General features: G+C 69.9%; 53 protein-coding genes. 16 read left to right on the top strand and 37 right to left on the bottom strand.

From position 1 onward, the window contains the following. Positions 1 to 43: 43 nt before the first annotated feature. The 3 genes from H7965_RS19225 to H7965_RS19215 all read right to left on the bottom strand — a co-directional run bounded on the left by H7965_RS19225 (position 44) and on the right by H7965_RS19215 (position 3,375). Positions 44 to 985 carry a helix-turn-helix domain-containing protein gene (locus H7965_RS19225; RefSeq protein ID WP_186772205.1) on the bottom strand — a complete coding sequence of 314 codons (942 nt, stop codon included), beginning with the start codon at positions 983 to 985 and terminating at the stop codon, positions 44 to 46. A gap of 102 nt (positions 986 to 1,087) precedes the next feature. Continuing rightward, a complete protein-coding gene (locus H7965_RS19220; protein WP_186772204.1) occupies positions 1,088 to 2,143 on the bottom strand; it encodes an NAD(P)H-dependent flavin oxidoreductase in 1,056 nt (351 codons plus the stop codon). A gap of 5 nt (positions 2,144 to 2,148) precedes the next feature. Beyond that, positions 2,149 to 3,375: an aspartate kinase gene (locus H7965_RS19215; protein ID WP_186772203.1), complete on the bottom strand. Its 1,227-nt coding sequence runs from the start codon at positions 3,373 to 3,375 to the stop codon at positions 2,149 to 2,151. Positions 3,376 to 3,505: 130 nt separating this feature from the next. On the opposite strand from H7965_RS19215, the gene ubiG reads away from it, so the two are divergent. Continuing rightward, positions 3,506 to 4,252 (top strand): bifunctional 2-polyprenyl-6-hydroxyphenol methylase/3-demethylubiquinol 3-O-methyltransferase UbiG, encoded by a 747-nt coding sequence (ubiG, locus tag H7965_RS19210; protein ID WP_186772202.1) that lies wholly within the window; start codon positions 3,506 to 3,508, stop codon positions 4,250 to 4,252. Positions 4,253 to 4,458: 206 nt separating this feature from the next. On the opposite strand, the gene H7965_RS19205 is transcribed toward ubiG, so the two are convergent. The 3 genes from H7965_RS19205 to H7965_RS19195 all read right to left on the bottom strand — a co-directional run bounded on the left by H7965_RS19205 (position 4,459) and on the right by H7965_RS19195 (position 9,705). Continuing rightward, the gene (locus H7965_RS19205; RefSeq protein ID WP_186772201.1) at positions 4,459 to 6,576 is read right to left on the bottom strand and encodes a catalase; all 2,118 of its coding nucleotides are present in this window, start codon (positions 6,574 to 6,576) and stop codon (positions 4,459 to 4,461) included. Positions 6,577 to 6,893: 317 nt separating this feature from the next. Further along, positions 6,894 to 8,123, bottom strand: a complete 1,230-nt coding sequence (locus H7965_RS19200; protein ID WP_186772200.1) for a DUF1501 domain-containing protein — start codon at positions 8,121 to 8,123, stop codon at positions 6,894 to 6,896. A gap of 10 nt (positions 8,124 to 8,133) precedes the next feature. Beyond that, positions 8,134 to 9,705 carry a DUF1800 domain-containing protein gene (locus H7965_RS19195; RefSeq protein WP_186772199.1) on the bottom strand — a complete coding sequence of 524 codons (1,572 nt, stop codon included), beginning with the start codon at positions 9,703 to 9,705 and terminating at the stop codon, positions 8,134 to 8,136. 178 nt (positions 9,706 to 9,883) lie between these two features. Between H7965_RS19195 and prfB the strand changes: the two genes are divergently transcribed. Then, positions 9,884 to 11,015 (top strand): peptide chain release factor 2 gene (gene prfB, locus H7965_RS19190; RefSeq protein ID WP_186772198.1). Its coding sequence is split into 2 segments (ribosomal slippage): positions 9,884 to 9,952 and positions 9,954 to 11,015, totalling 1,131 coding nucleotides; the frame shifts between segments, so codons are not numbered across the junction. Positions 11,016 to 11,028: 13 nt separating this feature from the next. Here the strand turns inward: prfB and H7965_RS19185 are convergent. Further along, positions 11,029 to 11,295, bottom strand: coding sequence for a hypothetical protein (locus H7965_RS19185; protein WP_186772197.1), 267 nt, complete (start codon positions 11,293 to 11,295; stop codon positions 11,029 to 11,031). A 144-nt stretch (positions 11,296 to 11,439) separates the two neighbouring features. Here H7965_RS19185 and H7965_RS19180 point away from each other — a divergent pair, with 144 nt between their 5' ends. The 3 genes from H7965_RS19180 (at position 11,440) to H7965_RS19170 (ending at position 13,890) form a co-directional block, all read left to right on the top strand. Further along, positions 11,440 to 12,684 (top strand): glycosyltransferase family 4 protein, encoded by a 1,245-nt coding sequence (locus H7965_RS19180; RefSeq protein WP_186772196.1) that lies wholly within the window; start codon positions 11,440 to 11,442, stop codon positions 12,682 to 12,684. Positions 12,685 to 12,978: 294 nt separating this feature from the next. Further along, positions 12,979 to 13,611, top strand: coding sequence for a response regulator transcription factor (locus H7965_RS19175; protein WP_186772195.1), 633 nt, complete (start codon positions 12,979 to 12,981; stop codon positions 13,609 to 13,611). A 135-nt stretch (positions 13,612 to 13,746) separates the two neighbouring features. Further along, complete coding sequence (locus tag H7965_RS19170) at positions 13,747 to 13,890, top strand: hypothetical protein (protein WP_186772194.1); 144 nt, start codon at positions 13,747 to 13,749, stop codon at positions 13,888 to 13,890. A 64-nt stretch (positions 13,891 to 13,954) separates the two neighbouring features. Here the strand turns inward: H7965_RS19170 and H7965_RS19165 are convergent, their stop codons facing one another. Continuing rightward, positions 13,955 to 14,737: an alpha/beta fold hydrolase gene (locus H7965_RS19165; RefSeq protein ID WP_186772193.1), complete on the bottom strand. Its 783-nt coding sequence runs from the start codon at positions 14,735 to 14,737 to the stop codon at positions 13,955 to 13,957. Positions 14,738 to 14,994: 257 nt separating this feature from the next. Here H7965_RS19165 and H7965_RS19160 point away from each other — a divergent pair, with 257 nt between their 5' ends. Further along, positions 14,995 to 15,984: an LLM class flavin-dependent oxidoreductase gene (locus H7965_RS19160; RefSeq protein ID WP_186772192.1), complete on the top strand. Its 990-nt coding sequence runs from the start codon at positions 14,995 to 14,997 to the stop codon at positions 15,982 to 15,984. A gap of 111 nt (positions 15,985 to 16,095) precedes the next feature. Continuing rightward, a complete protein-coding gene (locus tag H7965_RS19155; protein WP_186772191.1) occupies positions 16,096 to 16,647 on the top strand; it encodes a carboxymuconolactone decarboxylase family protein in 552 nt (183 codons plus the stop codon). A gap of 124 nt (positions 16,648 to 16,771) precedes the next feature. Here H7965_RS19155 and H7965_RS19150 read toward each other — a convergent pair whose 3' ends face one another. The 6 genes from H7965_RS19150 to mutM all read right to left on the bottom strand — a co-directional run bounded on the left by H7965_RS19150 (position 16,772) and on the right by mutM (position 22,905). Continuing rightward, entirely contained in the window at positions 16,772 to 17,635 is an 864-nt protein-coding gene (locus tag H7965_RS19150; protein ID WP_222440706.1) for a LysR family transcriptional regulator, read from the bottom strand. A gap of 100 nt (positions 17,636 to 17,735) precedes the next feature. Then, positions 17,736 to 18,863, bottom strand: a complete 1,128-nt coding sequence (dnaN, locus tag H7965_RS19145) for a DNA polymerase III subunit beta (protein WP_186772189.1) — start codon at positions 18,861 to 18,863, stop codon at positions 17,736 to 17,738. 169 nt (positions 18,864 to 19,032) lie between these two features. Continuing rightward, the gene (dnaA, locus tag H7965_RS19140; RefSeq protein ID WP_186772220.1) at positions 19,033 to 20,421 is read right to left on the bottom strand and encodes a chromosomal replication initiator protein DnaA; all 1,389 of its coding nucleotides are present in this window, start codon (positions 20,419 to 20,421) and stop codon (positions 19,033 to 19,035) included. 382 nt (positions 20,422 to 20,803) lie between these two features. Continuing rightward, positions 20,804 to 21,082 (bottom strand): 30S ribosomal protein S20, encoded by a 279-nt coding sequence (rpsT, locus tag H7965_RS19135; protein WP_186772188.1) that lies wholly within the window; start codon positions 21,080 to 21,082, stop codon positions 20,804 to 20,806. A 141-nt stretch (positions 21,083 to 21,223) separates the two neighbouring features. Then, positions 21,224 to 22,003, bottom strand: coding sequence for an enoyl-CoA hydratase (locus H7965_RS19130; RefSeq protein WP_186772187.1), 780 nt, complete (start codon positions 22,001 to 22,003; stop codon positions 21,224 to 21,226). A gap of 32 nt (positions 22,004 to 22,035) precedes the next feature. After that, positions 22,036 to 22,905 (bottom strand): bifunctional DNA-formamidopyrimidine glycosylase/DNA-(apurinic or apyrimidinic site) lyase, encoded by an 870-nt coding sequence (mutM, locus tag H7965_RS19125; protein WP_186772186.1) that lies wholly within the window; start codon positions 22,903 to 22,905, stop codon positions 22,036 to 22,038. Between the two features lie 39 nt (positions 22,906 to 22,944). Between mutM and H7965_RS19120 the strand changes: the two genes are divergently transcribed. After that, positions 22,945 to 23,712 (top strand): class I SAM-dependent methyltransferase, encoded by a 768-nt coding sequence (locus H7965_RS19120; RefSeq protein WP_186772185.1) that lies wholly within the window; start codon positions 22,945 to 22,947, stop codon positions 23,710 to 23,712. A gap of 286 nt (positions 23,713 to 23,998) precedes the next feature. Beyond that, positions 23,999 to 25,198 carry an SH3 domain-containing protein gene (locus H7965_RS19115; protein ID WP_186772184.1) on the top strand — a complete coding sequence of 400 codons (1,200 nt, stop codon included), beginning with the start codon at positions 23,999 to 24,001 and terminating at the stop codon, positions 25,196 to 25,198. 552 nt (positions 25,199 to 25,750) lie between these two features. On the opposite strand, the gene hisA is transcribed toward H7965_RS19115, so the two are convergent. The 5 genes from hisA to hisB form a co-directional block, all read right to left on the bottom strand. Then, positions 25,751 to 26,491, bottom strand: coding sequence for a 1-(5-phosphoribosyl)-5-[(5-phosphoribosylamino)methylideneamino]imidazole-4-carboxamide isomerase (gene hisA / locus H7965_RS19110; RefSeq protein ID WP_456308178.1), 741 nt, complete (start codon positions 26,489 to 26,491; stop codon positions 25,751 to 25,753). Positions 26,492 to 26,558: 67 nt separating this feature from the next. Then, complete coding sequence (locus tag H7965_RS19105) at positions 26,559 to 27,152, bottom strand: GNAT family N-acetyltransferase (RefSeq protein ID WP_186772183.1); 594 nt, start codon at positions 27,150 to 27,152, stop codon at positions 26,559 to 26,561. Further along, the gene (gene hisH, locus H7965_RS19100) at positions 27,149 to 27,802 is read right to left on the bottom strand and encodes an imidazole glycerol phosphate synthase subunit HisH (RefSeq protein ID WP_186772218.1); all 654 of its coding nucleotides are present in this window, start codon (positions 27,800 to 27,802) and stop codon (positions 27,149 to 27,151) included. The genes H7965_RS19105 and hisH overlap by 4 nt, the downstream gene beginning before the upstream one ends. 59 nt (positions 27,803 to 27,861) lie before the next feature. After that, positions 27,862 to 28,269, bottom strand: a complete 408-nt coding sequence (locus tag H7965_RS19095; RefSeq protein WP_186772182.1) for a DUF2628 domain-containing protein — start codon at positions 28,267 to 28,269, stop codon at positions 27,862 to 27,864. After that, positions 28,269 to 28,880, bottom strand: a complete 612-nt coding sequence (gene hisB / locus H7965_RS19090) for an imidazoleglycerol-phosphate dehydratase HisB (protein WP_186772181.1) — start codon at positions 28,878 to 28,880, stop codon at positions 28,269 to 28,271. Before hisB ends, H7965_RS19095 begins: the two co-directional genes overlap by 1 nt. A 146-nt stretch (positions 28,881 to 29,026) precedes the next feature. On the opposite strand from hisB, the gene hslV reads away from it, so the two are divergent. The 6 genes from hslV (at position 29,027) to gshB (ending at position 34,814) form a co-directional block, all read left to right on the top strand. After that, entirely contained in the window at positions 29,027 to 29,590 is a 564-nt protein-coding gene (gene hslV / locus H7965_RS19085; RefSeq protein WP_186772180.1) for an ATP-dependent protease subunit HslV, read from the top strand. A 4-nt stretch (positions 29,591 to 29,594) separates the two neighbouring features. Further along, on the top strand, positions 29,595 to 30,920 hold the full coding sequence (gene hslU, locus H7965_RS19080; protein ID WP_186772179.1) for an ATP-dependent protease ATPase subunit HslU: 1,326 nt from the start codon (positions 29,595 to 29,597) through the stop codon (positions 30,918 to 30,920). A 124-nt stretch (positions 30,921 to 31,044) separates the two neighbouring features. Then, positions 31,045 to 31,188, top strand: a complete 144-nt coding sequence (locus H7965_RS19075; protein WP_186772178.1) for a hypothetical protein — start codon at positions 31,045 to 31,047, stop codon at positions 31,186 to 31,188. Positions 31,189 to 32,019: 831 nt separating this feature from the next. Beyond that, a complete protein-coding gene (locus H7965_RS19070; RefSeq protein WP_229682704.1) occupies positions 32,020 to 32,823 on the top strand; it encodes an EcsC family protein in 804 nt (267 codons plus the stop codon). Between the two features lie 69 nt (positions 32,824 to 32,892). Then, positions 32,893 to 33,681, top strand: a complete 789-nt coding sequence (locus H7965_RS19065; RefSeq protein WP_186772176.1) for an FTR1 family iron permease — start codon at positions 32,893 to 32,895, stop codon at positions 33,679 to 33,681. A gap of 182 nt (positions 33,682 to 33,863) precedes the next feature. After that, entirely contained in the window at positions 33,864 to 34,814 is a 951-nt protein-coding gene (gene gshB, locus H7965_RS19060; protein WP_186772175.1) for a glutathione synthase, read from the top strand. A 235-nt stretch (positions 34,815 to 35,049) separates the two neighbouring features. Here gshB and H7965_RS19055 read toward each other — a convergent pair whose 3' ends face one another. The 18 genes from H7965_RS19055 to H7965_RS18970 all read right to left on the bottom strand — a co-directional run bounded on the left by H7965_RS19055 (position 35,050) and on the right by H7965_RS18970 (position 54,214). Beyond that, the gene (locus tag H7965_RS19055; RefSeq protein ID WP_186772174.1) at positions 35,050 to 35,334 is read right to left on the bottom strand and encodes a hypothetical protein; all 285 of its coding nucleotides are present in this window, start codon (positions 35,332 to 35,334) and stop codon (positions 35,050 to 35,052) included. A 162-nt stretch (positions 35,335 to 35,496) separates the two neighbouring features. Further along, positions 35,497 to 36,753, bottom strand: coding sequence for a 2-oxoglutarate dehydrogenase complex dihydrolipoyllysine-residue succinyltransferase (odhB, locus tag H7965_RS19050; protein ID WP_186772217.1), 1,257 nt, complete (start codon positions 36,751 to 36,753; stop codon positions 35,497 to 35,499). Between the two features lie 88 nt (positions 36,754 to 36,841). Continuing rightward, the gene (locus H7965_RS19045) at positions 36,842 to 39,727 is read right to left on the bottom strand and encodes a 2-oxoglutarate dehydrogenase E1 component (RefSeq protein WP_186772173.1); all 2,886 of its coding nucleotides are present in this window, start codon (positions 39,725 to 39,727) and stop codon (positions 36,842 to 36,844) included. A gap of 289 nt (positions 39,728 to 40,016) precedes the next feature. Then, positions 40,017 to 40,901: a succinate--CoA ligase subunit alpha gene (gene sucD / locus H7965_RS19040; RefSeq protein WP_186772172.1), complete on the bottom strand. Its 885-nt coding sequence runs from the start codon at positions 40,899 to 40,901 to the stop codon at positions 40,017 to 40,019. 3 nt (positions 40,902 to 40,904) lie between these two features. Then, positions 40,905 to 42,101, bottom strand: a complete 1,197-nt coding sequence (gene sucC, locus H7965_RS19035; RefSeq protein ID WP_186772171.1) for an ADP-forming succinate--CoA ligase subunit beta — start codon at positions 42,099 to 42,101, stop codon at positions 40,905 to 40,907. A gap of 49 nt (positions 42,102 to 42,150) precedes the next feature. Next, a complete protein-coding gene (mdh, locus tag H7965_RS19030; RefSeq protein WP_186772170.1) occupies positions 42,151 to 43,104 on the bottom strand; it encodes a malate dehydrogenase in 954 nt (317 codons plus the stop codon). A gap of 126 nt (positions 43,105 to 43,230) precedes the next feature. After that, the gene (locus tag H7965_RS19025) at positions 43,231 to 44,514 is read right to left on the bottom strand and encodes a TRAP transporter large permease (RefSeq protein ID WP_186772169.1); all 1,284 of its coding nucleotides are present in this window, start codon (positions 44,512 to 44,514) and stop codon (positions 43,231 to 43,233) included. Beyond that, positions 44,511 to 44,981, bottom strand: a complete 471-nt coding sequence (locus tag H7965_RS19020) for a TRAP transporter small permease (RefSeq protein ID WP_186772168.1) — start codon at positions 44,979 to 44,981, stop codon at positions 44,511 to 44,513. The genes H7965_RS19025 and H7965_RS19020 overlap by 4 nt, the downstream gene beginning before the upstream one ends. Positions 44,982 to 44,990: 9 nt before the next feature. Continuing rightward, positions 44,991 to 45,995: a TRAP transporter substrate-binding protein DctP gene (gene dctP, locus H7965_RS19015; RefSeq protein ID WP_186772167.1), complete on the bottom strand. Its 1,005-nt coding sequence runs from the start codon at positions 45,993 to 45,995 to the stop codon at positions 44,991 to 44,993. 106 nt (positions 45,996 to 46,101) lie between these two features. Beyond that, positions 46,102 to 47,016: an isocitrate lyase/PEP mutase family protein gene (locus H7965_RS19010; RefSeq protein WP_186772166.1), complete on the bottom strand. Its 915-nt coding sequence runs from the start codon at positions 47,014 to 47,016 to the stop codon at positions 46,102 to 46,104. Between the two features lie 99 nt (positions 47,017 to 47,115). Beyond that, positions 47,116 to 47,838, bottom strand: coding sequence for a sulfur oxidation c-type cytochrome SoxA (gene soxA / locus H7965_RS19005; RefSeq protein WP_186772165.1), 723 nt, complete (start codon positions 47,836 to 47,838; stop codon positions 47,116 to 47,118). Positions 47,839 to 47,973: 135 nt separating this feature from the next. Beyond that, entirely contained in the window at positions 47,974 to 48,294 is a 321-nt protein-coding gene (gene soxZ, locus H7965_RS19000; protein ID WP_186772164.1) for a thiosulfate oxidation carrier complex protein SoxZ, read from the bottom strand. A gap of 3 nt (positions 48,295 to 48,297) precedes the next feature. Beyond that, a complete protein-coding gene (locus H7965_RS18995; RefSeq protein WP_186772163.1) occupies positions 48,298 to 48,771 on the bottom strand; it encodes a SoxY-related AACIE arm protein in 474 nt (157 codons plus the stop codon). After that, positions 48,737 to 49,168, bottom strand: a complete 432-nt coding sequence (gene soxX, locus H7965_RS18990) for a sulfur oxidation c-type cytochrome SoxX (protein WP_222440705.1) — start codon at positions 49,166 to 49,168, stop codon at positions 48,737 to 48,739. The genes H7965_RS18995 and soxX overlap by 35 nt, the downstream gene beginning before the upstream one ends. 8 nt (positions 49,169 to 49,176) lie before the next feature. Then, positions 49,177 to 51,360, bottom strand: coding sequence for a xanthine dehydrogenase family protein molybdopterin-binding subunit (locus H7965_RS18985; protein WP_222440704.1), 2,184 nt, complete (start codon positions 51,358 to 51,360; stop codon positions 49,177 to 49,179). A 12-nt stretch (positions 51,361 to 51,372) separates the two neighbouring features. Beyond that, positions 51,373 to 51,837, bottom strand: a complete 465-nt coding sequence (locus tag H7965_RS18980) for a (2Fe-2S)-binding protein (RefSeq protein WP_186772162.1) — start codon at positions 51,835 to 51,837, stop codon at positions 51,373 to 51,375. 266 nt (positions 51,838 to 52,103) lie between these two features. Then, entirely contained in the window at positions 52,104 to 53,486 is a 1,383-nt protein-coding gene (locus H7965_RS18975; RefSeq protein WP_229682703.1) for an ATP-binding protein, read from the bottom strand. Next, complete coding sequence (locus H7965_RS18970) at positions 53,483 to 54,214, bottom strand: response regulator (protein ID WP_186772161.1); 732 nt, start codon at positions 54,212 to 54,214, stop codon at positions 53,483 to 53,485. Before H7965_RS18970 ends, H7965_RS18975 begins: the two co-directional genes overlap by 4 nt. A gap of 162 nt (positions 54,215 to 54,376) precedes the next feature. On the opposite strand from H7965_RS18970, the gene H7965_RS18965 reads away from it, so the two are divergent. After that, positions 54,377 to 55,102 (top strand): DNA-3-methyladenine glycosylase family protein, encoded by a 726-nt coding sequence (locus tag H7965_RS18965; RefSeq protein WP_186772160.1) that lies wholly within the window; start codon positions 54,377 to 54,379, stop codon positions 55,100 to 55,102. Positions 55,103 to 55,233 lie beyond the last annotated feature (131 nt).

Here is a 55,233-nt window from a genome sequence, read left to right as displayed (position 1 = left end):
CAGCGCCGGGCCGATTGCCAAAGCGCCGCGACAGGCGGCCGGGCTATTGGACCGGCCGCGGCCCGCTGGCGGACGCTGGCGGCCGGCCGGATTTGAGCTTCACCGGGTCAAGCGGCAGATCGCGGCGCACCGACTGAGCCGCGCCCAGTCCCGGGGTGAGCTCGCCATCCACCAGGATTTCCAGCCCACCGGCATTGCCGGTGCTGAGCGTCAGCCCCTCGCGCGGCGGCACCGCCCAGCTCTCGCCCGGACGCAGCACGCGGTTAAGCAGCACCGCACCGGTCTGGCGGTCACGCACCTGCAGCCAGGTATCGGCCTTGGCGCGCAGCAGCACCCTGCCCTCCTCCGGCCTGGCCGGCGGCGCGGGCGACGGCAATGCGGCCGGGGCTGGCGGCACCGGTGTGGTGGCCGCTGGTGGGCCGCTGTCGGCCGGCGGGTCCGGGGGGGCCGGGGCCGGCACGGGCAAGACCACTGGCGGCGGCGGCGCAGGCGGCGGGCTGGCCTCGCGCGCCGCCCGCTCGATCTGCGGCGGTGGCGGCGGCACTGCATCCACGGTGCGGTCGCCGTTGCCCGACCAATTATACCAGACGGCATAGGCACCGACCGCCAGCACCGCGCCGACCAGCATCACCGCCCCGGCCGGCACCCCGCGATCCGGGACCGGTTCCGGGAAGACCAGATCGGTCTTGCGCGGCACCACCGGGCCGATGCTGTCGCGGAAACGCCGCACCGTGTCGTCCTCATCGAGGCCGAGGGCGCGGGCGTAGCTGCGGACGAAGCCGATGGCATAGGCCGGTGCCGGCAGGTCCTGCACCCGCCCTTCCTCCAGCGCCGAGAGATAGACCCGCCGGATCCGCAGCGACGCCGCCAGATCCTCAAGGCCGAGGCCGAGCGCCATTCGTGCCTCGCGCAATTCCTCACCAAGCCGCGCGGCGTCGCCGGCAGGCGGATCAGTGCGGGGGAAGCGCTTCATGTCGTCGGGCACGCCATCGTGATGTAACCCGCGGTGGGCAGTACGGCAAATCGAATCGCGCATCCAGCGAGAGACGCTACGGCACGCACCTCCTGTGGGACGGCCGGCGCGGCCTCAGCTCGCCGGTCGGGCCGCAAGCGCCGCCGCAGCCTGGCCGACCAGCTCGGCGATGATCTCGGCCGCCGGCTGCTCCCGCTGCACCATGCCGACCGACTGGCCGGCCATCAGGCTGCCCTGCTCGACATCGCCGTCGATCACCGCACGGCGCAGGGCGCCGGCCCAGAAATGCTCGATCTCGAGCTGCGCCGCATCCTTGTCCACCGTGCCGGCCTGGAAGCGGGCCAGCACCTTGGCCTGGTGCTCCATGAAGTGCCTGGTACCCTCGTTCTGCAGCGCCCGAACCGGAATGACCGGAAAGCGCGCATCGATCTGCACCGTCGGCAGCGCGTCGCGGGCGGCGCCGCGGATGAAGGCCTGCTTGAAGCGCGGATGGGCGATGCATTCCGTCGCGCAGACGAAGCGGGTGCCGAGCTGGGCGCCGGCGGCACCCATTTCCAGATAGGAGAGGATCGCCTCCCCCCGGCCGATGCCGCCGGCGACGAAGACCGGCACCTCCCGCGCCATCACCGGCAGGATCTCCTGCGCCAGTACGTTCAGGCTGACCGGGCCGATATGCCCACCGGCCTCGGAGCCCTCGATCACCAGCGCATCGGCGCCGCTGCGGACCAGCTTCTTCGCCAGCGCCAACGCCGGGGCGAAGCAGACCACCTTGGCGCCGCCCTCCTTCGCCCGCTTGATGGCCGAGCCGGGCGGGATTCCGCCGGCGAAGACGATATGGGTCACCCCGGCGGCGAGGCAGGTTTCCACCAGCTGCTCCAGCCGCGGATGCATGGTGATGAGATTCACGCCGAAGGGCTTCGCCGTCAGCGCCTGGGTGCCGGCGATCTCCTCGGCCAGCCGGTCGGGCTCCATGGCGCCGCAGGCGATGACGCCGAAGGCGCCGGCATTGGACAGCGCCGCCACCAGATGGCGTTCGCTGACCCAGCTCATCGCCCCGCCCATCAGGGCGTAGCGGCTGCCGAAGAAGGCGGCGCCGCGCGCCATCAACCGCTCGAGCGCGGCATGGGCATTGGCGGTGCCGGCGGGCGTGACCGGGTTGATGGCATCCATCCGCGTCAGGCCGCCGGCCCGTCGAGGTCATAGGCGGTGTGCAGGGCGCGCACCGCCAGCTCGGTGTATTCGGCGCCGACCAGCACGCTGACCTTGATCTCGCTGGTCGAGATGACCTGGATGTTGATCCCCTTCTCGGCCAGCGCCCGGAACATGGTGTTGGCGACACCGGCATGGCTGCGCATTCCGACGCCGACAACGCTGATCTTGGCCACCTCGGGGTCGGCCAGCAACGTCTCGAAGCCCAGCTCCGGCCGGGCGGCATCGAGCGTCGCCTGGGCCCGGGCGAGGTCGGCCTTGCCCACGGTGAAGGTCATGTCGGTGGTGCCGTCGGCCCCGATGTTCTGCACGATCATGTCGACGTTGACATTGGCCTTCGACAGGGCGCCGAAGACCCCGGCGGCGATGCCCGGCCGGTCCGGCACCCGCCGCAGCGTCACCTTCGCATCGTCCCGCGAATAGGCGATGCCGCTTACGATGGGCTGTTCCACGATCTCGTCCTCATCCACCACCAGGGAGCCTGGCTTGTCCTCGAAACTGGAAAGCACCTGCACCCGGACCCGCTGCTTCATCGCCAGCTCGACCGAACGGGTCTGCAACACCTTGGCACCCACCGAGGCGAGTTCCAGCATTTCCTCGTAGCTGATCCGCTCCAGCTTGCGGGCGCGCGGCACGATCCGGGGGTCGGTGGTGTAGATGCCGTCGACATCGGTGTAGATGTCGCAACGGTCGGCCTTCACCGCCGCGGCGATGGCGACGGCCGAGAGGTCCGACCCGCCGCGGCCGAGGGTCGTCACCCGGTTGCGCTCCGGCTCGATGCCCTGGAAGCCGGCAACGACCGGGACCTGGCCGGATTGCATCCGCTCGACCAGCCGGCTGCCGTCGATCCGTTCCACCCGTGCCTTGCCATGCGCGCCATCGGTCACGATCGGCACCTGCCAGCCCTGCCAGGACCGGGCATCGACGCCGATGGCCTGCAGCGCAATGGCCAACAGGCCGATGGTCACCTGCTCGCCGGTCGCCACCACCGTATCGTATTCTCGCGCATCATGCAGCGGCGACAGCTCCTGGCACCATTTCACCAGCTGGTTGGTGACGCCGGACATGGCCGAGACGACGACGGCGACCTCGTTCCCCGCCTCGACTTCCCGTTTGACGCGCCGGGCGACGTTGCGGATGCGGTCGAGATCGGCGACGGAGGTGCCGCCGAATTTCATCACGATGCGGGCCATGGGCGCTTCTGGAAAAGAGTGCGGTATCAGGACCGGATCACGCGGTTGCGTCCGCGCGGCGGCGCGCACAGATACCGGGGCGGCCCCCGCGCTGCAACATTGGCGGCACTGGGCAAAGGAACCGGCACCCATGACAGCAGGCGGCGGCACGGCCGTGGCGGCGGAAATCGCCAAATTCGACCGGCTGGCGGAACGCTGGTGGGACCCCAAGGGGCCGATGGCCCCGCTGCATGCCATGAACCCGGCCCGGATGGGCTGGATCATCGCCCGGCTGGCCCGGCGGCACCGCCGTGACCCGGCGGGCGCGGCCCCGCTGGCCGGGCTCAGCGTGCTGGATGTCGGCTGCGGCGCCGGGCTGGCGAGCGAGGCGCTGGCACGCGCCGGCGCCATCGTCACCGGGCTCGACGCCGCCGGCAGTGCGCTGGGGGCCGCCCGCGCCCATGCCGCCGCGGGCGGTCTGGCGATCACCTACCGGGAAGGCATGCCGGAGGCGCTGGCGGCCGAGGGGGCCAGCTTCGATGCAGTGCTGGCGCTGGAGGTGATCGAGCATGTGGCCGATCGCCCGGGTTTCTGCCGCTCCCTCGCGGCGCTGGCGAAGCCCGGCGCGGCGCTGTTCCTCTCGACCCTCAACCGCACCCCGCGCAGCTTCCTGACCGCCAAGCTCGGCGCCGAATACCTGTTGCGGCTGCTGCCGGTCGGCACCCATGACTGGCGGATGTTCGTCCGCCCGGCCGAGCTGGGGGCGGAGCTGCGCGCCGCCGGGCTGCGGGTTGCCGATATCGCCGGGCTGAGCATGGCGCCGCTGACCGGGCGGTGGCGGGTCAGCCGGGATGTCGGGGTGAATTACCTGATGATGGCGGAGAAGCCCGGCGAGTAGAGCGACGGTCTACTCCGGCGCGGCGCGGAAACCCGGCGGCGGCATCTTTGCTGCCATATGCGCACTCTACCGTCCTGCGCGGGCTTGACCCGCGCATCCGATTTTCCTGCGGAGACAGGAAATTGGATGGCCGGGTCAAGCCCGGCCATGACAATTGTGGAAGGGCGGCTTCTCTCGCGCCCGGTGGCCGCTTCCTCCGCCGCCGGCTACACCACCTGCACCTTCGCCTCGCGTTCCCAGAAGCGCAGCTTGCGGCAGGCCGCGAGGAAGGAATTCGCATCCGTGGCGGTCCGCAGCCCGAGGATGCCGCTGTCCATCGCAACGCCGGCCTTCTCCAGCAGCGGCCTCGCCGTCTCGACATAGGCGATGAATTTGGCATGGGCGTAGGCGTCGCTGACGAAATCCTTCGCCGTCGCCTCCTGGGCCAGCAGCGCCGCGCCCTCGGCCGAGACCAGCAGCGCCACCGCGTCATACAGCACCGAAGGCCCGCCATTGACCTTCTGCTGCGCCGGGATGGTGCTGCCGTCGCTCGCCTTCACCCCGCCGATCTTGGGCGCCACCAGCTCCACCATCGCGCCTTCCGCCCCGGCGGCCTGACGCAGCGCCGCCAGCAGCCCGGCATCGACGCCATCGCTGACCAGCACACCGAGCTTGCGGCCCTTGAAGCTGTTCGGCCCGTTCTCGAGGATGCTGAGCGCCGGCGATTTCGGCAGCTTGGTCACGATCGGCCGCGCCGGCGGCGCCGCCTGCGGCAGCGGCTCCAGCCCCAGCCCCTCGGCGACCAGCTTGCCCAGTGCCTCATCCACATTCAGCAGGTGGGAGACGACGCGGGCGCGGATCGCCGGCGTCTCCACCTTGCTGAGTTCGAAGACGAAGGCGTTCTTGATGTGAGGCTGCTCGACCGCGGTCTGGCTGAGGTAGAATTGCCGCGCCTGGCTGTAGTGGTCGGCAAACAGCTCGGCGCGGATGCGGCGCTTCGCCCCGCTATCCTCGGCCGGATAGGTGGTGAATCCGCGCTCGGGTGATTCGCGCGGTCCCCCGGCCGCGCCGCTCCAGGAGTTCGGCTCGTAATTCACGCGCCCCTTCGGGTTGTGGAAGGCCATGTGGCCGTCCTGCTGGAAATGCGCGAAGGGGCATTTTGGCGCGTTGATCGGCAGATGGGTGAAGTTCGGGCCGCCGAGCCGCTTCAGCTGGGTGTCGAGGTAGGAGAAATTCCGCCCCTGCAGCAGCGGGTCATTGGTGAAGTCGATGCCTGGCACGATGTTCTGGGTGCAGAAGGCGACCTGCTCGGTCTCGGCGAAGAAATTATCCACCGTGCGGTCCAGCACCAGCCGTCCGACGCGGTGAACCGGCACCAGCTCCTCCGGGATGATCTTGGTGGCGTCGAGGATGTCGAACTCAAACTGATCGGCGAATTTCTCGTCGAAGAGCTGCAGCCCAAGTTCCCATTCCGGGAAGTCGCCGGACTGGATCGCCGCCCAGAGGTCGCGGCGGTGGAAGTCCGGGTCGGCGCCGTTGATCTTCACCGCCTCGTTCCACACCACCGACTGCATCCCGAGCTTCGGCTTCCAGTGGAATTTCACGAAGGTCGACTTGCCCGCGGCATTGACCAGCCGGAAGGTGTGGACGCCGAAGCCTTCCATGAAGCGGAAGGAGCGCGGGATCGCCCGGTCCGACATGACCCAGAGCAGCATATGGGTCGACTCCGGGGTCAGCGAGACGAAGTCCCAGAAATTATCATGCGCCGACTGCGCCTGCGGAAAGCCGCGGTCGGGCTCCGGCTTCACCGAATGGATGACGTCGGGGAATTTGATGGCGTCCTGGATGAAGAAGACCGGGATGTTGTTGCCGACCAGGTCCCAGTTGCCCTCCTTGGTGTAGAGCTTCACGGCGAAGCCGCGCACGTCCCGCGCCAGGTCGAAGGAGCCCTTGCTGCCCGCGACGGTGGAGAAGCGGACGAAGGCCGGCGTCCGCTCCCCCTTGCGCTGGAAGATGTCGGCGCGGGTGATGTCGGAGAGGCTTTCCGTCAACTCGAAGAAGCCATGCACGCCAAAGCCGCGGGCATGCACCACGCGCTCCGGGATGCGCTCATGGTCGAAGTGGAAGATCTTCTCGCGGAAGTGGAAATCCTCCAGCAAGGTCGGGCCGCGCGCGCCAAGCTTCAGCGAATTCTGGTCATCGGAAACCGGGATGCCCTGCTGGGTGGTCAGCACCGGCACTTCGCCGCCGGCGGTCTGGTGGGTTTCGCCGCCGGCGCCGCGCTTGATCCGGGCATCGACGATCTGGGCCTCGGTCAGGGCGGTGGCAGTGGGTTTGGCAGCCATCGGCGTTTCCTCCGTTCACGGTCACGGCTGGCTGGCGTGGAGCCAGTTGCAGTCGTGACGCCCAACGCGGAGGGAGTGCACGCGTTGGCCGGATGGAAGCCTGTTGTCGCATGAAGCTTTGACAGGACAGCGCCGAACGGGGACTTGCACGGCACGCAACGCGGACGCCGGCCAGCGGCGCCCCCAAAAGCCCGATGTGGCCGGGCTTAACCCGGCCATGCCCCCCATCCGACCCATTGATGTCGAAGGGAAAGGGATGCGCGGATCAAGCCCGCGCATGACGGTGGACGGGTCGCCTTCCTGTCCCAGGCCTCCCGCTAGCCGCGGGCGAAGGGCACCGCGCCGTTCGGCGCCAGTTCCGCCGCCACCTGGCGGAAGGCGTCGCGGTAATCGGTGGCGACGCGCAGGTCCACTCCCTCCTCCAGCGCATCCGGCGCCAGCCCCGGCCAGGTGCCGAAATGCCGGGCGAGGCCGAAGCGGCGGCCGGCGCCGCCGCCGAAGGCGAAGATCACCCCGGCGCGGCCATGGTCGGTGCCTTCGCTGCGGTTGGAGCGGAGGCGGCGGCCGAACTCGCTGGCCACCAGCACCGTCCAGCGCCGCGGCAGGGTGGCGAGGTCGGCATCCAGCGCGGCCAGCCCGAGCGACAGGCTGCGCACCCGCTCGGCGAAGCGGCCCGGCTGACCCTCATGGGTGTCCCAGCCGCCGACATCAACGGTGGCGGCGACCAGGTCGGGGCAGAGCTTCGCCACCTGCGCCACCGTTGCCATCGACCGCCCGAGCCCTCGGATCGAGTCGTAATCCACCCCGGCGGCGGGCTGGTAGGGTGGCACCTTGCCGGCGGCGTCGCGCGGCAGCAGCCGGTCGAGGCTGCCGAGACCAGCCAGGGCATCCCGTCCCGCCTCGGCCGCCAGGCCGCGCTCCCGCCCGTGCAGCACCTCCAGCATCGCCGCGCCGAAGCCCCCGCCGACCGGGGCGGCGCCATCGCTGAGGCTGGCGAGGGCAAGGGCGTGACGTGCCCCGGCCAGCTCCCGCGACAGCCCGCTCTGGGCGGAAATCGCGGCAAGCGGCGCATCCTTCCGGGCAGTGCGCGCGGCCCATTGGGCCAGCCAGCCATCCGGCACCGGCACGTCGCCACGCTGGCCGCCGCCCCAGCCCATCATCGCCTGGGCCTCGAAATGACTGCGGGTCGGCAGCGGCATGCCGGCGGCCGGCCAGATCGCCATGCGGCCGTCGTGCCAGATCCCGGCCAGCGCCTCGGCCTCCTTGTGCAGCCGGAAATCGGTCTTGCCGGAGGCATCCAGCCGGTGGCCGGCGCCGTCGCCCGAGGTGCCGGCAATAAGTGAGGACGGGCGCGCCTCGTGCAGCGCACGGTCATCGGCCGGGGAGAGGAAATTCAGCCCATCCATGCCGCCACGCAGGTTGACCAGCACCAGCAGCCCGGTCTGGGGAGCCGAGGGGGCGGCGAAGGCGAGGCGGCGCAGCCCCGGCAGCAGCGCCGTGGCGAGGCCGGCGCGCAGCATGCCGCGGCGGTTGAGCACGAAGGTCATCGGCATCTCCTCACGCGGTCTGGAAGGCGGGGGCAGTGAGCACCCAGCCGGCCAACTCGCCGACTTCCGCCGCATTCGGCTTCGCGCTGCGGCCGGCGGCCTGCCAGACCCCGGCGATGGTTTCCGCCACCCGGGGCGCCGCCGGGCCGAGCGCCGTCTGCGCCAGCCGTGCCGTCACCCGCGCCACCGGCTGGCCGGCGCATTCGGCCAGCAGCGGGGAGGCGCCTGTGGCCCAGCTGTTGCGGCCGATCCCCTGGGCGATCGCCCAGCGGGCCCGCAGCGCGCTGGCGCCGAGATAAGGTTCCGGATCGACCGGCTGGCCGTCTGGCGAGGGCCAGGCGAACAGGGTCTGCCCGGCCCTCGATAGCTGGCTGGCGAGTTGCATGGTCGGGGTGAAGGGCAGCTGCAGCGCGCGGGCCGCGGCGGCGACGAAGTCCAGCGGCCGGCGAGCCCGACCGTAGCCAGGCGCTGCGATCTCCGGACCCAGCAGCAGGGCGCGCACCGTCCGGGCGATCTGGTCGGGTGCCTCCGCATGGCGCTGGAAGGCGGCCTCGGCGCGGGCGACGGCCGCCGCCGGCACCGGGTCGCCGATCAGGAAGCGGGCGAGCTTGGTGCAGACATGGCGGGCCGTCGCAGGATGTACCGCAAGCGCGTCCAGCACCGCCTTGCCATGCGCCATGGCCGGGGCGAAGGGGTCGAGGTCCTGGCCGAGGAAGTGCTTCTGGTAGGGATCGTGCCATGCGGCGACATAGGTGAACTCGCCGCTCCGGGGCAGCCGGCGGGCCCGGTCCAGCGGCTGGTTGTTGGCAACGGTCCAGCCGGTGAGGGCGCGGGCGGCCTCCCAGACATCGGCATCGACATAGCCGGCCGGGCGGCCATCCGGCAGCTTCGGCACGTCACGCCCGCTGCGGGCACCGCCGTGATAGGCAGCCTGGCCGAGCGTGTGCAGCTCCAGCAGCTCGCGGGCGTAATTCTCATTCGGCGCGCCGGCCCGGCTGGTCCAATTGTTCAGGTAGACCAGCATCGCCGGGCTGGTCGCCACTGCCTCGAGCAGGGTGCGGAAATTGCCCAGCGCCGCGCCGCGGATGCGGCGGTCGTGCTCGACGATGGAGACCGAGACAAACTGCAAGCTGGGTGTGGCGACATTGAAATGGTCGTGCCAGAATTCCACCAACCGTTCCCGCAGCTGGGCCTCCGCCGCCGCCTTGCGCAGCAGGGTCGAGAGGATCAGCTCGACCCGCGGGCGGTCGCGCTCGGCGCCCGGGATCGGCGGCTCGCCGCGGCGGCCAACCAGCAGCCAATTGGTGGTCTGGCTCGCCGCCAGGGTCAGCAGCGGGCGGGCTTCATCCACCGCCGGCTCGTCCGGGCCCTTGGCGTAGCGGATCGGCACCCGCAGCGCCTCAAGCTGCGCGACCAGGGTGGGATCATCGGGCGGCAGGGCAAGCTGGCGGTCCAGCCAGGGGCCGAGGCCCTGGCGCGCCAGCGCCGCCGCCTCGCCCGGTTTCGCCCCATAGGCGGCACGGGCCAACACGCGGTGCGCACTGCCGGCATCCAGGGCGGGGGCTTTGGCCGTGGTGCTCACGGCAGGCTCTCGCAGATCGGATCCATGGCGACGCACCCTATCGCACGGCGGGAGGCAGGCCAAGTGAACTCGCGTGACGCGCCTTGTTACCGAGCAACCCGAAGGTAACCGGGCGCCACACCGTGCCGACCACCCGCGCGCCCTGGACAGTCGCGGGCGGCCGGCGCATAGGGCCGGCATGCGCGCCGACGCCGAATCCCTGAATGAGCAGATCACCGCCTCGGTGGCCCTGCTGAGGAGGCATCTTTGACTGGGATGCCGCAACCCGCCGCCTCGATGAGCTGAACGCCCGGGCGGAAGACCCCAGCCTCTGGAACGACGCTGCCAAGGCGCAGCAGGTGATGCGCGAGCGCAACCGGCTGGCCGACCAGATCGACGGCGTCCGCAAGCTGGAGCAGGCGGTGCAGGATGCGCTGGAGCTGGTCGAGCTGGCCGAGGCGGAGGGCGATGCCGCCACCGCCGATGCCGCCGTCGCCGACCTCCAGGCCCTCGCCGCCGAGGCCAAGCGCCGCGAGATCGAGAGCCTGCTGTCCGGCGAGGCCGATGCCAACGACGCCTGGCTGGAGGTGAACGCCGGCGCCGGCGGCACCGAGGCGCAGGACTGGGCCGAGATGCTGGTGCGCATGTACCAGCGCTGGGCCGAGCAGCGCGGCTACAAGGTGACCTTGAGCGAGCAGTCGGACGGCGAGGAGGCGGGCATCAAATCCGCCACCCTGCTGGTCAGCGGGCCGAACGCCTTCGGCTGGCTGAAGACCGAGACCGGCGTCCACCGGCTGGTCCGGATCAGCCCCTTCGGCGGCAACGACAAGCGGCAAACCAGCTTCGCCAGCGTCTATGTCTACCCGGTCATCGACGACCGGATCGAGATCGAGATCAACCCGGCCGACCTGAAGACCGACACCTTCCGTGCCTCCGGCGCCGGCGGCCAGCACGTGAACAAGACCGAATCCGGCGTCCGCTTCACTCATATCCCGACCGGGATCATCGCCGCCTCCACCCAGGATCGCAGCCAGCACCGCAACCGGGCGATCGCCATGGAGATGCTGAAGGCCCGGCTGTATGAGCTGGAGCTGCGCAAGCGGGAGGCGGTGACGGCGGGGATCGAGGCAGGAAAGACCGACATCGGCTGGGGCCACCAGATCCGCAATTACGTGCTGCAGCCCTATCAGCTGGTGAAGGACCTGCGCACCGGGCTGGAGAAGGGCAATCCGGCGGCGGTGCTGGATGGTGACCTCGACGAGTTCATGGCGGCGGCGCTCGCCGCCCGGGTCGGCGCGACGCGGTCGGAGGCCAGCGCGGCGGCGCGATAAGCGCCGCGCCGCGTTATTCCGCCGCCAGCCGTAGCGTCACGCCCTGGCGCACCGCCGGATGGCGCAGCGTGATCTCGTCAGGGCGCACCACGCGCTGCCAGCCATGCTCCCGCGCTTGCCGCAGCAGCCGGGCCGGCAGCATCACCACACCGAGCCCGCAACGGCGGCTGCGGACCAGGATATGGTCGGCGGTGAACTCCACCCACCACCCTTCGCGTTGCGCCAGGCGCAGCAGGGTGGAGAGGACAGACCAGTCGGTACGGTAGAGTGCGGGGATCATACGGCAGGCGTAAGGCCGCCGCCGGCACCGGCGTTCCCTCACGCCAGCGGATGTGTTCCGGCCATCGGTGGCACCGTCGGCGTTGCTCCAGGCGTCGCGATCGGGCATGGAAGCGGCACCCCGAGCGGAGGCGAGCTTCGGCGCATGCGGACCCTCTTCGTCCACCAGAATTTCCCCGCCCAGTACCGCCATGTCGCCCCCGCCCTCGCACAGCGGAAGGGGCATCAGGTGGTGGCGCTCGGCGAGAATGCCGGTGAGGCGCTGCGTGGCGTGCAGCGTATCCGCTACAAGGCGCCCACGACCGGTGGGGAGAAGACCCATCGCTACCTGCGCCGGCTGGAGAATGCGGTCTACCGCGGCCAGCAGGTGGCGCGGGCGGCGCTGGCGCTGAAGGAGCGCGGCTTCACCCCGGACCTGGTCTGCTGCCACCCTGGTTGGGGCGAAGGGCTGTTCCTGCGCGACGTCTGGCCCGAGGCGAAGCTGCTATACTATTATGAATTCTACTACACCGCCGTCGGCGCCGATGTCGGCTTCGAGCCGCCGGGCGAGCCGGTCTCGATCGACGACGCCTGCCGGGTGCGCCTGCTGAACGCCAACCACCTGCTGTCGCTGCAGGTCTCCGACTGGGGCCACACCGCGACGCAATGGCAGGCCAGCCGCTTCCCCGACTGGGTGCGGCGGAAGATGTCGGTGGTGCACGAGGGGATCGACACCGCGGCGATCCGCCGTCAGCCCGACCCCAGCTTCACCCTGCCGGACGGAAGGATGCTGCGGCCGGGCGACGAGGTGGTGACCTTCATTGCCCGCGGGCTGGAGCCCTATCGTGGCTTCCACAGCTTCATGCGGGCGCTGCCGGAGATCCTGGTGAAGCGCCCGGCGGCGCAGGTGGTGCTGGTCGGCGGGGATGAGCCGCATTACGGGTCGAAGCCACAGGCGGGCGGCACTTGGCGGCAACTGCTGCTGGCCGAGCTGGAGGGGAAGCTCGACCTGTCGCGGGTGCATTTCACCGGCAAGGTGCCGCATCCGGCGCTGCTGGCGCTGCTCAGCCTTTCGGCGGCGCATGTCTACCTGACCTATCCCTTCGTGCTGTCCTGGTCGATGCTCGAAGCGATGGCTTGCGAATGCCTGGTGATCGGCTCCGCCACGCCGCCGGTGCAGGAGGTGATCGAGCATGGCCGGAATGGCCTGCTGGTGGATTTCTTCGCCCCGGACCAGATCGCGGCCGCGGTGATCGGGGCCCTGGCGGACCCCGCGGCGATGCAGCCGCTGCGGCGGGCGGCACGCGAAACGATTCTTTCTTATTACGATCTCAGGCAGGTCTGCTTGCCCCAACTTCTGGGTCTGGTTGAGAAAGTGGCAAGGGATCAAGCGGTATCGGTTGTGGGGTAAGGCTTCGTTGTTCTGATCCGGATTTGCAACAGGTCCGGACGCTGCAACTAACGAAGTTCACTTTGAACTTGGTAACAAAGTTTTGAACATCGCCGCAGCACAATTTCTGCGGTGTCGCGCAGTGCTGCACTGCACACTCGCGTGGAGACGACACTCGACGTGCGAAAATCCGCCTGAAAACACAACTATTGCGTGTGGCGAGAGGGTGGCATGGGACAATTGGGACTCGGAATTATAGAATCGGACGGCACTTCAGGCCGCGTCTTGGTAAAATTCCTCTCGGATCAGGGATTCGTGCCGGAATTGCACCCGGATGCCGCACCATTCATTGGGCGGCTGCGGACCCATCCACCGAATCTCGTCATCATCGGCTGCGATGGTGAACCCAGCACGACACTGCAGATCCTGCGGCAGATCCGCGAACAGTCGGTGGTGCCCTGCATCGTGATGTCCGGCCAAGCGGATGACGTCAGCGAAATCGTCGCCCTGGAAGCCGGCGCCGATGCTCTGGTGGACCGCGCGGCGCCGCTGCGCGCCCTGGTCGCCCGGATCCGCGCGGTGCTGCGCCGCGGCGAGTGGGGCGTGGTGGAGACCGTGCCGACGCTGTCGATTGGCGGTTGGCGGCTGACCGCCGAACGGCGCCAACTGCTGCGGCCGGATGGCAGCGAATGCCCGCTGACCACCGCAGAATTCGATCTGATGCACCTGCTCGTCGAGAGCATGGGCAAGCCGATCTCCCGCGACACCATCGCCAGCATAGTGTTCCGCCGGCCGTTCCGGGCGGAGGACCGGACGGTGGACAATCTGGTGCTGCGGCTGCGCCGCAAGCTTGGCCCGGCGCAGCAGGACAGCATCAAGACCATCCGTGGCGCCGGCTATCTCTTCGCCGGCTTCAGCGGCTGCACCCCGTATATCGCAGTGGCCTGACCCGCCGGCGCCTGACGCCGACCAGCCGCGTGGCGGAGGCATCGCGGCGGGCTGGTCCAGCGCGGTAGGCTGCGCCGGTCGCCCTTGCCCGGCCCTGTCTGCCGGTGACCACCCCTGCCCGACCGTATGGCCGGCATGCCGGCCAAGGATCTGCTGCGCAGTCGGGGAGACACGCGTCGCGCCGAGCCCCGCCCGATCATCATGGCGGGGCTTGAACCGGTTATTCCAGCCACCTGTTTCATCAAAAATCTGGACGCGCCGGTCGAGCCCCGCGCGTGATGAAGATAGGCCATCCATGCGAACGGCGCCTCCCAGGCCGCGGCCTGGGAGGGCACTCGCCCTCCTACCCCAGGAATCGCCGGAACTGCTCCACCACGAAGCCCGGCCGCTCCCGCACCGAGGCGTGCCCGGCGGCCGGTACCTCCACCACCCGGCTGTCGGGGATTGTCTGGTCCATCCAGGCCGCAGCATCCTTGAAGGGCTGGCGTTCCTCCGAGCCGAGCATGATCAGGGTCGGCGCGGTGATCCGCTTCGCCTCCTCCCGCGCATCCACCATCGCCAGCATCTCGCAGGCCAGGGCGTAGCCTTCGGCGCTGCATGCCTCGAAGGTCTGGCGGACGAATTGCACGTTTGGTCCGTTCTCGGCGATGGAGCCGGGGGTGAAGAACACCGGCAGCAGGGTCGGGATCAGGCTGGCGACGCCGCCCGCGCGCGCCGCCGCCGCGCGCACCGGCCAGTTGGCGCGCTGCTCCTCATTGTAGCGCGGCGTGCAGTCGCAGAGGATCAGCTTCTCGACCATCTCCGGATGGGTGCCGGCGAATTGCTGCGCGACCGAGCCACCGAGCGAGATGCCGGCCAGGTGGAACCGCTTCAGCCCCTCCCGCTTCGCCAGCGCCTGCAGCTGCGCCGTCAGCTCCGGCGCGCCGTACTGGCCCTTCGGCAGCTTGGTGTCGCCATGGCCGGGGAAGCTGTAGGCGACCAGCTCGTACCGCTCGGTCAGCGGCTCCAGCACGTCCCAGAAGCGCCAGTCCATGCCGAGGCAGTGCAGCAGCACCAGCGGCGTTCCCTTGCCACGGCGATGCACGGTCACATCCGCGGGGTCGAGCGGTTGCGGGTTCCATTCCATGGTCCTGTCCTTACCGGCTGCTGCGCTTGGGCGCAGGATGGCCGCGACGGGCGGGCCCGTCATGCCCCTGGCCTGCATAAGAGTTATTCCGGATTGTCCGCCATTCCTGCCCGGCCACAGCCGGAACCGCCGAAATCATGCCTTGCCCATTTCGGACATCGCGGCACGGCAGATTTGCCGATTGCGGCCTTTCTTTACGGGGTGGGTTTGCCGCACCATGCCGCCCGATACGCAACCGCGGTCCAAGGGAGCCGGAGATGCAATTCGGATTGTTCGGCGGCGCCAGGACCAAGCGCAGCGTCGGCATCGAGGACAGCCAGGGCTACCAGAGCTTCATCGACTACGTGATGGAAGCGGACCGGCTCGGCTTCCGCCACATGTTCATGGTGGAGCACCACTCCACCGGCCAGGGCCAGGTCTCCGCCTCCATGACCCTGCTGGCCTATCTTGCGGCGAAGACCCAGACTATCCGCCTCGGCACCGCCGTCGTCGTGCTGCCTTGGCACAATCCGGTGCTGATCGCCGAGCAGGCGGCGACGCTCGACCTGCTGAGCGGCGGACGGTTCGATTTCGGCGTCGGCAAGGGCTATCGCAAACCGGAGTTCGACGCCTTCTGCATCCCGATCGAGGAAGCCTCCGAACGCTTCGACGAGGCGATCGAGGTCATCCGCCGCGCCTGGACCTCCGAGGAGCGCTTCAGCCACCACGGCAAGCGCTGGCACTTCGAGAACATGCTGGTCGAGCCGGCGCCGCTGCAGCAGCCGCACCCGCCGATGTGGCTGGCCGCGGGCAGCGCCGACAGCATCCGCCGCGCGGCGCGGGACGGCTTCAACCTGCTGCTCGATCAGCTTGCCTCGGTGGAGCAGATCATCGAACGTATCGCGATCTACCGCGAGGCATGCGAGCGCGTCGGCCGGCCCTACCATTCCAACATGGTCGGCACCGCCCGCGCCCTGCAGATGATCCACTCCGAGGCGGAGCGGCAGGCGGCCTATGAGACACGCAAGCGGGTGGTGGGTGTCATCGGCGACCTGGCCCGCGGCAAGCTGGCCGAACGGGTGGAGGAGGATACCGCGCCACTGCTCGGCACGCCGGAGGAGATCATCGCCCGGCTGAAGCAGCTGGAGGCCGGCGGCGCCACCAACATCCTGCTGGTCGATCCCAACGCCTCCCCGGCCGGGCTGCGCGCCTTCGCGCGGGAGGTCATGCCGGCCTTCACCCCGGCGCTGCACGCCGCTGCGGAATAGCCGGCCGCCCCTTGCCGCGACGCGGCCCGCGCCGCAGGGTGCGGGCCGTTGCAAAGCGGATTGACGCCTCCGGGCGACTCCGCCCCGCGATGATCCGAAGGGGAGACATCCATGAGCCGCCTGCCGCAGAAGACCCGCGAGGAATTGGACGCAGCCCAGCAAGTGGTCTGGGACCGCATCGCCTCCGGTGCGCGCGGCGGGGTTGGCGGGCCGTTCATCCCGCTGCTGACCAGCGCGGAACTCTGCGCCCGGGTGGAGCAGGTGGGCGTCTTCATCCGCTACGAGTGCAGCGTGCCGATGCGGCTGCGCGAACTCGCCATCCTCTGCGTCGGCCAGCATTGGAAGGCGGCCTATGAGTGGTACGCGCATGCCCCGATCGCCGCGAAGCAGGGCGTGCCGGAGGCGGTGATCGCCGCGGTCGGCGCCGGCGCCGAGAGCATCCCCTTCGACTCCGAGGCGGATCGGGTGGTGGTGGATTTCGTCCGTCCACTGCTGCGCACCGGCCAGGTGGCGGATGCCCCCTATGCCGCGGCGCAGACGCTGCTGGGCGACAAGGCCACGGTCGAGCTGACCGGCCTCGTCGGCTACTACAGCCTGCTGGCGATGCAGCTGAACGTCTTCCAGATCGCCCCGCCGCCGACCTTCACGGCCCCCTGGCAGTAGGGCGGACCACCCATCTCCGTCATGCGCGGACTTGATCCGCGCATCCGGTTCCGTAGCAGAAGCAAGCGGTTGAGATGGCCGGGTCAAGCCCGGCCATGACGCGGCGTGGCGTGTGGTACGCCCCTCACCCCGACCGGGTGATCTGCACCAGGAAATCGATGAAGGCCCTGAGCTTCGCCGGCAGGTGACGCTGCGGCGGGTAGAGCACCGAGACCGGCGCGCCTTCCAGCGCATACTCCGGCAGGATCGCACGGACATCGCCGCGTTCCAGATCCTTGCGGTAGAGCCACCAGGTGCCCTGGGCGATGCCGGTACCGGCGACGGCCGCCTCGCGCAGCGCATCGCCGCTGTTGATCACCGCATTGCCCTGCACCCGCAGGCTGAAGGCCTGGCCATTGGCGCCCTTGAAGCTCCATTCCGGGCCGAAGCGGCTGATCAGGCAATTATGGTCGCGCAGTTCCTCGGGCGTTGCCGGCGTGCCATGCCGCGCCAGATAGGCGGGCGCGGCCACCGTTACCTGCGGGCCGCGGGTCAGCAGCCGGGTGGTCAGCCGGCTGTCGGTGATGGTGCCGGTACGCACCGCCAGATCGAAGCCATCGGCGATGAGGTCCACCATGCCGTCGCTGAAATGCAGCTCCAGGCTGATGCCGGGATAACGGGCAAAGAAGCCGGGCAATTCGGGCATCAGCGTGACCCGACCGAAGCTCAGCGGCACCACCGCGCGGATGCGGCCGCGGGCGACGCCGCTGCCGCGCTTCAGCGTGGCCTCGGCATCCTCAAGCTCGGCCAGGATGCGGACACAGCGCTCGTAGAATTCCTGGCCGTAATCGGTGGTGCGCAGCCGCCGGGTGGTACGGTTGAACAGCTGGGTGTCCAGCGTGTCTTCCAGACGGGCGATGGTCTTGGTCACCGCCGAGGGCGACAGCCCAAGCTTGCCGGCAGCCGCCGTGAAGCCCCCATGCTCGACAACGCGGACAAAGACGGCCAAGGCCGCGAACTTATCCACCCAACGCACCCCACCTCAGGCCGGTCCAGGGGCCAGTTGGCCCCTGGCGGATGGGGTCTGGAAAAGGCAGCGCTTTTCCCAGCTAAACCCGCATCGGCATCAGCACATAAAGTGCTTCCGGCTTGGCGGCGTCGGTGACGACTGTTGGCGCGGACCCATCGGCAAAGCGGAACTCCACCAACTCGGCGATCTGGTCGGTGATGTCGTTCAGGTAGCGTGCCTGGAAGCCGATCTCGAGCGGCGAGTTCTCGTACTTCACCACGTCGCCGTCCAGCTCCTCCTGCGCCTGGCCCTGTTCGGCGGAGGAAGCGGAGAGCAGCAGGTGGTTGCGGTCGATCGAAAGCTTCACCGGCCGCGAGCGTTCGCTGCTGATGGCAGCGACGCGGCCCACAGCCTCGGCGAATTCCTTCTTCGAGACCTTGAGGATCTTGTCGTTGCCGCGCGGGATGACGCGGTCGTATTCGGGGAAGGTGCCGTCGATCAGCTTGCTGGTGAGCTGCACCGCGCCGATATCGAAGCGGATCTTGGTGTCGGAGAGCCGGACGGCGATCTCCTCCTGCGTCTCCTCGGCCAGCTTGCGCAGCTCGTTTACCGTTTTGCGGGGGATGATGACGCCGGGCATGCCGGCGGCGCCATCCGGCAGCGGCTCCTCCACCCGGGCCAGGCGATGGCCGTCGGTCGCCACGGCACGCAGCACCTGGGCGCCCTCGCTTTCCGTGGCATGCAGGTAGATGCCGTTGAGGTAGTAGCGGGTTTCCTCGGTGCTGATGGCGAAGCGGGTGCGGTCGATCAGCTCGCGTAGCTGGCCGGCGGGCAGGGAGAAGCCGTGCGGCAGCTTGCCCTCGGTCATGGAGGGGAAATCCTCCACCGGCAGCACCGCGAGGTCGGTGTTGAAGCGCCCGGCCCGCAGCCGCAGCGGCGCGTCGCCGCCGGCGTGGTCCAGTTCCACCCGCGCACCGTCCGGCAGCTTGCGGACGATCTCGTACAGGGTGGCGGCCGGGGCGGTGGTGCGGCCGGGGCGGCTGACCTGCACCCCGGGCACTTCCTCGACCACCGCGATCTCCATGTCGGTCGCGGTCAGCCGCAACGATCCCTCCTGCGCGGCCAGCAGGACGTTGGCCAGGATGGGGATGGTGTTCCGCCGCTCCACGACGCTCTGGACATGCGCCAGCGCCTTGAGCAGGAGCGCCCGTTCGACCGTGAATTTCATGCCACCCAGGCTCCCAAATCCGATGCGCCCCGCAGCCCTGGCGGGCGGCTACCCTACCAGCGCGGATTCGCTAGGGAAAGGTAAGGTTTCCGCGGCCTTCGGCCAAGCGCGGCGGCGCACCGAACGGCGCGGTCGGACGACCGCACCCGCACCGCAACAAGAAGCCGCCTCAACTCTCCAGCATCTTCCGCAGCAGCGTCACATCCTCGGCGAAGCCGGCGTCCTGCTGCATCAATTCGGAGACGCGGGAGACGGCGTGCATGACCGTGGTGTGGTCGCGGTTGCCAAAGCGCCGGCCGATCTCGGGCAGGGAGCGCTGGGTGAGCTGCTTGGCCAGGTACATCGCCACCTGCCGCGGCCGCGCCACGTTCCGGGCACGGCGGGCGGAGACCATGTCGGTCAGCCGCAGGTTGTAGTGCTCGGCCACCTTGCGCTGGATCTCCTCGATCGAGACCCGCCGCTCATGCGCCCGCAGCACGTCGTGCAGCACCTCCTGCGCGCTGTCGATGGTCACCGGCCGGCCAAACAGCCCGGCATGGGCGACCAGCCGGTTCAGCGCCCCTTCCAACTCACGGACATTGGCGGTGATGCGGCTGGCGAGCAGTTCCAGCACCTTGGCCGGCACCTCGACCCGCGCCGCAGCCGCCTTGGCCTGCAGGATCGAGAAGCGCAGCTCATAGGTGGTGGCATGCAGGTCCGCAACCATGCCGCAGCCGAGTCGGGTCCGGAGCCGATCCTCGATGCCCGACAGGTCGGAGGGCGACTTGTCGGCCGAGACGACGATCTGCTTGCCCTGGTCCACCAGCGCATTGAAGGTGTGGAAGAACTCCTCCTGCGTGTTGTCCTTGCCGATCAGGAATTGCAGGTCGTCGATCATCAGCACGTCGACGGCGCGCAGCGTCTCCTTGAACTCCATGGTGTTCTGGCTGCGCAGCGCGGCGATGAAGCGGTACATGAATTTCTCGGCGCTCATGTAGGCGACGGTGCGCACCGGCTCATGCTCGCGGATCGCCCAGGCAATGGCATGCATCAGATGCGTCTTGCCGAGCCCGACGCCGCCGTAGAGGAACAGCGGGTTGAAGCCCTGGCTGGCTGGCTTCTCGGCGACCCGACGGGCGCAGGCATGGGCGAATTCATTCGGCTTGCCGACGACGAAGGTATCGAAGGTGAAGCGCGCCTCGAGCGGTACCACCCAATCCGAGCGGATCTCCGGCGCAGGGCGCTCGGCCGGGCGGACAGCGAGGCTTTCGGCGAGGCCCACGGGTTCGGTCCGGGCCGGAACGCGAGGCTCGGCGCCGGCCATGGCGGGTTCCGCCGCGGCCTGGGCCACCCGGATCTCCACCCGCCGCACCGCGGATTCCTCGGCTTGCCACAGGGCGCGGAGGCGGTCGCCGTAATGGCTGTTCACCCAGTCGCGCAGGAAGCGGGTCGGCAGCAGGATGACGGCATCCTCGCCGTCGATCCCGGCCAAGGTCATTTGCCGCAGCCAGGTGCGATACTCGACCTCGCCGACCTCCTCGCGCAGGCGGCCGCGGATGCGGGCCCAGCAGGCGGCCATGTGTCCAGGTGTTTGGGGGGACAAGCCGCTGGCCTCCTATTCCATCCCTGGTGCCGTCCGAGCCCCGTCCATCGGCACGCCGGCATAAACCGGCGGACCGCAGGCGGGTTCGTCGCCCGCAATCGGGTGGTCAGCCGGCGGGACGCCGTGGTGCCGGGGGATTGGTGGACCCGTCGGCCTGACAGGTCAGAGGATACCCCGCGGCCAAAGACGGGGTAAATAGTAACTTTTGCCTCGATCGCATTCGGCAAATAAAGCCGAAATCATTCCCGAAAATATTCTTCGGGACTGCAATCAGCCATACGAAACAGGAGAACTCTCCTGTTTCGTTACTTGCGCGAACGTAACTTGACCTGCGCTGATCGAGGCGCGGCCTGGGCTCTCAGGCCGAGGCGCTGGCGCCGATCGACTTGATCCGGGCCGAGAGGCGGGAGAGCTTCCGCGCCACGGTATTCTTGTGGAACACCCCCTTGGTCGCCGCCCGCTGCATCTCGGGCTGCGCCGCCTTCAGCGCGTCCTGCGCCTGCGACTTGTCGCCACCGGCGATCGCCTGCTCCACCTTGCGGATGAAGGTCCGCACGCGCGACCGGCGCGCCCGATTGCGCAGGGTGCGCTTCTCGGTCTGGCGGATACGTTTGCGGGCAGAGGCCGTGTTCGCCATGGGGATGTGACTTCAATTCATTAGGTGAAGGACAAGCGCACGACAGGCGGGCGCGGGGTCAGGGGTTCTACAGCCGGCCCCGCCGCCCCGTCAAGGGAAGGGCCGGAAGCACCCCCCCGCGGGCAGCAGGGCCCGGCCATGTCAGCTATTGGTGAAGCGGGCCTTCCGCTTCTCGGCGAAGGCCGCCATGCCTTCCTTCTGGTCGGCCGTGGCGAACAGCGCCTGGAACGCCCGCCGCTCGAACTTCACGCCCTCCGCCAGGGTGGTCTCATAGGCCCGGTTCACCGCCTCCTTGGCGATGGCGACGGCCGGGGCCGAGAGCGTGCCGATCTTCTCGCCGAGCTTCACCGCCTCCGCCACCACCTCGGCCGCCGGCACCACCCGGGCGACCAGGCTGGCGCGCTCCGCCTCCGCCGCATCCATCATCCGGCCGGTGAGCACCATCTCCATCGCCTTCGCCTTGCCGATGGCGCGGGTCAGCCGCTGGGTGCCGCCGGCGCCGGGGATGACGCCGAGGTTGATTTCCGGCTGGCCGAATTTCGCCGTGTCGGCGGCCAGGATGATGTCGCACATCATCGCCAGCTCGCAGCCGCCGCCGAGTGCGTAGCCGGCCACCGCGGCGATCACCGGCTTCTGCACGAAGGTCACTGCCTCCCACCGCTTGCCGATGAAATCATCGAGGTACACGGCGGGATAGCTGCGCGACTGCATCTCCTTGATGTCGGCACCGGCGGCGAAGGCCTTCTCGTTGCCGGTCAGCACGATGGCCGCCACCTCCGGGTCGGCATCATAGCCGCGCAGCGCCTGGCCGAGTTCCTCCATCAACTGGTCGCACAGCGCGTTCAGCGCCTGCGGCCGGTTCAGCCGGATCACCGCCACGCGGCCCTGCCGCTCGGTCAGGATCATCGAGTATTCGGCCATGGCACGTCCTCCTCAGGTCACGCCGGCTTACCTCATCGCTGCGTCCGCGGGCAATGGAAGGTGGCGCGGCCGGACTGGACGAAGCGGCGGATGCCGGGGCAGTCCGGCGGCCCCGCGCCGGAGCCGGCAGCGAGATTTGGACAATGCTCGCAGGGCTGGCCCTCGCGGTCGTAGACCTTGAAGCGTTCCTGGAAGAAGCCGATCCCACCATCCGCCTGCACGTAGTCGCGCAGCGAGGATCCGCCGGCGGCGATGCTTTCCTGCAACACCGCCTTGATCGCCGGCACCAGCCGCCGGCTCCGTGCCCCGGCGACGCTCGCGGCCAAGCGCCTCGGCGAGAGGCCGGCGCGGTACAGCGCCTCCGAGACGTAGATGTTGCCAAGGCCGGCGACCACCTTCTGGTCGAGCAGCGCCGCCTTGATCGGCGTCTGCCGGCCGCTGAGCGCCGCGCTCAGCACCGCGGGGGTGAAGGCGTCCTCCAGCGGCTCCGGCCCCAGCCCGGCGAGCAGCCGGTGGCCATCCTCCGCCGCGGTCGGCACCAGGTCGACGCAGCCGAAGCGGCGCGGGTCGACGAAGCCGACGTGGATGCCGGCCTCCGTCTCCAGCGTGAAATGCTCATGCGCGACCGGCGCATTCGGCCGGTCGGCGGCCGGGCGGGCCACCATCCGGCCGGACATGCCGAGGTGGATCAGCAGGCTGTCACCGCCCGAGAGCCGCATCAGCATGTACTTGCCGCGGCGGCGGAAGCCTGCCACCCGCGCCCCCACCAGCCGCTCCACCAGCCCGTCGGGAAAGGGCCAGCGCATGTCGGGCCGGGCGATGGAGGCGGCGCGGATCGCCTGCCCGTCCAGCACGGCGGCGAGGCCGCGCATCACCGTCTCGACTTCCGGCAGTTCCGGCATATGTCCCCCACTCCCTCGCCCGGCTATGGTGCGCGACGCATGACCGAAGACAAGCCCCGCGCCCCGGCTGGCGCCGATACCATCGATTTCGGCTTCCGCGACGTGCCGCGCGCCGAGAAGGCCGGGCTGGTGCGCCAGGTCTTCGAAAGCGTGGCGCCACGCTACGACCTGATGAACGACCTGATGTCGCTCGGCCTGCACCGGGTCTGGAAGCAGGCCTTCGTCGCCGCCATCGCTGCTTCCCCGCGGGAGACGCTGCTCGACCTCGCCGGCGGCACCGGCGACATCGGCTTTCGCGCGCTGGAGCTCGGCGCCGGGCGGGTGATCCTGTCGGACATCAACCCGGCGATGCTGCAGGTGGCGCAGGGCCGCGCGCTGGAACGCGGGCTGGCGGCCGGGCTCGGCTTCCTCTGCGCCGATGCCGAGCGGCTGCCGCTGCCGGATCGTTCGGTGGAGAAGATCTCCATGGCTTTCGGCCTGCGCAATTGCACCGACAAAGCCGCGGTGCTGCGCGAGGCGCGGCGGGTGCTGCGGCCGGGCGGGCGGTTCCACTGCCTGGAGTTCAGCCGGGTGGAGGTCGCCGCCCTCGCGCCGCTCTACGACGCCTGGTCCTTCCGCGTGCTGCCCGCACTCGGCCAGCGCGTGGCGAAGGACGCCGAGAGCTACCGCTATCTGGCGGAGAGCATCCGCATGTTCCCCGACCAGGAGGCGCTGGCCGGGCTGATGCGGGAGGCCGGGCTGGAACGGGTGCAGCACCGCAGCCTCTCCGGTGGAATCGTGGCGATCCACACCGGCTGGCGGATCTAGCGCGGATCGCGGAGGGGTGCGGACGCCCTGATGCGTAAAGCCGCCCCGCAAGGGCCGCAGCGCATCGGCGTTCGCAGTTGAACGCACAGCACCGCGGACATTCCTGGAGGCGAAGGTCGCACTCCAGGCTCACGCCATCGGCACTTTCGCGCCTGCCGCGCGTATGTACCCCTCCCTCTTCCCACCGCAGGCCGTGGCCCAGGCGGCTGCGCCGGGCACACAAATACGATATACTAGAGGAGGGGGGGCTCACCGCGCATCCGTGCGGCGCAGCAGAGGGGTAGTCATGATCAGCCAGCCGGAAACCGTCTATCGTCTGGAGCGTCCGCTGCATGCCGGTGACCAGGCGACCCAGGATCCCGTGATGGCGGCGCTGCCGCCGGGCTGGGTCGGGCTGAAGGACAGCAACATCAGCGGGCTGCTCAACCACCCACAGCGGGTGGCCTATGTGCTGCTGCACCCGCAGATCGGCGTAGCCCTGCTGGATTTCACCCCGGGCCAACTCGATGGCGCCGCCGCGGGGCTGCATCATCGCCTGGAGGCGGCTCGCTTCGAGGCGATCTTCCCCGGCTATTTGCCTATCGCCGAACTGACCCTGACACCGTCAGAGGTGCCGGCGCTGGAGCGGATCCTCGCCGCCACCTTCGCCGCGCTGCCGCCGCTGACGGTGCCGGGCGGCGATGGCTGGATCAGCGTGGTGCGCCGCGCCCTGCAGCCGCGCGATCCAGGCCGCGCCACCGCCCCGGCGATGGCGCCTGTCGGGGGGATGCGGCTGGTCCGCCCGCGCGAGCCGCGCGGCACCGCGCCACTCGCCGCCGGCGCTCCAGCCAGCCCCACAGAGGTCCCCATCGAGACCAGCGCGGCTGCCGGGCCGGCGCCACGCCACCGGGGGCGCGGGATCGTCTTCGGATTGCTCGGCGGCGCCGCGCTGGGCGGGCTGGCGCTGACCGGCGTGGCGATGGTCTGGCCGGACGCCGAGGAAGGCCCGCCGGTGACGCCGATCGCCGCCCTGCCGGTCGAGGCGCCGCGGGCACCCGAACCGCCGCGGTCGGCCGCGCTGCCTCCGGCGGCGGCCGCCGCGCCGCGGGAGCTGCCCAGGCCCGATGCCTCCGGCGCGTCCGTGGCACAACCGCCGGCCGCCCGTCCGGCACCGCCGTCCGAGGCCAGGCCGGCGTCGCCGCAGCCGGCACCCGCACCGCCCGCCATCCCGGCCGCCGGGCCCGCACCATCCAACGCCCCGCCGGCCCAGGCCGCGCCACCACCGCCGCCCCCCGCCCCGCCTCCGGCCGCCGCCTTGCCTCGGACCGTGGTGCGGACCGCGGCGAACATGCGCGCAACGCCCGACAACCGCGCCCGCATCATCCGCACCGTCCCGGCCGGCGAGAGCTTCCGCATCCATGGCACTGCCAGCGGCGGCTGGGTCCAGGTGGGGGATGCCGAGCCGCAGGGCTGGATCCACTCCAAGCTGCTGCGCAACAGCAACTGATCAGACGCCCGGCACGAATGAATCCTGCAAGCCGCTGGTAAATCCGCCTCCGCCGAAATCTGCTTGCGGCGAGGCGTGCCGGTCTGATGCGTCGGGGGCATGGCAGGAGCGCTGCTGAGCCCTGCGGACCGGGCGTACTTCCCGATGATGATGCGCCGTCAGCCGAACAGCGGGTGTACGGCTGGACGAATGCGCTTCTGCTGCATGACTACGGTTGGACCTCGGAGCAGGTCGCGGAAGCGCTGTTCACCGAGGCGGAGACGGTGCGGCACCGCCGGCTCTGCGCCGCGGAGGGCTGGGCGAGGGTTGGCTGGCCTATGCCCCAGGCAGAACCTGATCGAGCGGCTGTGGTGACTTTTCGAGAAGATACCCTGGAACGCTCACCATCCGGCCCTGGCGGACTTCAGGGCCGCCATCCGCACCTTCTTCGCCGCTTCACGCCGTGGCAGGAGGAACTCGCCTCCCTCCTCGCCTGCAACTTCGGCCTTACCGGCGCAGGACCGACACCGATTCCCACCGCACAGAGTTTATCAACTCCGGCGACGGGCCGGGTCAGCGCGCCACCAGCGCCAGGGCCTTGGCCGGGTCGATCCGGCCATCATACAGCGCGCGGCCGATGATCACGCCCTCGATACCCTCATGCGCCACCGCTGCCAGCGCCACCAGATCGTTCAGCGAGGCGACGCCGCCCGAGGCGATCACCGGCACCCGCACCGCACGGGCCAGCGCCAGGGTCGCCTCAAGGTTGACCCCGCCGAGCATCCCATCGCGCTCGATGTCGGTGTAGATGATCGCCGCCGCGCTGGCGTCCTCGAACCGGCGGGCGACATCCTGGGCCGGCAGGGCGCTCACCTCCGCCCAGCCCTCGGTCGCCACCATCCCGCCCCGGGCGTCGATGCCGACGGCGACGCGGTCCGGCCAGGTGCGGCAGGCGAGCATGGCGAAATCCGGGTCCTTCACAGCCGCCGAGCCGAGGATCACCCGCCGCACCCCGCGGTCGAGCCAGGCCTCGGCGGTCGCCATGTTGCGGATGCCGCCGCCGAGCTGCACCGGCACGCCGGGAACGGCGGCAAGGATGGTCTCCACCGCCGCGGCATTCGCCGGCCGGCCGGCGAAGGCGCCGTCGAGGTCCACCACATGCAGCCAGGGGAAGCCCAGCGCGGCGAAGCGCCGAGCCTGGGCGCCGGGCTCGGCCGAGTACACCGTCGCCTGCGCCATGTCGCCCCGCTTGAGCCGCACGACCTGGCCACCCTTGAGGTCGATAGCGGGGTAGAGCGTCAATCTCGCCGTCATCTCGGCTGCCAATCCGGCATTCCTTCCCTCAAATCGCCACGCTCCCCCTCCCGCTCCGCGGTCGGGGCTACTGCCCCTCGCGGCCCAGGCCGAGCAGCTGGCCGGTGGTCCGGCCGCGGCCAGGCTCCAGCAGCTTGTAGTAGTAATGCCCAGCCACCGTCTGGCCGCGCACCCTGGCATAGGCCGGATGGGTGCCCCAACGAATGTAGCCCAGCCCCTCGAACACCGCGATGGCGGTTTCCTGCGTCTCCCGCACGTCGAGGTTCAGCACCCTGTGGCCGAGCGCCGCGGCGCGCTCCTCCGCCCGCTGGATCATCAGCCGGGCGAGGCCATGGCCGCGGGCATAGGGGGCGATATAGGCATGGGTCAGCGTCGCGCCGATCGCCTGCGCCTCGTTGTTGCGCGGCGGGCGGACCAGCTGGGCGCTGCCGACCACCAGACTGTCGAGCCGGGCGATGAACAGCTCACGTTCCGGCACCAGCAGCGCGCCGCGGAAGTGCCGCTCCAGCGCGGCCCGGCCCTGCGGCTCGATCCAGCCGAAGCCGCCGCCCTCGATGATGGCGGCGTCGGTCGCCTCGCAGAGCTCCGCCATGTCGTGGTCGGAGAGTTCCGTCACCCGTTCCACCGAGAGCCGGGTTGCCTCGGACGCCACCTCGCTCATGGGGCCCACCGGAGGAAATTCGCCAGGATGCGCAAGCCCACGGTCTGGCTCTTCTCCACATGGAATTGGGTACCGGCGATATTGTCGCGACCGACCATGGCGACCACCGGCCCGCCGTAATCAGTGATGGCGAGGCATTCCGCCGGGCGGCCGCCCCGCAGCGCGAAGGAATGCACGAAATAGGCGTGCTCGCCGGGGCTGATGCCAGCCAGCAGCGCATGGCCGCCGGGCGGGAAGTCCAGCGTGTTCCAGCCCATCTGCGGCAGCGGCAGGGCATGGCCGGCGGCATCGCGCGGGGCCATCGCCGCCATCTCCCCGGCAATCCAGCCGAGGCCAGGGGTGACGCCATGCTCCAGCCCGCGCTCGACCATGATCTGCATGCCGACGCAGATGCCGAGCAGCGGCACACCGTGGCGGATTACCTGCTGGTCCAGGGTCTCGGCCATGCCGGGCAGCGCCGTCAGCCCGCGCATGCAGGCGGCGAAGGCGCCCTGGCCGGGCAGGATGAGACGGTCGGCGCGCGCCACTTCGGCGGCATCGCGGGTGACCGCCGCCTCGATCGGCACATTCGCCATGGCCGAGGCCCGGTCGAGCGCCCGCAGCACCGAGGCGAGGTTGCCCGAGCCCGGATCGACCACGCTGATGCGCACCGGCCGGCCGGGGTCCAGGCCCGGCCGGTTCAGCCCCGCAGGCTGCGGATCGGCCGGGCTCACGCCAGCGCCGTCCGGGCGAGCGCCGGGGCCAGGTCGGGACGCGCCCGCAGCAGTCTGGCCAGCGCATGGTCGAGGTCTTCGGCCGCCACCACCAGCGCCTCGGGCAGGCCACGCCGGGCCAGGGCGGCGGCACGCAGGTCCTGGGCGGAAGCGCCGAGCAGGAATTGCAGCGCAAGGATGGCCGGCGGCAGCGTCCAGGCCGGCGCCAGCCCGGACAGCAGCAGCGCCAAGCCAAGCCAGATCACCGCCTCCAGCCATAGCCGGTGGCGCAGCAGCCAGAGCGGGCCAAGCAGGAAGGCGCCCCAGGCGAAGCCCTGCCGGAGCAGCACCGCCGGGCCGCCGACCGGCGCCTGGCCGGCCGCCGCCGGGGCCGCGGACGGGATATGCACGGTCCAGACGCGCATCAGGCCTCCAGGACCCCCTTGGTGGAGGGGATGGCATCGGGTGAGCGCGGGTCCGTCTCCACCGCCATACGAAGGCCACGGGCCAGCGCCTTGAAACAGGCCTCGGCGACATGGTGCGCGTTGGTGCCCGCCTTCAAGGTCAGGTGGAGGGTGATGCCGGCATTGAAGGCAAAGGCGCGGAAGAACTCCTCGAAGAGTTCCGTGTCCATCTCGCCGATCTTGTCTCGGGCAAAGGGCACCGACCAGGCGAGGAAGGGCCGGCCGGAGATGTCGATGGCGGCTTCCGCCAGCGCCTCATCCATCGGGATGACGGCATGGCCGTAGCGGCGGATGCCCCGCTTGTCGCCCAGCGACTGGCGCAGGCACTGGCCGAGCACGATGCCGACATCCTCCGTGGTGTGGTGGAAGTCGATGTGCAGGTCGCCCTTGGCCTCCACCACCAGGTCGAACAGGGCATGGCGGCCGAGCGCCGTCAGCATGTGGTCGAGGAAGCCGATGCCGGTGGCCACCTGCACGCGTCCGGTCCCGTCCAGCGCCAGGCTGGCGCGGATGTCGGTCTCGCTGGTGGTGCGGGTGATCTCGGCGCGGCGAGGGGTGGCGGGCTGGCTCATCGGGCGCCTTCCTACGCCGCGGACCCAGGGGTCGCAACCAGCGTGTCGCATGCTGCATTGCGCAACCGCAGCGTGCGCCACTTCCGTGGAAAGGCCCGCCGTCCGGGGCATTGCCGGGCGGGCCTGAAAGCGCCACATCGCGGCCCATGGACAGGAATCCGAACGACCCCCTCGGCTGGCACGGCACGACCATCCTCTCAGTCCGCAAGGGCGGCCTCGTCGCCATGGCCGGGGACGGTCAGGTCTCGCTCGGCCAGACCGTAGTCAAGGGCAATGCCCGAAAGGTTCGCCGCATCGCCAATGGCCGCGTGCTGGCCGGCTTCGCCGGCGCCACCGCCGATGCCTTTACCCTGCTGGAACGGCTGGAGGCCAAGCTGGAACGTTTCCCGGACCAGCTGGAGCGCGCCTGCGTCGAACTCGCAAAGGATTGGCGCAGCGACCGCTACCTGCGCCGGCTGGAGGCGCTGCTGGCGGTGGCCGACTCCCGTCGCTCCCTGCTGCTGACCGGCCAGGGCGACGTGCTGGAGCCGGAGGATGCGGTCATCGGCATCGGCTCCGGCGGCAATTTCGCCCTTGCCGCGGCCCGGGCCCTGCTGCCGGTGGAAGGGCTGGCGGCGGAGGAGATCTGCCGCCGCGCCATGCGGATCGCCAGCGACATCTGCGTCTACACCAACGGCAACATCATCCTCGAAACCCTGGAAGCGGCCTGATCGGATGCCCAGCGAAACCGTGAACCTCTCGCCGCGCGAGATCGTCTCCGAGCTCGACCGCTACATCGTGGGCCAGAACGACGCCAAGCGCGCCGTCGCCATCGCGCTGCGCAACCGTTGGCGCCGCCAGCAGCTGCCCGAGGGGCTGCGCGAGGAGGTTGTGCCGAAGAACATCCTGATGATCGGCCCGACCGGCTGCGGCAAGACCGAGATCGCCCGGCGGCTGGCGAAGCTCGCCAACGCCCCCTTCCTGAAGGTCGAGGCCACCAAATTCACCGAGGTCGGCTATGTCGGCCGCGACGTCGACAGCATCATCCGCGACCTGGTCGAGGTGAGCATCACCCAGACCCGCGAGGCGTCGCGCAAGTCGGTCCAGGCCAAGGCGGAGCTGGCAGCGGAGGAGCGGCTGGTGACCGCCCTGGTCGGCGAGGGCGCCAGCGGCGAGACCCGGATGAAATTCCGCCGCATGCTGCGCGAGGGCCAGCTCGAGAGCCGCGAGGTCGAGGTGCAGGTGGCCGATGCCGGCGGCGGCATGCCGATCGGCATGATCGACCTGCCCGGCGCCCAGGGCATGCAGATGCAGAACATGCAGGAGATGCTGGGCAAGATGTTCGGCAGCCGCACCAAGCCGCGCAAGATGGCCATCTCCGAGGCCCGCCAGGCGCTGCTGAAGGATGAAGCCGACAAGCTGGTGGACCAGGAGGCACTGACCCGCGAGGCGGTGGCCAATACCGAGAACAACGGCATCGTCTTCCTCGACGAACTGGACAAGGTGGCCCGCAGCTCTGATGGCAATGTCCGCGGCGGCGATGTCTCGCGTGAGGGCGTGCAGCGCGACCTGCTGCCGCTGATCGAGGGCACCACCGTCACCACCAAGCATGGACCGGTGAAGACCGACCATATCCTGTTCATCGCCTCCGGCGCCTTCCACCTCTCGAAACCCTCCGACCTGCTGCCCGAGCTACAGGGGCGGCTGCCGATCCGGGTTGAGCTCGCGGCGCTGACGCGGGAGGATTTCCGCCGTATCCTGACCGAGCCGGAGCATTCGCTGGTCAAGCAGTATGTCGCGCTGCTGAAGACCGAGGGCGTGGTGCTCGACATCGCCGCCGATGCGGTGGATGCGATCGCCGACCTGGCGGCGGACATCAACGCCAAGGTGGAGAACATCGGCGCCCGGCGGCTGGCCACGGTGCTGGAGCGGCTGCTGGAGGAGATCAGCTTCACCGCCAGCGATCGAAGCGGCGAAAGCGTGCCGGTGGACGCCGCCTATGTGCAGGAGAAGGTGGCACCGCTGGCCGCCAGCGCGGATCTCAGCCGGTATATCCTGTAAGGCACCGCTGCCGGTTCATAAGGGCTCGCAGGGCGCCTGATACTCGTGCCGCGGCCGCGCTGGCCCTCGGGCTGGCGCGGAACCCCCCTTCGTGGACGGCAACAAGCGCACCGCCTAGGTCGCAATGCCCCCCCCTTTCACCCTGAACGGCCTCAATTTGAGGGCTGGTGGTGCCGACTGTGTAGTGCTTATGCGCGACCTCGCCGCCGGCGAACTGCCGGAAGGCTTCGACGCCTGGCTGCGGGACAACACCACGCCACGCGAATGACGCCGTAGCGTCACACCGGCCGCAGCACCACGCCGATGTCGGCCGCCTCGATGCTTGGGGAGCGATAGGCATCCATCACCACCAGCTTGGCACCGCATCCGCACCTGCTGAATGTGGATCATCAGATTGACCTGAGTGGAGACAGGGTTGCCACCCCACATAAGGATGAGGTCTGCCTCCACCATCCGCCGCGGATCAGTGCCACGGGCCTAGCCGTGCGATGCGATAGTCGACTTCTGCCACGAATACCCCATGACATGGCGCAGCCGGTCGATCCCCAGCGCGACAGCACGCCAGGGTGTCGCCGCTGTGGTAGCGCCAGACCGCCTCCGGCTCATGCCGCGCCGCGGCGGCCTTGAAGGCCTCGGCGATGCGGTCCAGCGCCTTCTCCCGGCTGATCGGGGCGAAGCGCTCCTTCCCCTTCGCGCCGACGCGGACCAGGGCTGCGTCAGCCGGCCCGGGTGGTGCACCCGCCCGACATGGCGGACGACCTTGGCGCAGCAGGTGCCGGCCGTGTAGTCATTGGGTGTGGGAACCACGCACCCGGCCAAGGCGCGTCGGCAAAAGCCGCTCCACCTCCAACCCGCAGGCGCTGGGCATTCGTGCGGGCAAGCGGTGCGGATCGTCACCGACGCGAGGCTGCCATCCAGGCCGCAACTCCGAAGCGGATCCCAATTCCTGGCGGACTACAGCGGATCGCGTCCATGTCTGAACGCCAATCCGCTGCAACCAGTTGTCTTGTCCGCAGGGCGGATTGACGCGGGGCGTTCGCGCCCCTCCGCGATCCCCTCTGGCGAACCCGGCGCCACACCCAAGGTTATGGCCGTTACGATGAACCAGACAAACCTTCCCGTCCCCGCCTCCCTCCCCGGCGACGCCCAGGCCGAGCTTGAGGCGGCCGCCGCGGTGCTGGAGGGCGTTTCCCTGCCGATGCGCCTGGCCGGTCTGGTCGGCGGCTCGGTCGAGACGCTGAAGCGGCGGCTGCCGGGAGCGGTACAGCGGATGCTGGGCGAGGCGGTGCGCCGGGCGCTGGAGACGGCGATGCGCACTGCCCTGCGCAGCAACCCGTCGCACAACCCGACGCCGCTGTCGGGCGCCTGGCTGCATCGCGGCATGCTGGCGGCCTCGGGCGTTGCCGGCGGCGCGCTCGGACTGCCGGGGACGCTGCTGGAGCTGCCGATCTCGACCACGCTGCTGCTGCGCCAGGTCGCGGCAATCGCCGCCGAGCAGGGCGAAGACCTCTCCCGGCCCGAGGTCCAGGCGGAATGCCTGAAGGTTTTCGCTCTGGGCGGCCGCGACCCGGCCGATGACGACACCGAAAGCGGCTATTTCGCCCTCCGCATCGCCTTGGCCGAGACCCTGCAGGGCGTGGTGGGCCGGGGCCTCGGCGCGCTGGTGCCGGGCTTCCTCGGCGCCGTCGCGGCCCGCTTCGGCGCGCCGGTGGCGGTGAAGCTCTCGGCCCAGGCGGCACCGGTAATCGGCGCAGCCGGCGGCGCGGCGGTGAACCTCGCCTTCCTTGAGCATTTCCGCGGCATTGCCACGGCGCATTTCACCATCCGCCGGCTGGAACGCCAGCACGGCCCGGTGCTGGTGCGGGCGGCCTATGAGACCCTGCGCGCCCCGGCCATGGCCTGAATCCGATTTCACACGACAGGGGCGCTCTGGCGGCTATAAGTTGCGAGTCATTCGCAAACATAGGTTCCAATGTCCGCTTCCACTGCCGCCCAATCCGCCCTGATCCTGCTTCGGGAAGGGCTGGAGGCTATCCTTGTCCTCGCCGCCCTTGCCGCCTTGCTCCGCCGCATGGCGCCGGACCGCATGGCCGCGCTGTGGTCGGGCGCCGGACTCGGCGTGCTGGCCAGCCTGGTCGCCGCCGGCGCCTACCTGGCATGGCGTGGCGGTGTGCATGACGACATGGTGGAGGGTATCACCTGCCTTCTCGCCGCCGGGCTGATGCTGTGGACCGGCGGCTGGCTGTGGCGCAGCGCCGACCCGCGCGCCTGGACCGAAGCGCTGCGCCGCCAGACGGAGACAGCCCTGGCCGCCGAGCGGGTGTCGCTGGCCCTCGGCACCATCGGCTTCCTGGCGGTGTTCCGCGAGGGCGCCGAAACCGCGCTGTTCCTTTCCGCCCTGGCCGAGGATGGCAGTTTTACCGGCATGCTGGCCGGGTTGGCCGCCGGTGCGGTGGGGCTGGCGGTACTGTGGTGGCTGCTGATCCGGACCGCGGTACGGCTGCCGCTGCGGCCGCTGTTCCTGGCAACCTCCATCTTCCTGCTGCTGATGGCCGCCCGGCTGGTGGGTGCCGGGCTGCAGGAGTTCCAGGAGCAGGCGCTGATCTCGTTCAATCCCGCAGAGCTGCCGGAATGGACCGAGACGCTGGGCTTCGCGCCAAGCTGGGAAGGGCTCGCGGCGCAGGCCGCGGTGCTGGTCGTGGCGGCGCTGGTCGTTGCCTGGCCGCGCCGTGCCTCGCGGCGTCCCGCTGCCGCGGAGTAGAGCGGATCACGGGGGGGGGGGGCGTGTACGCCGCAAAGCACGAAACCTCCTTGCGAACAACATGCTACGGCGGATTGGCGTTCAGCGATGCACGCAATCCGCCGTAGCCGGTGCTACCCCCTGGCGCTCGCCCTGCCGCCGTGGCAGCAACGGCGCGAGCCAATCCCCTGGGGGAAACACCGATGTCCCGTGCCCTGCGCGTCGCCGTCCAGATGGACCCGATTCAGTCGATCAACATCGACGCCGACAGCACCTTCGCCCTGATGCTGGAGGCGCAGGCGCGTGGCCATGCGCTGTGGCACTACCATGTCCGCGACCTGGCCCTGGCCGGCGGCCGCGTCACCGCCCGCGCCCAGCCGGTGACGGTCGAGCGCAAGCACGGCGCCCACTGGACCTTCGGCCCGGAGGAGGAGCTGGACCTGGCGACAATGGACGTCGTCCTGATGCGCCAGGACCCCCCCTTCGACATGGCCTACATCACCGCCACCCACATCCTCGAGCACATCCACCCGAAGACGCTGGTGGTGAACGACCCGGCCAGCGTCCGCAACGCGCCGGAAAAGCTGTTCGTCACCCATTTCCCGGAGCTGATGCCGGAAACCCTGGTGACCGCCGACCGCCGGCAGATCATGCGGTTCCGTGAGACGCACGGCGACATCATCATCAAGCCGCTGTTCGGCAATGGCGGCGCCGGCGTCTTCCACCTCAAGCCGAATGACAGCAACCTCAACGCGCTGGTCGAGATGTTCACCGAGCGGTCGCGCGAGCCCCTGGTGGTGCAGAAATACGTCCCCGCAGTGCGGCAGGGCGACAAGCGCATCATCCTGGTGGACGGCGTCGCCATGGGCGCCATCAACCGGGTGCCGGCGGCGGGCGAGGCCCGCAGCAACATGCATGTCGGCGGCCGGCCGGAAGCCACCACCCTGACGGCGCGCGAACAGGAGATCTGCACCGCCATCGGGCCGGAACTCAAGGCGCGCGGGATGATCTTCGTCGGAATCGACGTGATCGGCGACTACCTGACCGAAATCAACGTCACCAGCCCTACGGGGCTGCAGGAAATCGCCCGCTTCGACGGGGTGCACCTGGAGAGGGCAATCTGGGACGCGATCGAGGCGAAGCGGGCGGGATAGGCGTTGGGTTGGGAAGGCGCTGCCTTCCCCAAGCCCCATTCGCCAGGGCGCGCGCCCCGGATCGGCAGGAGTTTGGTGAGGCCGCTTCCGGGAGAAGGAAACTCCCTAAGGGACAAATATTCTTTGCTTTTTTGAGAATCGGTGCGCCACAGCCCCAGACCCTGGCCGGTCCAGAGGGCGTTCGCCCCCGAGCAGGGGAAGTCCGGAGGGGACAACCTCCCCTCCGGCACGCGCCTCAGAACTCCCGCGGCGGCCGCGGCCGGCGCGGCGCTCGCGGGCCGCTGCCGAATTGCTCCTGCTGGTGCGAAGGCACCCGCCGCTCCCGCGGCGGCGGCGGCGGCGCTGCCAGCTCAGCCTCCAGCTCCTTGATCTTGCCGCCAATGGAAACCTTGAGCTCCTGCGAGGTGTGCGGCTTCAAGGTGCGGAGGGTTTCCTTCAGCTCCGCCAGCAGCCGCACCTTCTCCTCCCGCGTCCGCTTCAGCGGACGGTTGTCGGAGAACTGGCCGTCAAAGGAACGCATGCAACTATCTCCCGAGACTGGTTATGCAGCCCGGCGGGCGCTGCCCGCCGCGGGCCGGCGACCCGGCTCTCCCTGCCCAGTCTAGCAGAGAGCGGCGCCGGAATCGCGGAATTGCGGTGCCCGGCACGGTTCCAGCCGTGCCGGGCACCGGTCTGGCGGCGGTCAGATGTCGAGCATCAACCGCCGCGGATCCTCGACGCTTTCCTTCACCCGGACCAGGAAGCTGACCGCTTCCTTGCCGTCCACGATCCGGTGGTCGTAGGAGAGCGCGAGGTACATCATCGGCCGCACCTCGATCTTGCCGCCGATTACCATCGGCCGGTCCTGGATCTTGTGCATGCCGAGGATACCGGATTGCGGCGGGTTCAGGATCGGCGTCGACATCAGGCTGCCGTAAACCCCGCCATTGGTGATGGTGAAGCTGCCGCCCGCCATCTCCTCCAGCTTCAGCTGGCCGTCGCGCACCCGCTTGCCGAGGTTGCCGATGGTCTTCTCGATCTCGGCGAAGCCCATCTGGTCGGCGTTGCGCAGCACCGGCACCACCAGACCGCTCGGCCCGCCCACCGCCACGCCCATGTGGACGAAATGCTTGTAGATGATCTCGTCGCCGGCGATCTCGGCGTTCACCGCCGGGAACTCCCTAAGCGCCGCGACGCAGGCCTTCACGAAGAAGGACATGAAGCCAAGGCGGACGCCGTGCGCCTTCTCGAAGACGTCGCGGTATTCGCTGCGCAGTGCCATCACCGCGCTCATGTCCACCTCGTTGAAGGTGGTGAGCATGGCGGCGGTGTTCTGCGCCTCCTTCAGCCGGCGGGCGATGGTGATGCGCAGCCGCGTCATCTTCACCCGCTCCTCGCCCTCCTCGAGGGTGCGCGCGGTTTTCGCCGCGGGAGTGGGCGCGGCGGCGGCCGGGCGGCTGAGGAAGTCGAGCACGTCTCCCTTGCTGATCCGGCCATCCTTGGCGGTGCCAGGGCCGATCTGCTCGGCGGAGATCTTGTTCTCCGTCATCAGCTTGGCGGCGGCTGGCAGCGGCGCATGCGGCGCCGGCGCAGCGGTGGCAGGCGCGCCGGGCACCGCGACCGGGCCGGCCGGCACCCGCGGCGTCTCCACCTTCGGCTGCGCCACGGCGGACGCCGGGCCCGGCGCGGCCTTCGGCGCCGGCTTCGCGGCGGCGGCGGCACCGCCGGCGGCGATCACCCCGAGCACCGCGCCAGGCTCGACTTCCGCGCCTTCCTCGGCCGCGATGGATTCGATGACCCCGGCGGAGGGCGCATTCACCTCCACCGTCACCTTGTCCGTCTCCAACTCGACCAGCGGCTCATCCACCGCCACCGCCTCGCCGGCCTTCTTCAGCCAGCGCGCCACCGTGGCGGTGCTGACGCTTTCGCCCAGGGTAGGTACCAGAATATCCGTCGCCATCTGCCTCTCGCCTTCCCGCGCCGCGTCGGTGATCAAGTGGTACGATCCGTGCTGCAGCCGGCTTCCGCCCGCCGCGTTGGCGGCGCCACTAAAGCCCGAGCGCCTGGCGCACCAGGGTTTCCTGTTCCTGCTGATGCACCTTGGCGAGGCCGGTCGCCGGGCTCGCCGCCTCGCGGCGGCCGACGTATTCGGGCCGCTTCGCCGCGATGTCCAGTTCCTTCAGCACTCGCTCGATCCGCCGGTCTAGATAGGTCCAGGCACCCATGTTCTCGGGCTCCTCCTGGCACCACAACACCTCGGCCTTCTTGTAGGGCGCCAGTGCGGTCTTCAGGCTGTTCGCCGGGAAGGGGTGCAGCTGTTCCAGACGGATGATCGCCACATCCGTCGTGCCACGCTCACGGCGTTCCTGCAGCAGGTCGTAGTAGACCTTGCCGGTGCACAGCACGACGCGCTTCACCTGCTCCTCCGGCGCGATCGCGTCGATTTCCGGGATCACGTAGCGGAAGGCGCTGCCGGGGCCGAAATCGGCCAGGCTGCTGACCGCCAGCTTGTGCCGGAGCAGGGATTTCGGGGTCATCACCACAAGCGGCTTGCGGTAATTCGCCTTCAGCTGGCGGCGCAGCGCATGGAAATAATTCGCCGGGGTGGTGAAGTTGCAGACCCGCATGTTGCGCTCGGCGCAGAGCTGCAGATAGCGCTCCAGCCGGGCCGAGGAATGCTCCGGCCCCTGCCCCTCATAGCCATGTGGCAGCAGCAGAACGAGGCCGCTCATGCGGAGCCACTTGGTCTCGGCGCTGGCGATGAACTGGTCGATGATCACCTGGGCGCCATTGGCGAAATCGCCGAATTGCGCTTCCCACAGCACCAGGGTGTGCGGATCGGCCAGGGAGTAGCCGTAGTCGAAGCCGAGCACGCCGAACTCGCTCAGCAGACTGTTGAAGGCCTCGAACCGCGCCTGCTGCGGGGCGTCGCCGGGGCGGATGTTGTTCAGCGGAACGTATTCCGCCTGGTTCTGCTGGTCGATCAGCACGGCATGGCGGTGGCTGAAGGTGCCGCGCTGCACATCCTCGCCGGAGAGGCGGACGCGGTGGCCCTCCAGCAGCAGGGTGCCGAAGCCGAGCGCCTCGCCGGTCGCCCAGTCGATCCCCTCGCCGCTCTCGATCGCCTGCTTCTTGGCCTCAAGCTGGCGGGCGATCTTCGGGTTGAGGTTGAAGCCATCCGGCACCCGGGCCAGCGCGCCGCCGACCTCGCGCAACGTCTCCAGCGGCACCGCGGTGGCATGCAGCGCCTCCGTCTCGGCGCCGACCGCGACGGCTTGCAAGCCGGACCAATGGCCTTCCAGCCAATCCGCCTTGTTCGGCTTGAAGCTCTGCGCCGCCTGGTGCGCCGCCTCCAGCTGCTGGTTGAAGGCGTCGAGCATCGCCTGCGCCTCCTCGGCCGGGACGCTGCCTTCAGCCGCCAGCCGCTCCGCGTAGAGGGTGCGGGTGGTCTTCATCTCCTTGATCCGGCCGTACATGATCGGCTGGGTGAAGGCCGGCTCGTCGCTCTCGTTATGGCCGTGGCGGCGGTAGCAGACGATGTCCACCACCACATCGGTGCTGAAGATCTGGCGGAACTCGGTGGCGAGGCGGGAGACGAAGACGACGGCTTCCGGGTTGTCGCCGTTCACGTGCCAGATCGGCGCTTGCACCGATTTGGCGATATCCGTGCAGTAGAGGCCGGAATAGGCGTGCACCGGAACGGTGGTGAAGCCGATCTGGTTATTGGTGACGAGATGCACCGTGCCGCCGGTGCGGTAGCCGATGAGCTGGCTCATCGCCATGGTCTCATAGACCAGACCCTGGCCGGCGAAGGCGGCGTCGCCGTGCAGCAGCACCGCCATGACGCTGTGACGGCCCTTGGTGTCGCCCGCCATGTCCTGCCGCGCCCGCACCTTGCCGATGACGACCGGGTCCACCGCTTCCAGATGGCTCGGGTTCGGTTGCAGCGACAGGTGGATGCTCCGGCCAGCGACCTCGATATCGGTGCTGGTGCCGAGGTGGTACTTCACATCGCCCGAGCCCTGGACGTCGTCCGGATTGGCGCCGACGCCCTTGAACTCGGAGAAGACCTGGGTGTAGGCCTTCTTCACCACGTTCACGAGCACGTTGAGCCGGCCGCGATGTGCCATGCCGATGGCGATCTCGTTCGCCCCGGCCTTGGCCGCCGTCTCGATCACCGCCTGCAGCGCCGGGATGGTGCTCTCGCCGCCTTCCAGGCCGAAGCGCTTGGTGGAGACGTATTTCTTCGCGCAGAAGGCCTCGAAGCCCTCCGCCTCGGTCAGCTCCTCGAGGATGGCGCGCTTGCCCGCGGCATCGAAAGCGTTGACCCAGGGGGCGCCTTCCATCCGCTGCTGGATCCAGGATTTCTGCTCCGGATCCTGGATGTGCATGAACTCGACGCCGATCGGGCCGCAATAGGTGGCACGGCAGACCTCGAGGATCTGCCGCACCGTGGCGGTGTCCAGCCCGAGCACGCCGTTGATGAAGATCGGCCGGTCGAGGTCGGCCTCGGTGAAGCCCCAGAAGGTCGGGCTGAGTTCCTGGTGCGGCTTCGGCTGCTGCAGGCCGAGCGGGTCGAGCTGGGCTTCCAGATGGCCGCGCACCCGGTAGCTGCGGATCAGCATCAGGGCACGGATGCTGTCGAGCTGGGCGCGGCGGATCGTCTCGGGGTCCGGCGCGGCGGCAGGTTTGCCGCCCTTGGCCGGCGGTGGCGCCTCAGGCTCGGGCGCGAAGCCGCCACGGCGGCGCGGCGCCCAGGATGCGCCCATGGCATCGGTCAGTACCGCCCGGGCATCGTCGTTCAGCGCCTCGAACAGCTCCGCAAAGGAAGGATCGACGCTCTTGGGCCGCTCGACCCAGCGCGCATAGGTATCGGCGAGGAAGGCGGCGTTGGCGCCTGTCATCGCGCTGGCGAGAATGTCCACTCCGGCCATGTCTGTCTCCCTGCCGGCCCTGGCATGGCCGGCGGCATCGTCATGTCTTGCGCTGGGCGCGCGGTCGGTGCCGCACCTGGCTGAGATAGGACGCCAGCGCGGAGAAACATAGGGTCTGCCACCGGATTGCGGCAGGATGACGCCGCGCCCGGCCGGATCGGCCCCGGATTTGCCGGGATAGGTGCAAACCAAGGCGGGTCGCAGTCCAGTTGGGACTGCGACCCGCCCTGGCCTGCTGCATTCAAAGCGGCTCCACGCTCCGGGCGTTCACGCCTCGGAGCGCCCCGCTCTAGCCCTTCAGCGCCTTCACCATGGTCGAGCCCAGCGCTGCCGGGCTGTCGGCCACATGGATGCCGGCCGCCTGCATCGCTTCCATCTTCGCCGCCGCCGTGTCCTTGCCGCCGGAGATCACCGCGCCGGCATGGCCCATGCGGCGGCCGGGCGGGGCGGTGGCACCGGCGATGAAGCCGACCACCGGCTTGGCCCCGGCGCCGCTGTTCTCCCGCCGCAGGAACTCGGCCGCCTCGACCTCGGACTGGCCGCCGATCTCACCAATCATGACGATCGATTTGGTTTCGGGGTCGGCCAGGAACATCTCCAGCACCTCGGTGAAATCCATGCCCTTCACCGGATCGCCGCCGATGCCGACGCAGGTGGACTGGCCAAGCCCGGCCGCGGTGGTCTGCGCCACCGCCTCATAGGTCAGGGTGCCGGAGCGGCTGACGATGCCGACCGAGCCGCGGCGGTGGATATGGCCCGGCATGATCCCGATCTTGCAGGCGTCCGGGGTGATCACCCCCGGGCAATTCGGCCCGACCAGACGTGACTTCGAGCCGGAAAGCGCCCGCTTCACCCGCACCATGTCGAGCACCGGAATGCCCTCGGTGATGCAGATGATCAGCGGCAGCTCGGCGTCGATGGCCTCAAGGATGGCATCCGCGGCGAAGGGCGGCGGCACGTAGATGACGCTGGCATCGGCGCCGGTGGCGGCGACGCAATCAGCCACGGTGTTGAACACCGGCAGGCCGATATGGGTGGTGCCGCCCTTGCCCGGCGTCACCCCGCCCACGTAGTTGGAGCCGTAGGCGATGCCCTGCTCGGCGTGGAAGGTGCCCTGGGCGCCGGTGAAGCCCTGGGTCATCACCCGGGTGTTGGCGTCGATGAGGATCGCCATGGCTCAGCCCCCCTTCTTCACGGCGGCGACCACCTTCTGGGCGGCATCGGCCAGGTTGTCGGCGGGGATGATGGCGAGGCCGCTCTCGGCCAGGATCTTCTTGCCGAGCTCAACATTGGTGCCCTCGAGCCGCACCACCAGCGGCACGGAGAGGTGCAGGTTCTTGCTGGCCTCGACGATGCCGGTGGCGATCATGTCGCATTTGGCGATGCCGCCGAAGATGTTCACCAGGATCGCCTTGACGTTGGCATCCGAGGTGATGATCCGGAACGCCTCGGTGACCCGGGCCGCATCCGCCGTGCCACCGACATCGAGGAAATTCGCCGGCGAGGAGCCATAGAGCTTGATGATGTCCATGGTCGCCATGGCGAGGCCTGCGCCATTCACCATGCAGCCGATCTCGCCGTCCAGCGCCACGTAGTTCAGGTCGTTGCGGACCGCATCCAGCTCCTTCGGATCCATCTCGCTGTCGTCGCGGAGGGATTCGAGGTCCTTGTGGCGGAACAGCGCATTGTCGTCGAAGGAGACCTTGGCGTCGAGGGCGACGATGTCGCCAGCGCCGGTCACCACCAGCGGGTTGATCTCGACGATGGCGCAGTCCAGCTCCTGGAAGGCACCGTAGAGCGCTGTGGCGAATTTGGTGAAGCTGCCGACCTGCTTGCCGCTCAGCCCCAGGCCGAAGGCCAGCTTGCGGGCATGAAAGCCGGACAGGCCGGAGGCCGGGTCGATCGCCACCTTCAGGATCTTCTCGGGGTGGTGCTCGGCCACCTCCTCGATCTCCATCCCGCCCTCGGTCGAGGCCATGATGGTGAGGCGAGAGGTGGCGCGGTCCACCAGCAGGCCGAGGTAGAGCTCGCGGGCGATGTCGCAGCCGGCTTCGACATAGACCCGGGAGACCAGCTTGCCCTGCGGGCCGGTCTGCTTGGTGACCAGCGTATGGCCGATCATCGCCGCCGCGGCCGCCTTCGCCTCGGCCGGGGATTTGGCCAGCCGGACGCCGCCCTTGCCGTTGGGATCGTCGGCGAAGCGGCCGGCGCCGCGGCCGCCGGCGTGGATCTGGGACTTCACCACGGTGACCGGCCCGGGCAGCTTCGCCGCCGCTGCCTCAGCCTCCTCCGGCGTCCAGGCCACATGGCCGTCGAGCACGGCGACGCCGTAGCGGCGCAGCAGCTCCTTCGCCTGGTATTCATGGATGTTCATGCTGTCATCCTGCCTGTGGAGCCGCTGCGGGGGCTGTCGATATCGAGGATCAGACGCCGAGCTTCTTGAAATCCTCGATCAGCTTCTTCACCGCATCGCAGGATTTGTCGAAGGCGGCCTTCTCTTCCGCTGTGAACTGCACCTCGACGATCCGCTCCGCGCCCCCGGCCCCGATCACCACCGGGACGCCGACGTAGAAGTCCTTCAGCCCATACTCGCCGTTCAGCATGACGGCGGCCGGCAGCACCCGCTTCTTGTCGAGCAGATAGGCCTCGGCCATGGCGATGGCGCTGGCTGCCGGGGCGTAGAAGGCGGAGCCCTTCTCCAGCAGCTTGACGATCTCGCCGCCGCCATTGGCGGTGCGCGCCACGATGGCGTCGATCTTCTCCTGCGTCGTCCAGCCCATCTTGATGAGGTCGGGCACCGGGATGCCGGCGACGGTGGAGTAGCGGGTCAGCGGCACCATGGTATCGCCGTGGCCGCCCAGCACGAAGGCGGTGACATCCTCGACCGAGACGTTGAACTCCTGCGCCAGGAACAGGCGGAACCGGCTGCTGTCCAGCACGCCGGCCATGCCGATGACCTTGTGCGCCGGCAGGCCCGACTTCTGCTGCATCACCCACACCATCACGTCGAGCGGGTTGGTGATGCAGATGACGAAGGCGTCGGGGCAGTGGGTCTTGATGCCCTCGGCCACCTGGGCGATGACGCCGGCGTTCTTGGTCAGCAGGTCGTCGCGGCTCATCCCCGGCATGCGCGGGAAGCCGGCGGTGACGATCACCACATCGGCGCCGGCGATGGCGGCGTAGTCGTTGGTGCCGGACATGGCGCTGTCGAACCCGTCGACCGGGCCGGACTGCATGATGTCGAGTGCCTTGCCGGCGGCGACGCCCGGGAAGACATCGAACAGGACGACATCGCCGAGTTCCTTCAGGCCGATCAAATGGGCGAGCGTGCCGCCGATGTTGCCGGCGCCGATCAGCGCGATCTTCTTGCGGGCCATGACGCGTCCTTACAGGGAGGCCGAGGGGAATTGCTGCGGCCGCTTCCTAACCCGCCCCGCGAGGGGGGGCAAGGCGGCGGGCGATGCAAGCGGGGTGCCGCCCGCCCACCGGGCGAGCGCCCGCCATCAGAGCATCCCAGGCAGCCAGAGCGCCATCCCGGGGAAGGCCAGCAGCAGCGCGATCAGCACCCCCATCAGCGCCACATAGGGGACCGTCCCGGCCGCCACATCCTCGAACCTGCCGCCGCCGATGCCCTGGATCACGAACAGGTTGATCCCGAAGGGCGGGGTGATCTGGCCCATCTCGATCAGCACCACCAGCAGCACGCCGAACCAGACCGGATCGATGCCATAGGCCAGCAGCACCGGATGCAGCAGCGGCACGGTGATGACGATCATCGCCAGGCTGTCGATGAAGCAGCCGAGAATGATGTACAGCACCGCCACCGCCAGCAGGAAGCCGAGCCGCGGCAGGCCGAGGCCGACGATCCATTCGGCCACCGCCCGGCCGATCCCGGTGACGCCGAGGCTGTAGGACAGCAGCGCCGCCGCCAGCACGATGAACAGCACCGAGGCGGTGGTCCGCACCGTGGCCGCCAGGGAAGCTCCCAACACCTCGGCATCGCAGCGGCCGAACAGCGCGGCGAGCGCCACCCCGCCGAGCACCCCCACCGCCGCCGCCTCGGTCGGCGTGGCGACGCCGCCGTAGATCGAGCCCAGCACCAGGCCGATCAGCAGCACGAAGGGCAGCAGGTCGCCGGCCATGGCACCGAGGCCGCGGCCGTCGGGCACCGCCCGCGGCGCGGTCGCCGGGTTGCGCAGCGCCCGCCAGGCGATGAACGCCATGAACATCCCGGTCATCGCCAACCCCGGGAGGATCCCCGCCGCGAACAGCTTCGAGACCGAGGTTTCGGTGAAGGTCGCATATACGATCATCGCGATGGATGGCGGGATCAGGATGCCGAGGGTGCCGCCGGCAGCGAGCGAGCCCGCCGCCATGCGCTGGTCGTAGCCGCGGGCCCGCATCTCCGGCAGCGCCACCGTGCCGATGGTGGCGGCGGTGGCGACGGAGGAGCCGTTGATGGCGGCGAACAGCGCGCAGCCGGCGATATTGGTCTGCAGCAGCCCGCCCGGCAGGCGGCCGGTGACGCGACCCAGGCCACGATAGGCCCGGGCGCCGACCCCGCTGCGCAGCAGGATCTCCGCCATCAGCAGGAACAGCGGAATGGCCGTGAGGGTGAAGCTGTTGAGGCTGCCCCAGGAGACGAGCCCGATCGCCCGGAAGGCGTTCCACCCGCCGTGGTCCCACAGCAGCAGCAGCGCCCCGACCGCGACCGCGAAGGGAATCCAGAAGCCGGCGAGGAGCAGTACCAGGAAGACGCAGGCGGCGATGGCCGCGCCGGCCGTCATGCCGCCGCCCCCCGCCGCAGCAGCCGCGCCAGCCCGATCAGCAAGGTGAGGATGAGCAGCGCCAGGCCAAGCGGCATGACCGCCTGCGGCAGCCAGAGCGGCACTTCCAGCCAGCTGGCGGAGACGGTCTCCCGTCGGAAGCTGCTCTCGACCTGGCGCCAGATCCAGTAGAGCGCGATGGCGGAGACGGCTAGCGCGCCAAGGTGGAACAGCAGGTCCAAAGCCCGTCGAACCGCCGCCGGCAGGCGCTGTTCCACCATTTCCACCCGCAACAACGACCCGCTGGCCAGCGCCGGGCCAAGGCCGAGGAAGACGCTGGCCACCAGCAGATAGCCGCCCAGCTCATCGGCCAGTTCGAAGGAGACATCGAAGAAGAACCGGGCGATCACCTCGGCGGCGGTGACACCCGCCATGGCGACGATCATCAGCGCGGCAAGCGCCGTCGCCGCCGTGTTCAGCACGCGCATCCGGGCGGCTCAGCGGCCGAGGACGCGACGGGCGGCGGCCAGCGCCTCGCGCGCATCAGATTGATGGCGCTGCGCCCATTCGCTCCAGAAGGGGGTGATGCGCTCCATGCCGCGGGCGACATCTTCGGGCTTGGCTTCCGTGGTGACGATGCCGCCGGCGGCGATCTGCCGGGTCAGCTCCGCCTCCTCGCGGAAGTGGCCCTCGGTGGAGTTGCGCGCCGCCACCTCGGTCTCCCGCAGCAGGATCTCGCGCTGCGCCGGGGTCAGCGTGCCGAAGGCCTCCTCATTGGCGATGAAGTAGGCATCGAAGTAGTTCACCGCCAGGCGGTAGCTGGTCTTCAGCAGATCCTTCCACAACCGCCCGCCGCCGACGCTGGCCGTCAGCACGCCGTCCACCGTGCCGGATTGCAGAGCGGAAGGCACCTCGGGCCCGCCGATGGTGACGGCGGTCCCGCCGAAGCGGCGGATGAACTCACCCTGTTCCGGCGAGGTGACCCGCATCTTCATGCCGCGCAGATCATCCAGCGAGGCGACCGGCTTCGTTGACCAGATCACCTGGTTGGGAAACCAGTATTGCGCCAGCACCACGCAGCCACGCCGCTTGTAGGCGCGTTCGAGGAAAGGCCGCACCACGGGGCCGACGCGGACCGCTTCCTCCGGCGAATGGATCAGCATCGGCAGGCGCAGCACGCCGCCGATCGGGATGGCGCCGACGAAGAAGCTGTCGTCGGCCATCTGGACCACGCCGTCGCCGGTCGCCTGGGTGATGGTCTGGATGTTGATCGGCAGGCTGCCGCCGACATTCGGGCGAAGCCGCAGCGCGCCACTGGTCGCCTGCTCCATCCGCTGCGCCAGCGCCTCCAGCTCCTTGTACGGGGTGAGCTGGACGGACGGGGCCGAGGAATAGACAGTCCAGCTGGTCGATTGCGCACGCAGTGGCGTGGCGGTGGCGAGCGGCAGCCCGGCGGCGGCGCCAAGCAGGTGGCGCCGGGGCAGGATCGGATTGATCGGCATTCCTGGAACTCCTCCTGTCTCCTGCCTTGTTGCAGGCCTTGTGGAGGATGCTACACAGGCAATGGCAGCAGGGCGATACGCCACGCCGCGCGAAATCCGCGCGGCGCTACGCGTTGCCCGGCGGCACGGTGTAGCGCGCCTCCACCGCATACCAGCGCTCATGCTCGAACAGCGACCACAGTCCGGTATGGTCCAGCATGCGGTCGGCCATGCCGGCAGTGGTGCCGGTCGCGCCCAATTCCTGCAGCAGCAGCTGGCCCATTCGCGCCATGATGCGGGTCAGCGAGTTGGGATAGATCGCCAGCCGGTAGCCGATCGCCGCCAGCTCCGCGGCCGGCACCACCGGGGTACGGCCGCCCTCCACCATATTCGCCAGCATCGGCCGCCCGGCAGCGGCGCAGGCGCGGCGCATCTCGGCGGCGGATTCCGGCGCCTCGACAAAGAGCACGTCGGCGCCGGCCTCGGCATAGGCAGCGGCGCGGTCGAGCGCGGCCTCCAGCCCTTCCGAGGCACGGGCATCGGTGCGGGCGACGATCACCGTATCGGGGTCGAGCCGCGCATCGGCGGCGGCACGGATGCGGCCCACCATCTCGGCCGTCGAGACCAGCCGGCGGCCGGGCTCATGGCCGCATTTCTTCGGCCAGGCCTGATCCTCGATCTGGATGCCGCTGACCCCGGCGCGCTCCATCTCCCGCACCGTGCGCATCACGTTCAGCGGGCCGCCATAGCCGGTGTCGGCATCGGCGATGACCGGGATGGCGACGCAATCGGCGATGCGCTTCACCCGGTCGAGGATCTCGGCGAAGGACAGCATGCCGACATCCGGCGCGCCCAGCGCGCTCATCGAGACGCCGGAGCCGGTGACGTAGAGCGCGGGGAAGCCGGCGGTATCGACCAGCCGGGCGGAGACGCAATCGAAGGCGCCCGGTACCTGCAGCAGGGCGGGGCCGGCGAGCAGCTGGCGCAGCCGCGCGCTGCGGCCGGTGGCGAGGCGGAGGCCGACGGGAAGCTCGCCACTCATGCGTCGCCGCTCCACCGCGCTATCATTGCAACGTTCATGCGCATCGCCGTCGCCTCCCGTTCCGCGCGGCACTGTGCCGGCGGGCGAAGGCGACGGCAATCAGGGCCGGATGGCTGGCGTCTCCACCACCAGACCACGGGCTCGCATCGCCAGGTACGCCTCCAGCGCCAGATACTCCGGCGCATCAGGTGGAAACGGCTCGGACCGCACCCCGACCATGCAACTGCGGAGCCGCCGCCGCAGGGAACCGAGGCCCTGCCACTCCAGCCGGTACAGCGGATAGCCATTGGCATGGCCTTCCGGGATGGCGCTGCCGGCGAGCCGCCGCCCGGCATTGTCGTCATGGCATTGCGCACAGGAGAGGTTGAGCTGGCCGCGGCGTTCGCGGAACAGCGCCTCCCCCTGTCGCCGCGCCGGGTCGAGCCGCGGATCGGGGTCGGGCGCCAGCGGCAGGCCGCGCGACTGGTTCGCCACATAGGCGGCGAGCGCCAGCGCCTCGGGGCTTTCGGTCGGCAGCGGCGCGGCGCCCTGGCGCTGCTCGCGGCATTGGGCGATTCGGCCCGCCAGATCGATCGGCCCATCGCGCCCAGCGTCGAACACCGGGTAGCGCGCGGCGACCCCCACCATCTGCGCCGGGGTATGGCAGCCGGTGCAGCCCTGGCGCTGGAACAGCGCCTCGCCCTCGGCGACCCAAAGCATGCCGGGGTTGGCGAAATCATCCCGCTGCATCGCCTGCAGCTCCGGCGTCATCGTCTCGAAGCCCGAGCGCGGACCGGCGCCGAGGGCGAGCAGCGCCAGGGCCAGCGTGGCGAAGCGTCTCATACCGCCCGGCATTGAGTCATGATCTGCCGGCCGCGGCAGGCGGCCGAGCGCCCGGTGGCGCGTCGCCAAGCGGCGCGGATGCGCTGCGCCCGGCGATTGAGGGCCGCAAATGCGCAGGCAATTTCTCGGCTGATATCATACCACCTCCAGGGCCCGCGTCTCGGTCTGGGCGAAGCCGTTGTCGCCCTCCCAGGTGAAGACGAGGATGCCACTCTCGGCGGCGGTGATGGTGAAGCTGAGGAAGGGGTTGGCGGCGATGGCCGGATGCAGCGCCGCCTCGAACACCAGGCGGTTGTTGTAGTGGCAGGTGAAGCGTCGGATGATGTCGCGGGGCTGCACCGTGCCATCGGCGCCGGGCCGATAGCCGGTTTCCATCGGGTGCTGGATCAGGGTGCGGATCTCCACCACCTCGCCACGCGCGGCGGTGGCGGGGATGCGGAGCAGGGTGCGGGCCATGGCTCAACCCTCGACGCAGGCGGCGAGGGTGACCACCACCTGCGCCTCGGCGAAGCGGAAGCTGCCATCGTTCAGCGCCGCCACCGCCACCAGCCGCTGCGAGGTGGCGAGGCGGATGCGGGTGCCGATCCGCGCCGTGCCGGACCAGGGGCCGAGCACCGCGGTCAGCACATGCGGCTGCGGATTGCGCTCATTGAAGATGCCAATGGCACGGATATGGTCGGCCTCGGTCATCGGGCTTTCGGCCTCCACGGTCAGTGGCACGGCATTGCCGTTCTCGACCAGCGGCGGGATGTCGAGGGTCACCCCGCCCGGCTGCGGCGCGACGCCACCGGTGAAGCCGCGGATCGCCGCCTGCATGGTCTCGGTTGCTGCCGCGGCCGGGCGCAGCAGGGCGATGGCAAGCAGCCCGCCCAGGAACGGACGGCGGCCAGCCGGCGCATCACTCCTGCAATGTGACGAGAAAAGCGACGACATCCTCGATCTCCTCCGCGCTCAGCACGGTCCGGCCCTGCCAGGCGCGGCCGACCCGGACCAGGCCCTCGGTGCTGTAGTAGGCGGGCATGAGGGTGGCAGGGTTCAGGCGCCGGCCATCGACCAGCCGCAGCCGGAGCTGGCCTTTCGTCAGCCGCGCCCCTGCCCCGGCCAGGCTCGGTGCCAGATCGCCCTGGAAGGGCTCCTCCGGGAAGGGCCCGCTGTGGCAGAGCAGGCAGAGCCCGCGCTGCCGGGTGGTGACGATGGCGCGGCCCCTCGCCGCATCGCCCGGCGTCCCGGTCAGCGACGCCGGTATGGTATCGCCCACCACCTGGAAGGCGGCGGGCTGCGCCAGGACCGGCGCCGCCCACAGCAGCAGCGCGGCGCAGGCGGCCCGCAAGGCGCAGCTTACGCCCGGCGCAGATCGGTATGGCGGAGCGGCAGGGTCCGCACCCGCTTGCCGGTGGCAGCGAAGATCGCGTTCAGCACCGCCGGCGCGGCGACCGCGATGGTCGGCTCGCCGACACCGCCCCAGAAGCCGCCGGAGGGCAGCAGGATGGTCTCGACCGCCGGCATCTCATCCAGCCGCAGCACCGGGTAGCTGTCGAAATTCTCCTGCTCGATGCGGCCCTTCGCCACGGTGCATTCGCCATGGAGTGCGGCGCTGAGGCCGTAGACGAAGCTGCCCTCGACCTGCGCCGCGATCTGCTGCGGGTTCACCGCATGGCCGGGGTCGGTGGCGGCGACGATGCGGTGAATCTTCAGCTCCCCGGCATCGCTCACGGACACCTCGGCGCAGGCGGCGACATAGCTGCCGAAGCCCATGGTCTGGGCAAGGCCGCGATGCACCGGCATGCCGTCCTTCGGCGCCGCCGGCGTGCCCCAGCCGGCCCGTTCCGCCACGGCATTCAGCACCGCCAGATGCTTCGGGTGCCGGGTCATCAGCGCGCGGCGGAACTCCAGCGGGTCGCGGCCCGCGGCATGCGCCAGCTCGTCGATGAAGCATTCCAGGTAGATGGTGTTCTGGTTCAGATTCACCCCGCGCCAGAAGCCCGGCGGCACATGCGGGTTGCGCATGGCGTGGTCGATCAGGATGTTCGGGATGCCGTAGCCGATCGCCGCCTCCTCGCCGCCGGGGTTCAGCCCCTGGAACACCACCGGGTCGCGCCCGTCGCGGATGTTCTGCGGGAAGATCCCGGCGACGATGGACTGGCCGGAGATGCGCATGGTCAGCCCGGTGAGGTTGCCCTGGGCGTCGAGGCCACCAACCAGCTTGCACTGCGTGACCGGATGGAACCGGCCATGCAGCATGTCCTCCTCCCGCGACCACAGCAGTTTCACGGGTGTCCCCGGCATCTGCCGGGCGATCTCCACCACTTGGCGGACCCAGTCATGCACCGCGCCGCGCCGGCCGAAGCCGCCGCCGAGATGGATCTTGTACACCTCGCATTTGCTGGGCGGCAGGCCGGCAGCCTCGGAGGCTGCGGCCAGCGCCGCCTCGCCATTCTGGGTCGGGGTCCAGACCTCGCAGCGATCGGCGGTCCAGAGCGCCGTCGCGTTCATCGGCTCCATGCAGGCGTGATTCTGGAAGGGATAGGCGTAGACCGCCTCCACCGTCTTCGCCGCCACGCCAATGGCGGCCTTGGCATCGCCGGCGCGATTGCCGACCGCGGCCTCCGGCGCGTCCAGCCCCGCCTTCAGCCATTCGGCGATGCTGGCGGAGGAGACCTCGGCGTTCGGTCCTTCATCCCATTCGATCGGCAGCGCATCCAGTGCGGATTTTGCCTGCCACCAGGTATCGGCCACCACGGCGACAGCGCTGTCGCCGACCCGCAGCACCTTGCGCACCCCGCGCCGGTTGGCGACCACCGCCTCATCCACGCTGCGCAGCTTGCCGCCAAACACCGGGCAGTCGCGGATCGCCGCGTTCAGCATGTTCGGCAGCTTCAGATCGGCGCCGTAGACCTGCTTGCCATTGGTCTTGTCCACCGTGTCGAGCCGCGGCACCGGCTTGCCGGCGATGGTCCACTCCCGCGGGTCCTTCAGCGTCACCTCGGTCGGCGGGGTGACGCGCGCGGCCGCAGCGGCAAGGCTGCCGTAGCTGGCGGTGCGGCCGGACGCGGCGTGGGTGACGGTGCTGTTCGCCGCGCGACACTCGCCGGCCGGCACGCCCCAGGACTCGGCGGCGGCCTGCACCAGCATCATCCGCGCCGCGGCGCCGCCCTTGCGGACATAGTCGTGGCTTTCGCGAATGCCGCGGCTGCCGCCGGTGGACATGTTCCCCCAGACCCGTTTGCGCGCCAGGTTCTGCGCCGGAGTGGGGTATTCCGTGGTGACCTTGGACCAGTCGGCGTTCAGCTCCTCCGCCACCAGCTGGGCGAGGCCGGTCAGCGTGCCCTGTCCCATTTCCGACCGGGCGATGCGGATGACGATGCTGTCGTCCGGCTTCACCACCACCCAGGCGTTGATCTCCGGTACCGTCGCGCCCTGCGCCGCGGCGCCCGGGATGCGGAAGCCGAGGGTGAAGGCGCCCAGCGCCGCCGAGGCGGTGGCGAGGAAGCCACGGCGCGAGGCTTCGATCTGCTGTGCCATGACGATGCCCCCTCAGCCACGCGCGCCGGTTTCGCCAGCCGCCCGCTGGATGCCGGCGAGCACCCGGTTGTAGGTGCCGCAGCGGCAGATGTTGGTGATGCCGGCGCGGATATCCGCCTCGGTCGGCTTCGGGTTCTCCGCCAGCAGCGCCGCCGCGGCCATCAGCATGCCCGACTGGCAATAGCCGCATTGCGGCACGTCGAGCGCCACCCAGGCCTGCTGCAACGGGTGGCGGCCATCGGGTGAAAGCCCCTCGATGGTGACGATCTTCTGCTCCTCGGTCACCGCCTCCACCGGCAGGGTACAGGAGCGGGTGGCGACACCGTCGACATGCACGGTGCAGGCGCCGCATTGGGCGATGCCGCAGCCGTATTTCGTGCCGGTCAGCCCGATCTGCTCGCGGATGACCCAGAGCAGCGGCGTATCGCCCTCGACATCAACCTCATGCACCTGGCCGTTGATGTTCAGCTTCGCCATCCCGTCCCCCTTCCGGCCCAGGGCCGGCTGTTAGCGCCACGCTAGCAGTTTTACAGGTATCGGGCGGAATGGGGATTCGCTCAGGGCGCGCATTGTTAATCTTCAGCGCAGCGCTGCCTGATCTTAGGAGGCGATACCGGCGGCATGAGTGCTCATTCATGCCAAAGCCGCAACGGGTGCGCATGGTGCAGCGCCGGCCGCCAATGTCAGCAGGCCATGCGGGCGGCGGGCGCCATGAAGCGGTTGATGGCCGGCAACTCCCGCTATCAGGCCGGCAGGGTCACCACCGCCGCCAGCCCGCCGGCCGGCCGGTTGCGCAGCACCACATCGCCGCCGTGGGCACGGATGATGTTGCGGGCAATCGGCAGGCCAAGGCCGGTGCCGCCGGTTTCCCGGTTGCGGCTGGTCTCCAGCCGCCGGAAGGGCTGGAACACCGTTTCCAGCTCCTCGTCGGGAATCCCTGGCCCGTCATCCTCGACCAGGATCCGCAACGGCTGACCATGCGTGCCCGGCGCCGCCAGGGCGATCCGGGCCGCACCGCCATAGGCCAGCGCATTGCCCACCAGATTGGCGATCGCCCGCTTCATCGCCACCGGCCGCGCCTGCACCACCAGCCGCTCCGGCCCCTCATAGGCGATCGCCTCGGCAAGGTCGAGGTGGGCATCCGCCGCCTCGTCCAGCACGGTGCGGCAGAGCGCGGCGAGGTCGAGCGCGACATTCGGCTCGGTCGCCGAATCATCCCGGGCGAAGGCCAGCGTCGCCGCCACCATCGCCTCCATCTCCTCGAGGTCGGACAGCATCTTCCGCCGCTGCTCGTCGTCTTCCATGAACTCGGCGCGCAGGCGGAGCCGGGTGATCGGCGTGCGCAGGTCGTGGCCGATGGCCGCCAGCATCTGGGTGCGGTCGCCGACGAAGCGGCGGATGCGCTCGGCCATGGTGTTGAAGGCATGCGCCGCGGTGGCGACCTCGCTCGGCCCGTTCTCCGGAAGCGGCGGTGCGTTGACGTCGCGGCCCAGCCGCTCCGCCGCCGCGGCCAGCGCCCGTACCGGCAGGGTGAGCCGCCGCACCGCCCACCAGATCAGCAGCCCGCCAGCCAAGGTCATCGCCGCGAAGGCGATGAGGAAGGTCTCCGAATGCCAGGGCCGCGGCGGCGGCAGCTGGATGTTCAGGTTGAGCCATTCGCCACTCGGCAGCCGCAGGCTGACCAGAAAGGTCGGCCCGCGCGGGCTCCAGGAGGTGATGATCTCGCGCGGCCGGAAGCGCGGCGGTCCCTGCCCCACCAGGTCGAGCCGCAGCATCCCCGCCATCGTCGCCGGGATGGAGGGCAGCTCCGGCCGCGCCAGCGGCGCGTCGTCCAGGGTTGCGGTCAGCCCGACCGGCAATTCCAGCTGGGCCAGCATCTGCGCCCGCCGCTGGGGCGGCGCCAGGATCACCGTCCGCCAGGCGCTGATTGCCCGGGCGGAGATCTCCCGCCCCTGGGAGAAGCGCTGCAGGTCGACCCGGTCGAGCGCATGGATGGTCAGCCCGGCCGCCTGGATGACGGTCAGCGCCAGCAGCAGCACCAGCGCGGTGCGCCCGGCCAGGCTGCCCGGCCAGAGCCCGGCCCGCTTCGGCGGCTGGGGCGGCAGCGTCGCCGCCGTGCCGCTCAACTCCGGTCCACCGTGGCGGCCAGGACATAGCCGCCGCCGCGCACGGTCTTGATCAGGCTCGGGTTGCGTCCGTCATCCTCCAGCTTGCGGCGGAGCCGGGAGACGGCGACATCGATGGCGCGGTCGAAGGGCCCGGCCTGGCGACCGCGCAGCAGGTCCATCAACATGTCTCGCGTCAGCACCCGGTTGGGCCGCTCCACCAGCACCTGCAGCAGTTCGAACTCACCGCCGGTCAGCGGCACCTCGACGCCATCCGGGTTGAGCAGCCGGCGCCGGGTCGGCTCCAGCAGCCAGCCGCCGAAGCGCACCGCCTTGGCCGGCGGTTCCTTCGGCCCGGCGCCCTCGCCGCTGGCCCGGCGCAGCACGGCGCGGATACGGGCCAGCAGCTCGCGGGGGTTGAAGGGCTTGCCCAGGTAGTCATCGGCCCCAAGCTCGAGCCCGACGATACGGTCGGTCTCCTCGCTCATCGCGGTCAGCATCACGATGGGCACGCCACCCTCCCCTGGCCCCTGGGAGCGGAGCCATTTGGCGAAATCGAGGCCGCTTTCACCCGGCAGCATCAGATCCAGCACCACCAGATGGTAGCGGCCGAGCGGCCAGAGCTTGCGCGCCTCCTTCGCGTCGCGGGCGGCGGAGACCCGCATCCCCTGGCGTTCCAGGAATTTCGAGAGCAGATCGCGGATCTCGCGGTCGTCGTCGACGACCAGGATATGGGGCTGGGGTTCCATGGCAGTTGTTACATAGTGCCTGCGGCGGAAAATGAGCGGCCAATTCCGGCGCCCATGTTACGGAGTGTTGCGGGCCACCGATCCGTTGCCCATCGTTGCACTTCGGCACGGCCGGGGGGGTTTCAGCAGACATATGCAGGCCCGATCTCAGGTGACGTGGCCATGACCCATCCCCGTCAATGGGCCGATGCGCTACAGGCGGCGGGGATGGTATCCTCCTCCCCAGCCACCCCGTCGCCCCCCCCCTTCCCGCTGCCGCCGCCCTGGGCCATGGCCGGGCTGGCCGCGCTGGTGGCACAGGACCCGCGCCTCGCGCCCATCGAGCCGGCGGCAGGGCCACTGCCCTGGCGCAGCCGGGCCCCGGGCTTCGCCGGGCTGCTGCGGGCGATCTGCGGCCAGCAGATCAGCAACCAGGCGGCGGCGGCGATCTGGCGGCGGCTCTGCGCCGTGCCGGGCGCCCTGGACCCGGCCGGGCTGCTGGCGCTGGATGATGCAACGCTCTGCGGCGTCGCCGGGCTGTCACGGCCGAAGGCGGCGCATGCCCGCTCGCTGGCCGCTGCCTGCCTCGATGGCAGGCTTGATTTCACCGCCCTGGCGGCGCTGCCGGATGCCGAGGCGGTGCGGCGGATGACGCTGGTGAAGGGGCTAGGCCCCTGGACTGCCGAGATTCACCTGCTGTTCGCCGAGCAGCGGCCGGACATCTTCCCTGTCGGCGACCTGGCGCTGGCGGCCAGCGCCGCGCATCTGCTCGGCCTGCCGGCACGGCCAAAGCCGGCCGAGCTGGGGGCGATCGCCTTGGGCTGGGCGCCCTGGCGGTCGCTGGCGGCGCGGCTGCTGTGGCACCATTGGCGCTTCGTCACCGGCCGGCCGGCGGTCGAGGACGGCTGATTCCCGTAAGAGGGGCAAAACCTGTGGTGGTCAGGCGGGCTGGCAGCGCTGCCGGACCAAGTCGGGCAAGTACGGGATGCTGGCTTGGCCTGGGATGCCGAGCCTGGCGCCGAGGTAATCCCAGAAGCTGA

The organism is Siccirubricoccus deserti (assembly GCF_014283215.1).
Taxonomy (GTDB): domain Bacteria; phylum Pseudomonadota; class Alphaproteobacteria; order Acetobacterales; family Acetobacteraceae; genus Siccirubricoccus; species Siccirubricoccus deserti.
The sequence above is the reverse complement of the archived record's forward strand: the minus strand, read 5'-3'. Positions and strand labels throughout refer to the sequence as shown.

What these genes read in the sequence shown, in the direction of transcription:
- H7965_RS19220 (WP_186772204.1), bottom strand. Translation starts at nt 2,143, where the DNA reads ATGGATGCCATCAACCCGGTCACGCCCGCCGGCACCGCCAATGCCCAT.
- H7965_RS19215 (WP_186772203.1), bottom strand. Translation starts at nt 3,375, where the DNA reads ATGGCCCGCATCGTGATGAAATTCGGCGGCACCTCCGTCGCCGATCTC.
- ubiG (WP_186772202.1), top strand. Translation starts at nt 3,506, where the DNA reads ATGACAGCAGGCGGCGGCACGGCCGTGGCGGCGGAAATCGCCAAATTC.
- H7965_RS19205 (WP_186772201.1), bottom strand. Translation starts at nt 6,576, where the DNA reads ATGGCTGCCAAACCCACTGCCACCGCCCTGACCGAGGCCCAGATCGTC.
- H7965_RS19200 (WP_186772200.1), bottom strand. Translation starts at nt 8,123, where the DNA reads ATGACCTTCGTGCTCAACCGCCGCGGCATGCTGCGCGCCGGCCTCGCC.
- H7965_RS19185 (WP_186772197.1), bottom strand. Translation starts at nt 11,295, where the DNA reads ATGATCCCCGCACTCTACCGTACCGACTGGTCTGTCCTCTCCACCCTG.
- H7965_RS19180 (WP_186772196.1), top strand. Translation starts at nt 11,440, where the DNA reads ATGCGGACCCTCTTCGTCCACCAGAATTTCCCCGCCCAGTACCGCCAT.
- H7965_RS19170 (WP_186772194.1), top strand. Translation starts at nt 13,747, where the DNA reads ATGCCGGCCAAGGATCTGCTGCGCAGTCGGGGAGACACGCGTCGCGCC.
- H7965_RS19165 (WP_186772193.1), bottom strand. Translation starts at nt 14,737, where the DNA reads ATGGAATGGAACCCGCAACCGCTCGACCCCGCGGATGTGACCGTGCAT.
- H7965_RS19160 (WP_186772192.1), top strand. Translation starts at nt 14,995, where the DNA reads ATGCAATTCGGATTGTTCGGCGGCGCCAGGACCAAGCGCAGCGTCGGC.
- H7965_RS19155 (WP_186772191.1), top strand. Translation starts at nt 16,096, where the DNA reads ATGAGCCGCCTGCCGCAGAAGACCCGCGAGGAATTGGACGCAGCCCAG.
- dnaN (WP_186772189.1), bottom strand. Translation starts at nt 18,863, where the DNA reads ATGAAATTCACGGTCGAACGGGCGCTCCTGCTCAAGGCGCTGGCGCAT.
- dnaA (WP_186772220.1), bottom strand. Translation starts at nt 20,421, where the DNA reads ATGGCCGCCTGCTGGGCCCGCATCCGCGGCCGCCTGCGCGAGGAGGTC.
- rpsT (WP_186772188.1), bottom strand. Translation starts at nt 21,082, where the DNA reads ATGGCGAACACGGCCTCTGCCCGCAAACGTATCCGCCAGACCGAGAAG.
- H7965_RS19130 (WP_186772187.1), bottom strand. Translation starts at nt 22,003, where the DNA reads ATGGCCGAATACTCGATGATCCTGACCGAGCGGCAGGGCCGCGTGGCG.
- mutM (WP_186772186.1), bottom strand. Translation starts at nt 22,905, where the DNA reads ATGCCGGAACTGCCGGAAGTCGAGACGGTGATGCGCGGCCTCGCCGCC.
- H7965_RS19120 (WP_186772185.1), top strand. Translation starts at nt 22,945, where the DNA reads ATGACCGAAGACAAGCCCCGCGCCCCGGCTGGCGCCGATACCATCGAT.
- H7965_RS19115 (WP_186772184.1), top strand. Translation starts at nt 23,999, where the DNA reads ATGATCAGCCAGCCGGAAACCGTCTATCGTCTGGAGCGTCCGCTGCAT.
- hisA (WP_456308178.1), bottom strand. Translation starts at nt 26,491, where the DNA reads ATGACGGCGAGATTGACGCTCTACCCCGCTATCGACCTCAAGGGTGGC.
- H7965_RS19105 (WP_186772183.1), bottom strand. Translation starts at nt 27,152, where the DNA reads ATGAGCGAGGTGGCGTCCGAGGCAACCCGGCTCTCGGTGGAACGGGTG.
- H7965_RS19095 (WP_186772182.1), bottom strand. Translation starts at nt 28,269, where the DNA reads ATGCGCGTCTGGACCGTGCATATCCCGTCCGCGGCCCCGGCGGCGGCC.
- hisB (WP_186772181.1), bottom strand. Translation starts at nt 28,880, where the DNA reads ATGAGCCAGCCCGCCACCCCTCGCCGCGCCGAGATCACCCGCACCACC.
- hslV (WP_186772180.1), top strand. Translation starts at nt 29,027, where the DNA reads ATGGACAGGAATCCGAACGACCCCCTCGGCTGGCACGGCACGACCATC.
- hslU (WP_186772179.1), top strand. Translation starts at nt 29,595, where the DNA reads ATGCCCAGCGAAACCGTGAACCTCTCGCCGCGCGAGATCGTCTCCGAG.
- H7965_RS19075 (WP_186772178.1), top strand. Translation starts at nt 31,045, where the DNA reads ATGCCCCCCCCTTTCACCCTGAACGGCCTCAATTTGAGGGCTGGTGGT.
- H7965_RS19070 (WP_229682704.1), top strand. Translation starts at nt 32,020, where the DNA reads ATGAACCAGACAAACCTTCCCGTCCCCGCCTCCCTCCCCGGCGACGCC.
- H7965_RS19065 (WP_186772176.1), top strand. Translation starts at nt 32,893, where the DNA reads ATGTCCGCTTCCACTGCCGCCCAATCCGCCCTGATCCTGCTTCGGGAA.
- gshB (WP_186772175.1), top strand. Translation starts at nt 33,864, where the DNA reads ATGTCCCGTGCCCTGCGCGTCGCCGTCCAGATGGACCCGATTCAGTCG.
- H7965_RS19055 (WP_186772174.1), bottom strand. Translation starts at nt 35,334, where the DNA reads ATGCGTTCCTTTGACGGCCAGTTCTCCGACAACCGTCCGCTGAAGCGG.
- odhB (WP_186772217.1), bottom strand. Translation starts at nt 36,753, where the DNA reads ATGGCGACGGATATTCTGGTACCTACCCTGGGCGAAAGCGTCAGCACC.
- H7965_RS19045 (WP_186772173.1), bottom strand. Translation starts at nt 39,727, where the DNA reads ATGGCCGGAGTGGACATTCTCGCCAGCGCGATGACAGGCGCCAACGCC.
- sucD (WP_186772172.1), bottom strand. Translation starts at nt 40,901, where the DNA reads ATGGCGATCCTCATCGACGCCAACACCCGGGTGATGACCCAGGGCTTC.
- sucC (WP_186772171.1), bottom strand. Translation starts at nt 42,101, where the DNA reads ATGAACATCCATGAATACCAGGCGAAGGAGCTGCTGCGCCGCTACGGC.
- mdh (WP_186772170.1), bottom strand. Translation starts at nt 43,104, where the DNA reads ATGGCCCGCAAGAAGATCGCGCTGATCGGCGCCGGCAACATCGGCGGC.
- H7965_RS19025 (WP_186772169.1), bottom strand. Translation starts at nt 44,514, where the DNA reads ATGACGGCCGGCGCGGCCATCGCCGCCTGCGTCTTCCTGGTACTGCTC.
- H7965_RS19020 (WP_186772168.1), bottom strand. Translation starts at nt 44,981, where the DNA reads ATGCGCGTGCTGAACACGGCGGCGACGGCGCTTGCCGCGCTGATGATC.
- dctP (WP_186772167.1), bottom strand. Translation starts at nt 45,995, where the DNA reads ATGCCGATCAATCCGATCCTGCCCCGGCGCCACCTGCTTGGCGCCGCC.
- H7965_RS19010 (WP_186772166.1), bottom strand. Translation starts at nt 47,016, where the DNA reads ATGAGTGGCGAGCTTCCCGTCGGCCTCCGCCTCGCCACCGGCCGCAGC.
- soxA (WP_186772165.1), bottom strand. Translation starts at nt 47,838, where the DNA reads ATGAGACGCTTCGCCACGCTGGCCCTGGCGCTGCTCGCCCTCGGCGCC.
- soxZ (WP_186772164.1), bottom strand. Translation starts at nt 48,294, where the DNA reads ATGGCCCGCACCCTGCTCCGCATCCCCGCCACCGCCGCGCGTGGCGAG.
- H7965_RS18995 (WP_186772163.1), bottom strand. Translation starts at nt 48,771, where the DNA reads ATGTCGTCGCTTTTCTCGTCACATTGCAGGAGTGATGCGCCGGCTGGC.
- H7965_RS18985 (WP_222440704.1), bottom strand. Translation starts at nt 51,360, where the DNA reads ATGGCACAGCAGATCGAAGCCTCGCGCCGTGGCTTCCTCGCCACCGCC.
- H7965_RS18980 (WP_186772162.1), bottom strand. Translation starts at nt 51,837, where the DNA reads ATGGCGAAGCTGAACATCAACGGCCAGGTGCATGAGGTTGATGTCGAG.
- H7965_RS18970 (WP_186772161.1), bottom strand. Translation starts at nt 54,214, where the DNA reads ATGGAACCCCAGCCCCATATCCTGGTCGTCGACGACGACCGCGAGATC.
- H7965_RS18965 (WP_186772160.1), top strand. Translation starts at nt 54,377, where the DNA reads ATGACCCATCCCCGTCAATGGGCCGATGCGCTACAGGCGGCGGGGATG.